Source organism: Rhizobium sp. ERR 1071 (assembly GCF_007828675.1).
GTDB lineage: Bacteria > Pseudomonadota > Alphaproteobacteria > Rhizobiales > Rhizobiaceae > Rhizobium > Rhizobium dioscoreae.
Window position 1 is genome coordinate 114,785 of the sequence record NZ_VITM01000010.1, and the last position, 57,671, is coordinate 172,455.

Annotated in this window: 48 protein-coding genes and 1 pseudogene (1 of these 49 cut by a window edge); 28 read left to right on the plus strand and 21 right to left on the minus strand. The window is 60.0% G+C overall.

Translation table 11 applies throughout. From position 1 onward, the window contains the following. Positions 1-294, minus strand: partial view of a Gfo/Idh/MocA family protein gene (locus tag FBZ99_RS26425; RefSeq protein ID WP_069614400.1) — the start only. The gene continues 753 nt to the left of window position 1, outside the view; only the first 294 of its 1,047 coding nucleotides appear in the window; its start codon is at positions 292-294; the stop codon falls past the left edge of the window. A gap of 275 nt (positions 295-569) precedes the next feature. Here FBZ99_RS26425 and FBZ99_RS26430 point away from each other — a divergent pair, with 275 nt between their 5' ends. The 6 genes from FBZ99_RS26430 to FBZ99_RS26455 all read left to right on the plus strand — a co-directional run bounded on the left by FBZ99_RS26430 (position 570) and on the right by FBZ99_RS26455 (position 6,952). Continuing rightward, entirely contained in the window at positions 570-1,868 is a 1,299-nt protein-coding gene (locus tag FBZ99_RS26430; RefSeq protein ID WP_113331620.1) for an extracellular solute-binding protein, read from the plus strand. 67 nt (positions 1,869-1,935) lie between these two features. Then, positions 1,936-2,865 (plus strand): carbohydrate ABC transporter permease, encoded by a 930-nt coding sequence (locus FBZ99_RS26435; protein WP_145635747.1) that lies wholly within the window; start codon positions 1,936-1,938, stop codon positions 2,863-2,865. Continuing rightward, positions 2,862-3,704: a carbohydrate ABC transporter permease gene (locus FBZ99_RS26440; protein WP_092716672.1), complete on the plus strand. Its 843-nt coding sequence runs from the start codon at positions 2,862-2,864 to the stop codon at positions 3,702-3,704. The genes FBZ99_RS26435 and FBZ99_RS26440 overlap by 4 nt, the downstream gene beginning before the upstream one ends. A gap of 40 nt (positions 3,705-3,744) precedes the next feature. Further along, on the plus strand, positions 3,745-4,983 hold the full coding sequence (locus FBZ99_RS26445; RefSeq protein WP_113352975.1) for an ROK family transcriptional regulator: 1,239 nt from the start codon (positions 3,745-3,747) through the stop codon (positions 4,981-4,983). 31 nt (positions 4,984-5,014) lie between these two features. Then, positions 5,015-5,869, plus strand: a complete 855-nt coding sequence (locus FBZ99_RS26450; RefSeq protein WP_113388554.1) for a sugar phosphate isomerase/epimerase family protein — start codon at positions 5,015-5,017, stop codon at positions 5,867-5,869. 21 nt (positions 5,870-5,890) lie between these two features. After that, complete coding sequence (locus FBZ99_RS26455) at positions 5,891-6,952, plus strand: ABC transporter ATP-binding protein (RefSeq protein ID WP_145635749.1); 1,062 nt, start codon at positions 5,891-5,893, stop codon at positions 6,950-6,952. Between the two features lie 78 nt (positions 6,953-7,030). On the opposite strand, the gene FBZ99_RS26460 is transcribed toward FBZ99_RS26455, so the two are convergent. From FBZ99_RS26460 to urtA, 8 genes and pseudogenes are all read right to left on the minus strand, one after another. Beyond that, complete coding sequence (locus FBZ99_RS26460) at positions 7,031-10,186, minus strand: efflux RND transporter permease subunit (RefSeq protein WP_145635751.1); 3,156 nt, start codon at positions 10,184-10,186, stop codon at positions 7,031-7,033. Positions 10,187-10,195: 9 nt separating this feature from the next. Further along, entirely contained in the window at positions 10,196-11,443 is a 1,248-nt protein-coding gene (locus FBZ99_RS26465) for an efflux RND transporter periplasmic adaptor subunit (RefSeq protein ID WP_145635753.1), read from the minus strand. Positions 11,444-12,306: 863 nt separating this feature from the next. Further along, entirely contained in the window at positions 12,307-12,507 is a 201-nt protein-coding gene (locus tag FBZ99_RS26470) for a hypothetical protein (RefSeq protein ID WP_069613983.1), read from the minus strand. 273 nt (positions 12,508-12,780) lie between these two features. Beyond that, positions 12,781-13,476: an urea ABC transporter ATP-binding subunit UrtE gene (gene urtE, locus FBZ99_RS26475; protein ID WP_113419962.1), complete on the minus strand. Its 696-nt coding sequence runs from the start codon at positions 13,474-13,476 to the stop codon at positions 12,781-12,783. Position 13,477: 1 nt separating this feature from the next. Then, positions 13,478-14,233, minus strand: a complete 756-nt coding sequence (urtD, locus tag FBZ99_RS26480; protein ID WP_069613981.1) for an urea ABC transporter ATP-binding protein UrtD — start codon at positions 14,231-14,233, stop codon at positions 13,478-13,480. A gap of 93 nt (positions 14,234-14,326) precedes the next feature. Further along, positions 14,327-15,398, minus strand: a pseudogene (gene urtC / locus FBZ99_RS26485) (urea ABC transporter permease subunit UrtC); the annotation flags it as partial. Then, positions 15,395-17,020, minus strand: a complete 1,626-nt coding sequence (gene urtB, locus FBZ99_RS26490; protein WP_113355313.1) for an urea ABC transporter permease subunit UrtB — start codon at positions 17,018-17,020, stop codon at positions 15,395-15,397. The gene urtB and the pseudogene urtC, both read right to left, overlap by 4 nt. A 67-nt stretch (positions 17,021-17,087) precedes the next feature. Beyond that, positions 17,088-18,377: an urea ABC transporter substrate-binding protein gene (gene urtA, locus FBZ99_RS26495; protein ID WP_069613978.1), complete on the minus strand. Its 1,290-nt coding sequence runs from the start codon at positions 18,375-18,377 to the stop codon at positions 17,088-17,090. 229 nt (positions 18,378-18,606) lie between these two features. Here urtA and FBZ99_RS26500 point away from each other — a divergent pair, with 229 nt between their 5' ends. Together FBZ99_RS26500 and FBZ99_RS26505 are read left to right on the plus strand one after the other, a co-directional pair. Next, positions 18,607-21,996: a hybrid sensor histidine kinase/response regulator gene (locus FBZ99_RS26500; protein WP_145635757.1), complete on the plus strand. Its 3,390-nt coding sequence runs from the start codon at positions 18,607-18,609 to the stop codon at positions 21,994-21,996. Next, positions 21,989-22,912, plus strand: coding sequence for a response regulator (locus FBZ99_RS26505; RefSeq protein ID WP_145635760.1), 924 nt, complete (start codon positions 21,989-21,991; stop codon positions 22,910-22,912). The genes FBZ99_RS26500 and FBZ99_RS26505 overlap by 8 nt, the downstream gene beginning before the upstream one ends. Positions 22,913-22,914: 2 nt before the next feature. On the opposite strand, the gene FBZ99_RS26510 is transcribed toward FBZ99_RS26505, so the two are convergent. From FBZ99_RS26510 to FBZ99_RS26525, 4 genes are all read right to left on the minus strand, one after another. Continuing rightward, a complete protein-coding gene (locus tag FBZ99_RS26510) occupies positions 22,915-23,247 on the minus strand; it encodes a hypothetical protein (protein WP_113331606.1) in 333 nt (110 codons plus the stop codon). A 62-nt stretch (positions 23,248-23,309) separates the two neighbouring features. Beyond that, positions 23,310-23,564, minus strand: a complete 255-nt coding sequence (locus FBZ99_RS26515) for a hypothetical protein (RefSeq protein ID WP_113419965.1) — start codon at positions 23,562-23,564, stop codon at positions 23,310-23,312. 45 nt (positions 23,565-23,609) lie between these two features. After that, positions 23,610-24,089, minus strand: a complete 480-nt coding sequence (locus FBZ99_RS26520; protein ID WP_113331605.1) for a DUF2442 domain-containing protein — start codon at positions 24,087-24,089, stop codon at positions 23,610-23,612. A gap of 15 nt (positions 24,090-24,104) precedes the next feature. Beyond that, a complete protein-coding gene (locus FBZ99_RS26525) occupies positions 24,105-24,347 on the minus strand; it encodes a DUF4160 domain-containing protein (protein WP_113331604.1) in 243 nt (80 codons plus the stop codon). A 356-nt stretch (positions 24,348-24,703) separates the two neighbouring features. Between FBZ99_RS26525 and FBZ99_RS26530 the strand changes: the two genes are divergently transcribed. Beyond that, a complete protein-coding gene (locus tag FBZ99_RS26530) occupies positions 24,704-25,501 on the plus strand; it encodes a creatininase family protein (RefSeq protein WP_113331851.1) in 798 nt (265 codons plus the stop codon). Here FBZ99_RS26530 and FBZ99_RS26535 read toward each other — a convergent pair. After that, on the minus strand, positions 25,489-26,457 hold the full coding sequence (locus tag FBZ99_RS26535) for a LysR substrate-binding domain-containing protein (protein ID WP_113331850.1): 969 nt from the start codon (positions 26,455-26,457) through the stop codon (positions 25,489-25,491). The genes FBZ99_RS26530 and FBZ99_RS26535 overlap by 13 nt on opposite strands. A 184-nt stretch (positions 26,458-26,641) precedes the next feature. Between FBZ99_RS26535 and FBZ99_RS26540 the strand changes: the two genes are divergently transcribed. The 6 genes from FBZ99_RS26540 (at position 26,642) to FBZ99_RS26565 (ending at position 32,799) form a co-directional block, all read left to right on the plus strand. Further along, on the plus strand, positions 26,642-27,658 hold the full coding sequence (locus FBZ99_RS26540; RefSeq protein ID WP_113331603.1) for an ABC transporter substrate-binding protein: 1,017 nt from the start codon (positions 26,642-26,644) through the stop codon (positions 27,656-27,658). Positions 27,659-27,806: 148 nt separating this feature from the next. Further along, positions 27,807-28,631: an ABC transporter ATP-binding protein gene (locus FBZ99_RS26545; protein WP_113332097.1), complete on the plus strand. Its 825-nt coding sequence runs from the start codon at positions 27,807-27,809 to the stop codon at positions 28,629-28,631. Further along, complete coding sequence (locus FBZ99_RS26550; RefSeq protein ID WP_113332098.1) at positions 28,631-29,497, plus strand: ABC transporter permease; 867 nt, start codon at positions 28,631-28,633, stop codon at positions 29,495-29,497. The genes FBZ99_RS26545 and FBZ99_RS26550 overlap by 1 nt, the downstream gene beginning before the upstream one ends. Continuing rightward, a complete protein-coding gene (locus tag FBZ99_RS26555) occupies positions 29,497-30,810 on the plus strand; it encodes a cytosine deaminase (protein WP_145635762.1) in 1,314 nt (437 codons plus the stop codon). Before FBZ99_RS26550 ends, FBZ99_RS26555 begins: the two co-directional genes overlap by 1 nt. Position 30,811: 1 nt before the next feature. After that, a complete protein-coding gene (locus tag FBZ99_RS26560) occupies positions 30,812-32,221 on the plus strand; it encodes an FAD-binding oxidoreductase (protein ID WP_145323226.1) in 1,410 nt (469 codons plus the stop codon). Next, entirely contained in the window at positions 32,218-32,799 is a 582-nt protein-coding gene (locus tag FBZ99_RS26565; RefSeq protein ID WP_145635763.1) for an NAD(P)H-dependent oxidoreductase, read from the plus strand. The genes FBZ99_RS26560 and FBZ99_RS26565 overlap by 4 nt, the downstream gene beginning before the upstream one ends. Before the next feature lie 384 nt (positions 32,800-33,183). Here FBZ99_RS26565 and FBZ99_RS26570 read toward each other — a convergent pair whose 3' ends face one another. The 4 genes from FBZ99_RS26570 to FBZ99_RS26585 all read right to left on the minus strand — a co-directional run bounded on the left by FBZ99_RS26570 (position 33,184) and on the right by FBZ99_RS26585 (position 36,410). Continuing rightward, positions 33,184-33,486: a hypothetical protein gene (locus tag FBZ99_RS26570; RefSeq protein WP_113355740.1), complete on the minus strand. Its 303-nt coding sequence runs from the start codon at positions 33,484-33,486 to the stop codon at positions 33,184-33,186. 190 nt (positions 33,487-33,676) lie between these two features. Then, positions 33,677-35,095: an LLM class flavin-dependent oxidoreductase gene (locus FBZ99_RS26575; RefSeq protein ID WP_113421478.1), complete on the minus strand. Its 1,419-nt coding sequence runs from the start codon at positions 35,093-35,095 to the stop codon at positions 33,677-33,679. Positions 35,096-35,316: 221 nt separating this feature from the next. After that, a complete protein-coding gene (locus tag FBZ99_RS26580; RefSeq protein ID WP_113391174.1) occupies positions 35,317-35,847 on the minus strand; it encodes a chromate transporter in 531 nt (176 codons plus the stop codon). After that, positions 35,844-36,410, minus strand: coding sequence for a chromate transporter (locus FBZ99_RS26585; protein WP_113355737.1), 567 nt, complete (start codon positions 36,408-36,410; stop codon positions 35,844-35,846). Before FBZ99_RS26585 ends, FBZ99_RS26580 begins: the two co-directional genes overlap by 4 nt. Positions 36,411-36,514: 104 nt before the next feature. Here FBZ99_RS26585 and FBZ99_RS26590 point away from each other — a divergent pair, with 104 nt between their 5' ends. Further along, positions 36,515-37,432, plus strand: a complete 918-nt coding sequence (locus tag FBZ99_RS26590; protein WP_113355736.1) for a LysR family transcriptional regulator — start codon at positions 36,515-36,517, stop codon at positions 37,430-37,432. A 90-nt stretch (positions 37,433-37,522) separates the two neighbouring features. Here the strand turns inward: FBZ99_RS26590 and FBZ99_RS26595 are convergent, their stop codons facing one another. Next, positions 37,523-38,263, minus strand: coding sequence for an ROK family protein (locus FBZ99_RS26595; protein WP_113355735.1), 741 nt, complete (start codon positions 38,261-38,263; stop codon positions 37,523-37,525). Positions 38,264-38,300: 37 nt separating this feature from the next. Next, a complete protein-coding gene (locus FBZ99_RS26600; protein ID WP_145635765.1) occupies positions 38,301-40,721 on the minus strand; it encodes a glucan 1,4-alpha-glucosidase in 2,421 nt (806 codons plus the stop codon). 178 nt (positions 40,722-40,899) lie between these two features. Between FBZ99_RS26600 and FBZ99_RS26605 the strand changes: the two genes are divergently transcribed. The 5 genes from FBZ99_RS26605 to FBZ99_RS26625 all read left to right on the plus strand — a co-directional run bounded on the left by FBZ99_RS26605 (position 40,900) and on the right by FBZ99_RS26625 (position 46,163). After that, positions 40,900-42,426 carry an ABC transporter substrate-binding protein gene (locus FBZ99_RS26605; protein ID WP_145635767.1) on the plus strand — a complete coding sequence of 509 codons (1,527 nt, stop codon included), beginning with the start codon at positions 40,900-40,902 and terminating at the stop codon, positions 42,424-42,426. A gap of 177 nt (positions 42,427-42,603) precedes the next feature. Then, the gene (locus FBZ99_RS26610) at positions 42,604-43,545 is read left to right on the plus strand and encodes an ABC transporter permease (RefSeq protein ID WP_186450359.1); all 942 of its coding nucleotides are present in this window, start codon (positions 42,604-42,606) and stop codon (positions 43,543-43,545) included. Then, positions 43,545-44,423, plus strand: coding sequence for an ABC transporter permease (locus FBZ99_RS26615; protein WP_113396474.1), 879 nt, complete (start codon positions 43,545-43,547; stop codon positions 44,421-44,423). Before FBZ99_RS26610 ends, FBZ99_RS26615 begins: the two co-directional genes overlap by 1 nt. After that, positions 44,424-45,632, plus strand: coding sequence for an amidohydrolase/deacetylase family metallohydrolase (locus FBZ99_RS26620; RefSeq protein ID WP_145635769.1), 1,209 nt, complete (start codon positions 44,424-44,426; stop codon positions 45,630-45,632). An 18-nt stretch (positions 45,633-45,650) separates the two neighbouring features. Beyond that, positions 45,651-46,163, plus strand: a complete 513-nt coding sequence (locus FBZ99_RS26625; protein ID WP_113421473.1) for a RidA family protein — start codon at positions 45,651-45,653, stop codon at positions 46,161-46,163. Between the two features lie 67 nt (positions 46,164-46,230). On the opposite strand, the gene FBZ99_RS26630 is transcribed toward FBZ99_RS26625, so the two are convergent. Further along, positions 46,231-47,064, minus strand: coding sequence for an IclR family transcriptional regulator (locus FBZ99_RS26630; RefSeq protein WP_186450360.1), 834 nt, complete (start codon positions 47,062-47,064; stop codon positions 46,231-46,233). A gap of 92 nt (positions 47,065-47,156) precedes the next feature. Here FBZ99_RS26630 and FBZ99_RS26635 point away from each other — a divergent pair, with 92 nt between their 5' ends. The 7 genes from FBZ99_RS26635 (at position 47,157) to FBZ99_RS26665 (ending at position 57,637) form a co-directional block, all read left to right on the plus strand. After that, positions 47,157-48,353 carry an aminotransferase class V-fold PLP-dependent enzyme gene (locus FBZ99_RS26635; protein ID WP_145635771.1) on the plus strand — a complete coding sequence of 399 codons (1,197 nt, stop codon included), beginning with the start codon at positions 47,157-47,159 and terminating at the stop codon, positions 48,351-48,353. Between the two features lie 32 nt (positions 48,354-48,385). Continuing rightward, the gene (locus FBZ99_RS26640) at positions 48,386-50,209 is read left to right on the plus strand and encodes an ABC transporter ATP-binding protein (protein ID WP_145635773.1); all 1,824 of its coding nucleotides are present in this window, start codon (positions 48,386-48,388) and stop codon (positions 50,207-50,209) included. A 152-nt stretch (positions 50,210-50,361) separates the two neighbouring features. Next, the gene (locus FBZ99_RS26645; protein ID WP_113396470.1) at positions 50,362-51,363 is read left to right on the plus strand and encodes a LacI family DNA-binding transcriptional regulator; all 1,002 of its coding nucleotides are present in this window, start codon (positions 50,362-50,364) and stop codon (positions 51,361-51,363) included. Beyond that, positions 51,353-53,131 carry an adenine deaminase gene (locus FBZ99_RS26650; RefSeq protein WP_145635775.1) on the plus strand — a complete coding sequence of 593 codons (1,779 nt, stop codon included), beginning with the start codon at positions 51,353-51,355 and terminating at the stop codon, positions 53,129-53,131. The genes FBZ99_RS26645 and FBZ99_RS26650 overlap by 11 nt, the downstream gene beginning before the upstream one ends. A 226-nt stretch (positions 53,132-53,357) precedes the next feature. After that, positions 53,358-54,530 carry an NCS2 family permease gene (locus FBZ99_RS26655; protein WP_210248396.1) on the plus strand — a complete coding sequence of 391 codons (1,173 nt, stop codon included), beginning with the start codon at positions 53,358-53,360 and terminating at the stop codon, positions 54,528-54,530. A gap of 166 nt (positions 54,531-54,696) precedes the next feature. After that, positions 54,697-57,054: an Orn/Lys/Arg decarboxylase N-terminal domain-containing protein gene (locus FBZ99_RS26660; protein ID WP_113332118.1), complete on the plus strand. Its 2,358-nt coding sequence runs from the start codon at positions 54,697-54,699 to the stop codon at positions 57,052-57,054. 22 nt (positions 57,055-57,076) lie between these two features. Continuing rightward, positions 57,077-57,637, plus strand: a complete 561-nt coding sequence (locus tag FBZ99_RS26665) for a GNAT family N-acetyltransferase (RefSeq protein WP_113332119.1) — start codon at positions 57,077-57,079, stop codon at positions 57,635-57,637. Positions 57,638-57,671 lie beyond the last annotated feature (34 nt).

Sequence of the window (57,671 nt, forward strand, 5' to 3'; positions counted from 1 at the left end):
GTCTGTCGCAAGAGGCTTTTCGCAGAAGACATGCTTGCCGGCAGCAATCGCCTGCAGCGTCGTCGGGTGGTGAACAGCGTCAGGCGTTACGTTGGCGACGGCATCGAACTCGCCCCAGGCGAGCGCTTCCTCAAGCGAGCCGAAACGATTGGGGATGGCGTGTTCCGAGCAAAAGGCAGCCAGCCGCTCGGGAACGACGTCAACGCCGCCCACGACGCTGACGCCTTCGATCTCCTTGAAACTTGCCGCATGTTTGTTGGCCATTCCGCCAGTGCCGAGAATGAGTAGGCGCATCTGATCCTCCATAGATGTCAGGTTTGGCTATTTTCATAGCCGGGGAAAAACCTCACTGCCCACCGCGGATATCCGCGATGGCTCGACTGTTTCGAGATCGGGAAATGCGGCCTGAGGCCGCTAGCTGCTGTCGAATGTCACCAGCATCTCAATCCTCCCGAGCTGCGACTTGACATCAAACCAAAGTAACTTAATCTAATTAATGCAGCATGGAAATGAGGAGCGGTCAACTGGCCACCATGTTGTATCCGTTCAAAATGGGGAGGAGACCCATCATGAAGAGAGCGTTCGTCAGCGCGCTAGCGCTGAGCACGATGTTGTTTTCAGTGCCTGCCGCATTTGCCCAAGAACTGGCGACAAAGGACAGGATAGGCCTTGCCGACGCGCCGAAAACACTCACTGTCCGGCTCACGAACGATAGTCCGAACAATGCCGATCCGGCGATCGCCGAGGGCTATCGGAAACTCTTCATCGACTTCATCAAGAAGCATCCCGACTGGAAGCTGCAGATGCAGTTCATGTCAGCCGATATCGGCACGGAGCAGGCAAAAATGCTCGAACAGGCAAAGGCTGGCAATGCTCCGGATTGCGCCGCCGTCGATTCCTTCGTCCTCTCGCAATTCATGGTCAACCATGTGCTCGCCGACTTCACCCCCTATTTCTCGAAGGACGAAGTCGCGGATCTCTTCCCCTTCATCCGCAACGGCATCACCGACAAGGATCAGACGATCCGTGCCTGGTGGTGGGATACCGACCTTCGCGTCCTCTACCGCAACAAGTCCATTGTCCCCGATGCACCACAGACCTGGGACGACCTGAAGAAGGCCGGTATCGCCTCCGTCAAGGAAGGCATGGAGGGCATCCTCTTCAACGCCGCCCGCTATGAGGGTTCGACCTTCGACTGGCTCGCCAATTACTGGGCGCTCGGCGGCAAGCTCGTCGACGATACCGGCAAGCCGGTTTTCGGTGAGGGTGAAAACAAGGAGAAGTTCCTCAAGGCGCTGACCTATTACAAGGATCTCGTCGATTCCGGTGCCGCGCCCAAACGGGTGACGACGATCGGCAACTATGATGATCTGAACGCGGCCGCGGCTGCCGGAACGACCGCGCTTTTCATCGGCGGCAATTGGCAGCTCGCCCAGTTGAAGGCAACGCTGGATCCGGACGAATTCGCCAACTGGACCTTCTCTCCGATCCCCGGCCCGACGGCAGATAAGCGCTCGACCGGCACGGGCGGCTGGACGATCGCCTCCTTCAGCAAGGATAAAGACAAGGTCGAGATGTGCGCCAACCTCGCGCGCGACATCTATATGGGGCCGGGCAACGCGCTTCAGCAGCAATTGCCGACGCGCAAATCGCTCTTCGACAAATATGAGGTTTTCGCGACCGAAGCCAACAAGACCTTCGCCGACGCGCTCGCCAACGGCCAGGCCCGTCCGGGCGCGCCGATCTATCCGGAGATCTCCAACCAGATCCAGATCATGATGGGCGACGTCCTGTCGGGAACCAAGCAGCCGGAAGAAGCCCTTAACGCGGCATTCAAGGCGACGATGGAGGCTTACAAGCGTCTCTAACGATTGTGATCGCGGCAACGCCCGCGCGGGCGTTGCCGACAGTGTCAAACCCGGACAGAGAAGCCCAATGACCCCAATCGCCATCGAGGCTGCCAGCCGGCCGCACAGCAGATCGTTCATGCGCCGTTTCGCCGGGGCGCCGCTACCCTGGATCATGCCCGTGATCATCGTCATCGGCATCTTCTATCTCTATCCGGTCATCGACGTGTTCCGTCTGTCCTTCACCAATGCGACGCTGATCGGCGACAATCAGGATTATACGCTCGCTTCTATCGCGAACATGCTGAGTTCGCCGCAGCTGCCCGACATTCTCTGGGCGACCCTCGTCTTCGTCGGCGGCAGCGTCATCGGCCAGCAGATCCTCGGCCTTGCCGTCGCCGTCGTTGTCGTTCGCGGCGAAAAGCGCGGTCTGTTCGGCACGACGATACTCAGAACCACGGCGCTCATCGCCTGGGTCGTGCCCGGCATCGCCGGCGGCATCATCTGGCAGATGCTATTTTCGGAAGCACCCTACGGCGCGCTGAACAGCATCTTACGGCTCATGCACCTGCCGACGGTCGCCTGGCTTTCCGATCCCGCCATCGCGCCCTGGTCAGCCCTGATCTCGAACATCTGGCGCGGAACGGCCTTCTCGATGGTCGTCATGTATGCCGCGTTGAAGGCAATCGATCCCTCGCTCTACGAAGCGGCGGAAGTGGATGGCGCGACGGGCCCGCAGCAGTTCTTCTTCATCACCATCCCGCAGCTGCGCGCGGCCATCCTCGTCAACATGATCCTTATTACCATCATGACGCTGAACACTTTCGACGCGATCATCACGCTGACGGGCGGCGGCCCTGGCCGCGCCACCGAAGTCATATCGCTCTATGTCTTCAATATCGTCTTCCGCAATTATGACCTGTCCGGGGGCAGCGTGCTTTCCGTGCTGATGCTCATCATCAGCCTCGGGCTAGCCGTCATCTATGCATCGTTCCTGCCGAAGGAGGATGAACGATGAGCAGGCGCACCGGCACGCGCTTCGGCGATTTTCTGAGCTATCTCTTCATGCTGGCGATGTTCGTCTTCTTCGCCGGCCCCCTCACCTACCTGCTGTCGATGGCGCTGCGCGACAAACGCGAAATCTATCGCGGCGTGGCGCGCTATATCCCGCACAACCCAACGATCGACAATTTCATCACCGTGCTTAATAACAGCTACTTCCCGCTCTATCTCTGGAACGGCTTGAAGCTCGCGGCTCTGAGCGGCTTCGGCGTTCTGATCGTCGCCATGCCCGCGGCCTACGCCTTCTCGCGCTTCCAGTTCCGGGGCAAGGGCCTGTCGATGATGGGGCTTCTGCTCTTTCAGATGATCTCGCCGCTGGTCATCATGGTGCCGCTCTATCGCTATATGAACCGCCTTGGCCTGCTCGATACGCATTTCGCCGTGACGATGGTCTATATCGCGCTCGGCGTGCCGCTCGCGACATGGCTTCTGAAGAGCACGGTGGACGGCATTCCGCGCAGCCTCGACGAAGCCGCGATGATCGACGGATGCAACCGTTTCTCCGTGTTCTGGCGGATCGTGCTGCCGCTGTCGGCACCGGGCATCGCCTCCGTCTTCATCATCACAGTCATTGCCGGCTGGTCGCAATTTCTGGTGCCTTTTCTGCTGCTCACGCAAAACAATTTGATGCCGATCGGCGTCGGGATCTTTAATTTCCGTGGCATGCAAACCGACTCGTCCATCCAGCTGCTGGCGGCCGCCTGCCTCATCTCCGTCGTACCGGCGATCGTGGCATTCCTGTCGCTGCAACGGCTGATCCTTGGCTCCATGACCAGCGGCTCGGTGAAGGGGTGAGGCCGGTTTGCGCGTGCCAGACTGATAAGGAATCCCGAGGATGAACCAACCGACCGGTGTCAAACTGTCTCCCGACCTGACGGGAGCCAATGTCGAGGATGCGGGCGAGCACAATCGAGGCGTCGTTCTGCGTTGCATCCATCGGCAAGCGCCGATTTCGCGCGCCGAAATCGCCCGGCAGACCGGCTTCACCAAGCCGGCGATCGCCCGCATCGTCGATCGCCTGCTCGACGAAGGCCTGATCATAGAAGCCCGGCGGCGCCATGGTCTGAGGGGACAGCCGGCGATCGAGCTTGAGATCAACCCCGACGCCTTCTTCGCGATCGGCATCAACATCGATCGCGACCATTTGACGATCCTTGCCGTCGATGCCGTCGGCAACGTGCGCGCCCGCGTCCACCACGAAAAGCGCTACATCCTGCCGGGCGAATTCATGCAGCTGACCGCCGATGCGATCTCGCATTTCCAGCGCAGCCGCCTGATCGACGATGCCCATCTGGCGGGTATCGGACTCGCGATGCCGGACTGGCTCGGCGAGATCGACTTCCTGGGCAAGCCCGATAATTATGGGGAGTGGATGGAATTCGACGTGCGCGCCGCATTGGAGAACCTGACGCAGCATCCCGTCTTCATCGAGAATGAAACGAATGCGGGAGCGCTTGCGGAGCTGGACTACGGGCTTGGAGCGGAAAGCCGTAGCTTCTTCTATATCGCGATCAATGCGTGCCCCGGCGGCGGGCTCGTGCTCGACGGCGCCGGCCATCGCGGCGCCATGGGCCTGAGCGGCGAGATCGGCTGGCTGCCAATCGCCGATCCGCGCCACAGGGGAGGCCAGAAAGTCGAGCTTCTCGGCGAAATATTCTCGCTCTTCTTCCTCTACAAATTCTTGGGCGAACACGGCATCAAGGCAAGCGTGCCCTCGGACCTCCTCACGCTGGATGCCCGTGGCAGAAAATTGGCCTCCCAATGGCTGAAGGGGATGAGCGCGCATCTGGCCGTCGCGGTCAAGCACATCGGCATGATCGTCGATCCCGATGCCATCATCCTGGGCGGCCGCTTGCCCATCCGCATGATCGATGAACTGCTGCGCTATGTCCACGAGCACCTCGATATGGAGGATACGGCGCTGCCATCGATCCACCGTGCCTCGCTCGGAGAGGACGCCTGCGCGATCGGCGCCGCGGCAATGCCGATGGCGGCAGCCCTCATGCTCGCCTCGGCCGACGAGGTCCAGCGCACGCGTTCACCACTCAAATTCATGGACCGCCTGAACAATTGAATTGGCCCCCGCGGCCGCAGGGAGGATTTTGATGAGGATCGGTTTTTATACGTCGACATTCAACGACAGGCCCTTCGAGGAGGTGGTGGATTTCGCCGCCTCCGCCGGTTTCGATGCGATCGAGATCGATGTCCGCGGCCATATCAAGACGCCGGACAAGGTACGAGCGGCGGTCGCTCTTGCCCGCGACCGCAACCTCTTCGTCTCCTCGATCGCCTTTTTCGGCAATCAGCTCGATGCCGATCGCGGCAAACGCGGCGAACTTCGAACCATCACCGAGGAATTCGCCGACGCGATCGGCGAAGCGGACGTGCCGATCTTCATTATCTTTCCCGGTCGCGACGACAGCGCCGACGAGGATGCCAACTATGAAGATTTCGCCGACTTCGCCAACCGGCTGATCGCCAGGACGACGTCGAGCGGGTTGATCTTTGCGATCGAGAACTGGCCCGGCCCCAAGGACAATTTCATCGGCACCACGCCGAAAGGCTGGCAAGAGCTCTTCAAACGAATTCCCGACAAACGCTTCGGCCTTGAATTCGACCCTTCCCATCTCATCCGCATCGGCGTCGATCCCTATGTCGCCATGGATGCGGTCAAGGATCGCATCGCCATCCTTCATGCCAAGGATACCGCGATCGATGCGGCCGTTCAGCAGGCGGTCGGCTATCATGGCAAGGGGTGGTGGCAATACAAGTTGCCGGGCCATGGACTTCTCAACTGGCCGCGCTTCCTGCGTCAGGCGCGCGCCAATGGCTTTGACGGCACGCTTTCGATCGAGCACGAGGATGCGGCTTTCGGTTGGCCGGGCAAGGATCTTGCTCAACGCAAGGAAGGCGAGCGCCTCGGCCTTGCCTATCTCCGAAAGGTCTTGAACGGGCTTTGAAGCTATCCGGGAGGATGGAAAATGGCACATGTCAGAGTGAACAATGCGCGCAAGGATTATGGCGCGTTCAAAGCGATCAAGGGCGTATCGGTCGATATCCGCGACGGCGAGTTCGTCGTGCTCGTCGGCCCCTCGGGCTGCGGAAAATCCACGCTGCTCAGAATGATCGCCGGCCTGGAGGGGATCACCTCGGGCGATATCCAGATTGGCAAGCACATCGTCAACGACCTCGCGCCGAAGGATCGCGATATCGCGATGGTCTTCCAGAACTACGCGCTTTATCCGCATATGACGGTCGCGAAGAACTTGGGTTTCTCCTTGCGGCTGAAGCGAATGCCGAAGGCGGAAATCGATCAGCGCGTCGGCAATGCCGCGAAAATCCTCGGGCTTGAAAATCTTCTCGAACGGTATCCGAAGCAACTTTCCGGCGGCCAGAGGCAGCGCGTTGCCATGGGCCGCGCGATCGTGCGCGACCCCGCCGTCTTCCTCTTCGACGAGCCTCTATCGAATCTCGATGCGAAGCTTCGCGTTCAGATGCGATCCGAAATCAAGGAAATGCACCAGCGACTACAGACCACCACCATATACGTCACCCACGATCAGATCGAAGCGATGACCATGGCCGACAAGATCGTCGTCATGAAGGACGGCCTGATCGAGCAATCCGGATCGCCGCTTGAGCTTTATGACCGGCCGGTCAATCTCTTCGTCGCAGGCTTCATCGGTTCTCCCGCGATGAATTTCATCAAGGGCAGCATGACGAACACCGGTTTCCGCACCACCGACGGGCTTATCCTGCCGAGCGAACAATATCCGCCGACTGCCGTAACCTATGGCATTCGCCCCGAGGATATCAAGCTGGTGGCAGACGGTATCGAGGTGGAGACAATCGTCGTCGAACCGACGGGATCCGAAACGATGGTGATTGCCCGCCTCGGCACGCAGACAGTCACCTGCGTGTTCCGTGAGCGGATCAGGGCCGCGCCAGGCGATACCTTGCGCATCGCTCCGGCTCATAACGCCGTCCATCTCTTCGACGAAAATGGGCAGCGTATCGCCGATGGAGGTAGTCCGAGCCACTAATCGTGGCTCCGGGTCAATTGCCAACGGCCATCTTTTACGGCAGGCCCAGCTTTGACGCTGGGCCTGTATGCATGATGACTATGGCGTATCCGGCGTCGCCGTGGCAACGTTCGGCTCCTGCCCCTCCGCATCGGTCGATCTCTTGCCCTTGAAGACACGGCGGACGGAGACGAAGAGCAGCGGGATGAAGAAGATGCCGAGCACGGTCGCCGAGATCATACCGCCCATGACGCCGATACCGATCGAGTTCTGGCTGCCGGAACCGGCCCCGTTGGCAATCGCCAGCGGCAGCACGCCGAGGATGAAGGCGAATGAGGTCATCAGGATCGGTCGCAGACGTTGCCTTGCCGCCTCGAGCGTCGCATCGATCAGGTTCTTGCCCTTACTCTGCTGCTCGATGGCGAATTCGACGATCAGGATGGCGTTCTTTGCCGCCAGACCGATTGTTGTCAGCAGGCCCACCTTGAAGTAGACGTCGTTCGACTGCCCGAAGATGGTTGCGGCCAGCAGTGCGCCGAAGATGCCGATCGGGACCGACAGCATGACGGCGAACGGGATCGACCAGCTCTCGTAAAGGGCGGCGAGCGCCAGGAAGACGACCAGGATCGAAATCGCGTAGAGCTGGCTTGCCTGGTTACCCGAAAGCTTTTCCTGAGCGGACAGGCTGGTCCAATCGTGGCTGAACCCCGGCGGCAGGCTCGCCATGATCCTGTCGATCTCGTTCATGGCGTCGCCCGAGGAGACGCCAGGCGCCGCGGTACCCTGGATTTCGACGGCAGAAGCACCATTATAGCGCTCCAGGCGTGGCGAACCATAGGTCCAGATACCTGAGGCGAAGGCCGAGAACGGCACCATGTCGCCGCCGGAATTGCGCACATACCAGCGATCGAAATCCTCCGGCTGCATGCGGAACTTGCTGTCGGCCTGCACATAGACTCTCTTGACGCGGCCGCGGTCGATGAAGTCGTTGACGTAGGTGCCGCCCCAGGCCGTCGACAACGTCGCATTGATATCCGCCAGATTGACGTTCAAGGCGCGAGCCTTTTCCTGATCGATATGGATCGAATATTGCGGCGTATCGTCCAGTCCGTTCGGGCGCGTGCCGCTCAGCTTCGCGCTCCCCGACGCCGCACCCAAGAACTGGTTGCGGGCGGCGATCAATGCGGTGTGACCCGCGCCGTTGATATCCTTGATGTAGAAATCGAAGCCGCTGTTATTGCCGAAACCGGGGATTGCCGGCGGTGCCAGCGCGAAGACATTGCCGTCCTTGATCTTGGCAAAGGCGGCCATCGCGCGTCTGGCGATCGCCTGGGCGGAGGCTTGCGGCGTCCTGCGCTGATCGAAGTCCTTCAGATCCACGAAGGCGACGGCAACGTTCTGGCCCTGGCCGCTGAAATTGAAGCCAACGCTGCCAAAGACACCGTCGACATAGTCCTTCTCATTGTTGAGATAATAATTCATGACCTGATCGAGCACTTTACGGGTGCGTTCAGCGGTCGCACCGGGGGGCAGCTGAATGCTGGTCAGAAGACGTCCCTGATCCTCTTCCGGAAGGAAGGAGCTAGGGAGACGATTGAACAAATAACCGACACCGACGCCGATCAGCACGAAGATGACGAGGAACACGGCACCGCGGCGGATCATGCCATGAATGGTGCGCTGATAACCTCTCGTTCCCCGCTCGAAATTGCGGTTGAACCAGCCGAACAGGCCGCGCTCACGTGCCCCATGCGCCGGCTTCTTGAGAATGGTGGCGCAAAGAGCTGGCGTGAGGATAAGAGCGACGATGACGGAGAGCACCATCGCCGAGACGATCGTCACCGAGAACTGCCGGTAGATGACGCCGACCGAACCGGAGAAGAAGGCCATCGGGATGAACACGGCCGACAAGACCGTGGCGATGCCGATCAGCGCGCCGGTGATTTCCTGCATCGACTTGATCGTCGCCTCGCGTGGCGACAATCCCTCTTCCTCCATCACGCGCTCGACATTTTCGACGACGACGATGGCGTCGTCGACCAGAAGGCCGATCGCCAGCACCATGCCGAACATGGTCAATGTGTTGATGGAATAGCCGAACATCGCCAGCACGCCGAAGGTGCCGAGCAGGACGACAGGGACGGCGAGCGTCGGGATCAGCGTGGCGCGCAGGTTCTGCAGGAAGACGAACATGACGATGAAGACGAGCACGATGGCTTCGAACAGCGTCTTGACCACGTCCTCGATAGAAAGCTTCACGAAGGGCGTCGTATCGTAGGGATAGACGATCTCCACGTTCGGCGGCAACGTGCTGCGCAAACCATCGATCGTCGACTGGACCCTGGCCGCCGTATCGATCGCATTTGCATCCGTCGCCAGGCTGATGCCAAGGCCCGCGGCAGGCATGCCGTTATAGACACCCGACGTGACGTAGCTATCGGCGCCCAGCTTCACTGTAGCGACATCGTTGACGCGAACCATGGAACCATCAGGCAGGCTCTTGAGGATGATGTTCTCGAATTCCTCCGGCGTCTGGAAACGGCTGCCAGCCGTGACCGTCGCATTGAGCTGCTGGCCGCCAAGCTGCGGCAGACCACCCAGTTGACCGGACGAGACCTGTACGTTTTGCGCTTGAATGGCGGAGACGACGTCCGATGTCATCAGCTGGTATTTGACGAGCTTGTCCGGATCGACCCAGATGCGCATAGCATAGCGCGCACCGAAGAGCGTGGTGTCGCCAACGCCTGGAACCCGCTTCAAAGTATCGTTCAGGGTACTGTCGACATAGTCGGCTAGGTCGGTCGGCATAAGTTTGCGATCCGTCGACACAAACGCCGCAACGAGGAAGAAGCTGCTGGTCGATTTCGAAACGGTGATGCCGGTATTCTGGACGACTTGCGGCAATTGCGCGGTGACGAGCTGCAGCTTGTTCTGCACCTGCATCTGCGCGACGTCGGGATTGGCCTTGTTGGTGAAAGTCAATGAGATCGAGGCTTGGCCCGTCGCCGTCGAGGTCGACGCCATGTAATCGAGATTGTCGATACCGGTCATGCCCTGCTCGATGACCTTGGTCACCGAGTTTTCGACGGTTGCGGCGTCGGCGCCGGAATAGGTGGCGGTGATGCGCACCGTCGTCGGCGCGATCTGCGGATATTGCGCGACCGACAGTGTGAGGATCGAAAGTGCGCCCGCCAGCATGATGACGATGGCGATCACCCAGGCAAAGACGGGCCGGTCAATGAAGAAGCGAGACATGTTTTACCCTCAATTCGTCGAACCGGTGACGGTGCTCTTGTCCGCGCCGTCGGCCTTGGCCTGCTGACCGGCTTGGGCTGTGCCGGCCGCCGATGCCTGTTCAAGATTTCCGCTGGCATCGTCGACTGTCACCAGCGCGACGTTCACCTCCTGGCCGTCACGCACGCGCTGTATGCCTTCGACAACGACTCGATCTCCCTCCTCTACTCCTTTGCCGACGAGCCAGCTGTTGCCGATGCTGCGCTGAACGGTCAGCACGCGCTGCTGGATTTTGCCGTCCGCGCTGACGAAGAAAGCGATCGGTTCGCCCTTCGTGTTGCGGGTCACGGCACGCTGCGGCACGAGGAAGCTGCTTTCGGCAACGCCTTCCTGAATGGTGGCGCGCACATACATGCCCGGCAGCAGAACCCGCTCCGGGTTGGGGAAGCTGGCGCGGACATTGAGTGTTCCGACGGTCTCGGCTACAGCCGCCTCCGCAAATTCCAGCGTGCCGCTTTCCTTATACTGCGTGCCGTCCTCCAAGGTCAGACGGACCGAAACATTCTCGCCGCTTGTCTTCAGGCGCCCCTCCTCCACGGCACGTCGGAATCGCAGGAGGTTCGTACTCGACTGCGTGACGTCGACATTGATCGGATCGAGCTGGCGAATGGTGGTCAGCGCGGTCGTTTGTTCGGCAGTCACGAGTGCGCCGACCGTCACGGTGGAGGCATCGACGCGGCCGGAAATCGGCGCACGGATCTTTGTATAATCAAGATTGATCCGTGCGGTCTCGAGCGCCGCCTTGGCAGAGGCGACATCGGCCTGTGCCTGTACCAGGGTTGACTTCGCATCGTCGAAATTCTGCTGGCTGACGGCGCTCTGCGCACTCAGGCCCGCATAGCGGTCCAATTTGGCCTGGGCATTCGGCACGGCACCTTCCGCCTTCTGCAAGGCGGCGACCGCACTGTCATAGGATGCCTGGTAAGAAGACGGATCGATCTCATAAAGCACATCGCCTTCCTTGACCTCGCTTCCTTCCTTGAAATTGCGGCTGCGGATGATGCCGCCGACTTGCGGCCGAACCTCGGCGACGAGATTGGCGCTGATGCGACCGGGTAGATCGGCGGTGATCGCGACCGATTGCGGATGCAATGTCATCGCGCTAACCTCGGATTTCACAGTTCTTCCACTATTCTGTGCTGCCGGCTGTTGGCTGCAGCCAGCCAACAATATGACCACGATTCCCGAAGCCACGGTCCGCGTTAGATGTCGTTTCATATATTCCTCGTTGCGTGCGGATCAAAATCTGAAGGAAAGGAGGGAACGGAAAGGCTGGTTTCCGGCAGCACGGCTCCGCGCGAACTCGCAACCAATCCTTCGCCTCTGGGCATCATCGTCACGTCTGCCTGCAGAGGGCATAAGGCAGCTTGTCTGGCGCGACCAGGTAGCTTCCTGCCCGCGCTCCGCTTGAGTTGCGAATTGCAGCGCGACTATCGCCATGGTACCGCACGTGCTCAATCCGTTGATGATGGTGCAGACATCGGATCGTTCATGTTATTCACCGCTCTCACTGAATGAACATATTCTAACGAAGATCCGATTGATCTGTGCAAGAATCCGTACGTAGATCAAACGGATGGATAAGCATATTAGGGTCCACATCAACGATCTCCACCGTCATGCTGGTATGGGTATTCCATGGAGTGGATTGATAAACCGATGGCACGGAGATATCATACCTTCTAATTGAACCTGACTTCCTGTCCATCCAATTGCGTGATTTGAAGCTGATGATCACCACCTTAAGCCCTATCTAACATGCTCTTACAGGAGGATTACTCTCGATTTGTCACATAGCTTTGCCGGAAAATGGTCAAAGTGTGTCAATTGGTGTCGACGCGGCCAAATCATGTCGCGATATATGGCTTGGATACGGTCCTCTACTTAATGTTATCCGTTGGCATTATCACAATGTGTATCGGCATTTCTGCATGCGCGATCACCGGTTGACGACCGCTATTTAACGATCAGGCATATTGCAATGAGATCGAAGATCGGTTGTGCATGACCGCTGGATTACCGCTGACACATGCCTAAATATCACCTGAGAAGAAAGGCTTGTTACAAGCGTTCAGCCGCGCTCATTGCAGTGATGCGGCGGAGGCTGTCTTACGAATGGTGATTTCGATGCCACCCATGGACCTGCCATCATCAGTCACATCCGGTACACGTATGTAAAGGATCTCGGAATAGTTGCGGAACGTTCCGCCGATTAGCTCATATATCGCAAGTGCTGTATTTTCCGGGAGCTCTTCGACCGATACGCTTTTACGTTGCTGCATGGGATTCTCTTTCAAAAGTCGTGGCGCCCTCAAGAGATAGAATAATGTTCAGCACTTTAGCCGCGATTTGTCGCAAAGATATCCCAGGAATTCGGGAAACTGTCACAAATGCGTGAGTGCTGCTTCCACGAGAGCAGATATCATCGTACGAATAGCCCATATTGTCCGCAGTAAGATGGTCTGTAAGACCAAAGGGTGGGAGCCCCTCGGACGCCTGAGGCTCCGGCGAAAGCGGCGGCAATCCGGACCCTGGCTATGAGCAATCTCTCCTGCTCAGACAGTCAGATGGCGGCGGGCCTCTGGCGTATCCAGCGTCTCGGCCAGCCCCTCATGCACGATCTCGCCGCGATCCATGATGTAGACGTAGTCGGCAAGCTCGCGGCAGAAATCGAGATATTGCTCGACCAGCAGGATCGCCATGCCGGTGGAATCCCTGAGGTAGCGGATCGCCCTGCCGATATCCTTGATGATCGACGGCTGAATGCCCTCGGTCGGCTCGTCCAAAACCAGGATCTTCGGCCGCGTCACCATCGCCCGGCCGATCGCCAGTTGCTGCTGCTGGCCGCCGGAAAGATCGCCGCCGCGGCGCGAGAGCATGGACTTCAGCACTGGAAACAGGTTGTAGATATCATCGGGAATGCTGCGGTCGCGGCGGGAAAGCGGCGCATATCCGGTCTCGAGATTTTCCTTCACGGTCAAGAGCGGAAAGATCTCGCGTCCTTGCGGCACGTAGCCGATGCCTTGCTTGGCGCGCGCGAATGGCGCCATGCCGTTCAACGTGACACCGTTGAAAGCAACCGTGCCGGCCGACAAGGCATGCTGTCCGGTAACCGCACGCAATAGCGAGCTTTTGCCGACGCCGTTGCGCCCGAGAACGCAGGTGATCTTGCCCATCTCCGCCTTGATGGAGATGCCTCGCAGCGCTTGAGCGGCGCCATAATGCAGGTTCGCGTTTTCGACTGTCAGCATTTCATCGCCCCAGATAATTCTCGATCACCTTCGGATCACTGCTGACGAAATCGATCGAGCCTTCCGCCAGAACCGATCCTTCCGCCAGACATGTCACCTTGACGCCGAGATCCCGGATAAAGCCCATGTCGTGTTCGACCACGACGACCGAACGCGTCTTGGCGATCTCCTTCAAGAGCACAGCGGTTTCCGCCGTCTCGGCATCCGTCATGCCCGCCACCGGTTCGTCGACCAAGAGTAGCTTTGGCTCCTGCGCCAGCAGCATGCCGATTTCCAGCCACTGCTTCTGGCCATGCGAGAGATTGGCCGCCAGCTCGTCGCGCCGGTGCGACAGCCGCACCGTCTCCAGGATTTCCTCGATACGATCGCGATCCGCGGGCGTCAGCCTATAGAATAGCGTCGCAAAGACGCCGCGATTGCGGTTGAGCGCCAGTTCGAGATTGTCCCAGACGGTATGGCTTTCGAAAACGGTCGGCTTCTGGAACTTCCGCCCGATGCCGAGCTGCGCGATATCGGCCTCATCCTTCTTCGTCAAGTCGACCTGGCCGTTGAAGAACACCTCGCCCTCGTCGGGCCGCGTCTTGCCGGTGATGATGTCCATCATCGTGGTCTTGCCCGCACCATTCGGGCCGATGATGGCGCGAAGTTCGCCAGGCTCGATGACGATCGACAGTGAGTTCAAAGCCTTGAAGCCATCGAAGGAGACCGAAACGTTGTTGAGGTAGAGCATGCTGTTGGGTTTGATATCGGGGATCATGGTCCTACTCCGCAGCCTGCACGGACGGGTCGGCTTCATCCTTCGCAGCCTTGGGCGGCGGGCTTGTCGGCTTGCGCGTCTTGCCGAAATGGTGCGCTATCGTTCCGACGATGCCCTTCGGCAGGAACAACGTCACCGCGACGAACAAGCCACCAAGCGCAAACAGCCAGAAATCGGGAAACAAGCCGGTGAAGATGGTCTTGCCGCCGTTGACGAGCACCGCGCCGATGATCGGCCCGATCAGGGTCGCTCTCCCGCCGACGGCCGTCCAGATGACGACTTCGATCGAATTCGCGGGGGCGAACTCGCCGGGATTGATGATGCCGATCTGCGGCACGTAAAGCGCGCCGGCAATGCCCGCCATCATGGCCGATACGACGAAGACGAAGAGCTTGATATGTTCGACACGATAGCCGAGGAAACGCGTGCGGCTTTCCGCGTCGCGCACGCCCACAAGCACCTTGCCGAACTTCGAGCGGACGATGGCCGAGGACAGCATCAATGCCAGCGCCAGGAACACGGCCGTGATGGCGAACAGCAGCGCGCGCGTCCCATCGGCCTGAATGTTGAAGCCGAGAATGTCCTTGAAATCGGTCAGGCCGTTATTGCCGCCGAAACCCATGTCGTTGCGGAAGAAGGCAAGCAGCAGAGCATAGGTCATGGCTTGCGTGATGATCGACAGATAGACGCCGTTGACGCGCGAGCGAAAGGCAAACCAGCCGAAGACGAAGGCCAGCAGGCCGGGTGCCGCAAGCACGATAAGCATGGCGAACCAGAACTGGTCGAAGCCATACCAGAACCAGGGCAGTTCCTTCCAATTCAGGAAAACCATGAAATCGGGCAGGATCGGATTGCCATAGGTACCGCGCGAACCAATCTGCCGCATCAGATACATGCCCATCGCATAGCCACCGAGCGCGAAGAAGGCACCGTGGCCGAGCGAGAGAATGCCGCAATAACCCCAGACCAGATCGAGCGCCAGGGCGAGCAGCGCATAGGTCAGATACTTGCCGAACAGCGACATCAGATAGGTCGGCACATGTAGCACGCTCGTTTCGGGCAACAGCAGGTTCGACAGCGGCACGAGTACCGCGACGGCAAGCAGGATCGCGATGGCAATGCTGATACGGCGGTCGAGCGAGCGAAGAAGAAAGGTCGTGATCATGCTTCCACCGCCCTTCCCTTGAGGGCGAAGAGCCCGCGCGGACGTTTCTGGATAAAGAGGATGATGAGGACGAGGACGAGGATCTTGCCGAGCACCGCCCCCGCATAGGGCTCAAGGAACTTGTTGAGAATGCCGAGCGAGAAGGCGCCGACGAGCGTTCCCCAGAGATTGCCGACACCGCCGAACACCACGACCATGAAACTGTCGATGATGTAGCTCTGGCCGAGGTTTGGCGAGACATTGTCGATCTGCGAGAGTGCGACACCCGCCATGCCGGCGATGCCGGATCCCAACGCGAAGGTGAAGGCGTCGACCCACGATGTGCGAATGCCCATGGACGACGCCATGCGCCGGTTCTGCGTAACCGCCCGCATCTGCAACCCGAAGGCCGAGCGCTTGAGGAGAAGCAGCAGCGCAACGAACACGCCGAGCGCAAAGACGATGATCCAGAGCCGGTTCCAGGTGATGGAGAGATAGCCAAGGTCGAAGGAGCCGGACATCCAAGAGGGGTTGCCGACTTCCTGATTAGTCGGCCCGAAGATCGAGCGCACCGCCTGCTGCAGGATCAGCGAAATGCCCCAGGTGGCGAGCAGCGTTTCCAGCGGCCGGCCGTAAAGGAAGCGGATGACGCCACGCTCGATGATGAGGCCGACGGCGCCGGTGACGATGAAGGCGACCGGCAGGGCGATAGCCAGCGACCAGTCGAAGAGTTCGGGATAGGAGGTGCGGATGATGCTTTGAACCACGAAGGTCGAGTAGGCGCCGAGCATCACCATCTCGCCATGGGCCATGTTGATGATGCCCATGACACCGAACGTAATCGCAAGGCCGATGGCGGCCAGCAGTAGCACCGAGCCGAGGGAAAGGCCGTACCAGATATTCTGCACCGCATCCCAGAACTTCAATTGATCCTGGATGCCGGCAATGGCGGCGGCAACATCGGGCTTCAGGCTATCATCAACGGAAACCGACGAGAGAATGCCGATGGCATCGCGGCCGCCTTCGTTCTTGATCGTCTCGATCGCCGCCTTTTTCTCTGCGATCGGGCGGTCCGAACCAAGCACCGCAACCGCCTTTGCGCGTTCGAGCACACCGCGGATGTCCGCGTCCTTCTCGCTCTGCAGCGCCGTCTCGACGGCGTCGAGCGAATCCGCACTCGGCGCCTTCAAAATGGATTGCGCCGCTTCGAGCCTCGTGGCGCGATCCGGGCTCATCAGCGTCAGACCGCCGAGAGCCGCGCGAACCGCACGGCGCAGATTGTTGTTGATCTTGATCTTTCCGAGATTGTCCTTGGCTTCCTGGCCGACCACTTGCCCGGTCAAAGGATCCATCAGATCCATCATGTCGCCGGAGGATTTGGCGATAAAAACCTGATTGTCGGATTTCCTGATATAGAGATCACCGTCGGAAAAGGCCTGCAATGCCGGCACGACCTTGGGGTCACCTGACTTCGCCAAGCTCTGGACGATATCCCCGGCCTTCTGGAAATTGGCCTGGCCGAGCGAATTGATGAGGCCGTGGGCGTCTTCCTGGGCGCGCAGACCCGTGGCCGTCAGCGCCAGCACCACACAGAAGCCGGCGACCAGCGCCAGGGCGATGCGGTAAACGAATTTGTCGAACATTGCGCTAGTCCCCTCAAGCTGCCGCGGCCAGAAAATCCTGCCCGCGGCGATCTTGCGTCGGCTGCTATCAGGAGCCCTTGCCGCCGCACTTGCCGGTGGTGACGTTGAAGTTGCCGCAGTTCAGCGGCATGCGCCAATCCGAGATCAGATCCTTGCTATCAGGCAGGTAGTCGGACCATTCCTTGCCGACAACCGCGGGGGTCTGCGAAACGACGTCGAACTGACCGTTTTCCTGCACTTCGCCGATCAGGACCGGCTTGGTGATGTAATGGTTCGGCATCATGGTGGCATAGCCACCCGTCAAATTCGGCACCGAGACGCCAACGAGCGCATCGATCACCTTGTCTGGATCGGTCGTGCCGGCCTTTTCGACGGCCTTCACCCACATGTTGAAGCCAATATAGGCGGCTTCCATCGGGTCGTTGGTCACGCGTTTGTCGTTCTTGGTGTAGGCATGCCACTCCTTGATGAAGGCGGCATTGGCTGGAGTATCGACCGACTGGAAGTAGTTCCAGGCAGCCAGATGTCCGACGAGCGGCTTGGTGTCGACGCCGGCAAGCTCTTCTTCGCCGACCGAGAAGGCGACGACCGGAATATCTTCCGCCTTGACACCCTGGTTGCCGAGTTCCTTGTAGAAGGGAACATTGGCGTCGCCGTTGATGGTGGAAACGACGGCCGTCTTCTTGCCGGCCGCGCCGAAGGCCTTGATCTTGGAGACTTCCGTCTGCCAGTCGGAGAAGCCGAACGGCGTGTAGTTGATGATGATGTCCTCGTCCTTGACACCCTTGGACTTCAGATAGGCCTCGAGGATCTTGTTGGTCGTGCGCGGATAGACATAGTCGGTGCCTTCAAGCACCCAGCGCTGCACGCCTTCGTTCTTCATGAGATAGTCGACGGCCGGGATCGCCTGCTGGTTCGGAGCCGCACCTGTATAGAAAACGTTGCGTTCGGACTCTTCGCCCTCGAACTGCACCGGATAGAACAGGATCGAATTCAGTTCCTTGAAGACCGGCAGTACCGACTTGCGCGACACGGAGGTCCAGCAGCCGAATACGGCGGAGACCTTGTCTTTCTGAATGAGTTCGCGGGCCTTTTCGGCAAAGAGCGGCCAGTCGGACGCCGGGTCGACGACGACGGGCTCGAGCTTCTTGCCGAGAACGCCGCCCTTCTTGTTCTGCTCGTCGATGAGCATCAGCATGGCATCCTTGAGCGTCGTTTCCGAGATCGCCATGGTACCGGACAGCGAATGCAGGACGCCGACCTTGATGGTGTCGTCGGCCGCGAAAGCGCCGTGGAATGCTGTCGTGGACATGATGGCGCCGAGCAGCGCGCCGGAGACGAGAGTCTTGAATTTCATCTATGGTTCCCCTCTTTTGTCTGCCGCAACGGCCGGTAAACAAGGATTAACCGTTGCCTTCAGCGACTATCCGGCGCTCCTTCGGGAAACCACATACGTAAAATGACGTAGGCGCCGGGGCGAAATGTGCAGCTTTAGGCACACTCATGCCCTTAAGCACCACCTCGATCCATGTTACGACATCTCTGAACTGCCGGAGTGACGATGGCGGGACTGCTGAAGGGTAAGCATGGCTGCGCGGCAACGCATCATTCCAGTAAGACGCGAATATAACCGCTGGGTCGCGAACCAGACGCTGGAAGACTACGCCCTGCGTTTCACCGCCAAGAGCGCCCGGCAATTTTCCTCGCAACGCATCTCGCAAACCGCGATCGGCGCCATTTCCTTCCTGGCGCTGGAGGCGATCGGCGGTACGATCACGCTCTCCTACGGCACCACCAACGCCTTCTACGCCATCATTGTCGCTAGCCTCGCCATGCTCGCCGTCGGCCTGCCCATCAGCCGCTATGCCATCCGTCACGGTGTCGACATCGATCTTCTGACGCGCGGCGCAAGCTTCGGCTACATCGGTTCGACCATCACCTCGCTCATCTATGCCAGCTTCACCTTCATGCTGTTCGCGATCGAAGCCTCGATCATGTCGGGAGCACTGGAGTTGACGCTCGGCATACCCGTGTGGATCGGCTATATCATCAGCGCCGTCATGGTGATCCCTCTTGTCACCCACGGCGTGCGTCTCATCAGCCGGTTCCAGTTGCTGACGCAGCCCTTCTGGATCGTTCTCAACATCCTGCCCTTCGTCTTCATCGCCTTTGCCGACTGGGAAAAATTCGATCTCTGGCGGGCCTTTGCCGGCATCCATCATCCCGCGAGCCCGCCGGGCACCGCCGCTCCTTTCGACCTGATCGAGTTTGGCGCCGCTTCCGCCGTCATCCTGGCGCTGATGTCGCAGATCGGCGAACAGGCCGATTTCCTGCGCTTCCTGCCGCCGGACGGCCATCGCAAATGGCGTCATCGCCTCGCCATCTTCCTGGCCGGACCCGGATGGGTGATTATCGGGGCGCCGAAGCTGCTCGCCGGCTCCTTTCTTGTCGTCCTGACGCTGACGTCGGGCGTGCCGGCCGATCGTGCCGCCGATCCCGCGCAGATGTATCTGACCGCCTTCGGCTACATGATCCCATGGCACAATGCCGCGCTGCTCCTGATGGCGGCGTTCGTCATGATTTCGCAGCTGAAGATCAACGTCATGAATGCCTATGCCGGCTCTCTGGCTTGGTCGAACTTCTTTTCGCGGCTGACACACAGCCATCCCGGCCGCGTGATCTGGCTGGTCTTCAACGTCGCCATCGCCCTCTTGTTGATGGAGCTTGGCATCTACCGGCTGCTGGAGGAGACGCTTGGCATCTTCTCGATCATCGCCATGGCCTGGCTTTGCACCGTCTCCGCCGATCTTTTCATCAACAAGCCGCTGGGGCTTGCGCCTCCTGGCATCGAGTTCAAGCGCGCGCATCTCTATGACATCAATCCGGTCGGCCTTGGCGCCATGGCGCTTTCGGCAACCATCGCTCTCATCGCGCATTTCGGTGCCTTCGGCTCAATCGCCGCCTCGCTTGCACCCTATGTCACGCTGAGCGTGGCGTTCAGCGCGTCACCTGCCATCGCCTGGATCACCGGGGGTAAATATTATCTCGCCCGCAAGCCGCGCCAGAGCTGGAAGAATCTAAGTACCATCACCTGCTCCGTCTGCGAGCATCCCTTCGAGCCGGAGGACATGGCCTGGTGTCCGGCCTATGCCGCGCCGATCTGCTCGCTCTGCTGTTCGCTCGACAGCCGCTGCCATGACATGTGCAAGCCGAAGGCTCGGCTCAATACGCAGGTCGGCACGGTCGCGAAGACCTTGCTGCCGGAAAGTATCGTCGCCAAGCTCGCCACGCGCCTCGGCCGCTACGGCATTGCCGTCGCCGTGGCACTGACCGCCATGGGCGCTATTCTTGCAATGATCGCGCATCAGGTGGGCGCAGCCTCTCCCGAGACCGCCGCTGTGGTCGACCGCACGATCCTCATCGTCTTCTTTGTCTTTGCCGTCATCGCCGGCGTCGCATGCTGGTTCTATGTGCTTGCCCATGACAGCCGCGTGGTCGCCGAGGAGGAATCCTCGCGCCAGAATACGCTGCTCTTGAAGGAAATCGCCGCCCACAAGAAGACGGACGCCGCTCTGCAGGGCGCCAAGGAGGCGGCGGAGGCGGCAAACCGCGCCAAGAGCCGCTATGTGGTCGGCTTAAGCCACGAATTGCGCACGCCGCTCAACGCCGTGCTCGGTTACGCGCAGATCCTGGAGCGTGACGAGACCATTCCGGCCCCCAGGCAATCTTCCCTAAAAGTCATCCGCCGCAGTGCGGAGCATCTTTCCGGCCTGATCGACGGCCTGCTCGATATTTCGAAGATCGAGGCGGGCCGCCTGCAGGTCTATTCCAACGAGATCAATATCCAGGATTTCCTCGACCAGATCGTCGACATGTTCCAGCCTCAGGCGCAGGCCAAGGGGCTGAGCTTCATCCATGAGCGCTCCGCCGCGCTGCCCGACTATGTCCGCACCGACGAAAAGCGGCTGCGCCAGATCCTCGTCAACCTGCTTTCAAATGCCATCAAATTCACAGATGCAGGCAGCGTCCGCTTCGAAGTTAGCTACCGCAACCAGGTCGCCACCTTCACGGTTTCCGATACCGGTCGCGGCATCGCGACAAAGGATATTACCCGTATCTACGAGCCTTTCCAGCGCGGCGAAGCCGACAGCGTCAGACCCATGCCGGGGCTTGGCCTTGGTTTGACAATCACTCAGCTTCTGACGAATACGCTCGGTGGCGAGATTTCCGTTACGAGCGAGAAGGACGTCGGCTCGACCTTTCGGGTGCGTCTGATGCTGTCGGCCGTGATCCGTCCGATGAAGCCGCCGGCGCAGGAACAGCGTATTACAGGTTACGAAGGGCCGCGACGTACCGTCGTCGTCGTCGACGACAACGAGGATCACCGCGAACTGATGCGCGAGATCCTATCGCCGCTCGATTTCATCGTGCTCACCGCCGCCGGCGGCCCGGACTGCCTGGCGCTGATCGAGGGCATCAAGCCGGATATTTTCCTGGTCGATATCTCCATGCCCGGCATGAACGGCTGGCAGCTCGTTTCGCGGCTTAGGGAAAACGGCCAGACCGCGCCTATCCTCATGCTGTCGGCCAATATCGGCGATGCAGCCGCCGCGACCGACAGTGACGACAGCCACAACGACGCCATCTCCAAGCCGGTCGATATCCGCCAGCTTCGCGACAAGCTTGCGCTGCATCTCGGGCTGAAATGGCTCTATGCCGACGCCTCCGCCCCGGTCGCACCAAAGCCGCCGCTGCCGTTGAAAAGCCCTGGCATCGAGCATGTCCGCGAGCTCAGACGGCTCGGCGAAATCGGTTATATCAGAGGCATCGAGGCGAAGCTTGCGGATCTCGCCAAGCTTGAGGAAAACAAACCCTTCACCGACGCCTTGCGCGCGCATGTCCAGGCTTTCGATCTCGATGGTTTTCTAAACGTGCTGCGCAGCTTCGACATCGAAAAGGTAGAACAGATTGGCTGAGCCCGCCCTTCCCCGCGACATAGTCTTGCTGGTGGATGATTCACCGGAGGCGCTCGGCTTCCTGACGGATGCGCTCGAGCAGTCCGGCTTCTCCGTGCTGATCGCCACCTCGGGATCCGCGGCGCTTAACATCGTCGAGCGCATCACGCCCGATCTTATCCTGCTCGATGCCGTCATGCCGGCAATGGACGGTTTTGAGACCTGCCGCCGGCTGAAATCCAATGCAGGCATTGCACAGATTCCCGTCGTCTTCATGACCGGGCTCACCGAAACCGAGCATGTTGTGCATGCGCTCGAATCGGGCGGCGTCGATTATCTGACAAAACCGATCAATGTCGACGAGCTGCACGCCCGTATCCGCGTTCACCTGCGCAATGCCCGCTCCGCCCAGAGCGCCAGGGTGGCGCTCGATGCGGCGGGGCGCCATCTCCTCGCCGTGAAGGGCAACGGCGCCATCCATTGGTCGACGCCGCAGGCAACCCGCCTCATCAACGCCGCCACCGGCAGCGATGACGGCCTCGAACTGGCATCCAAACACATCGCCGCCTTCATGCTCGAGCGCGAACGACTCGGCTCGGCACGTGACAATCTTCTTTCCATCAGCAATGGCCGTCAGGCCGCATTGCAATTCACCTTCCTCGGCGCTATCGGCGCCGACGAATATCTCTTCCGCCTGACGGCCAGCAATCAGAGCGCCGATGACGAGACATTGCGTCAGAGCTTCGCGTTGACGCAGCGCGAATCCGAGGTCCTGCTATGGCTTGCCAAGGGTAAGTCGAACCGCGACATCGGCGAGATCCTCGGCCTTTCGGCCCGCACGGTGAACAAGCATCTGGAACAAATCTATGTGAAGCTCGGTGTCGAGAACCGTGCATCTGCGGCAGTGAAGGCCGCGCATGTCCTACATCGGCCGTGAGGTCAATCCCCATCTGCAACGCGCAGGCAGGAGAATTTCCTACTGAGCGGAGCTCCATGATGCGTCTGGAGATTTGGAGCCGATAACGAACTCGCTTTCAAAGCTATCGCGTACATCGCTATCGCTCCGGTCGATGCGACACTATTCTTGGCGGCTCCAACACCGTCTTCGAGCTTCTCCATTGCAAACCGAGCGAACTTTTTTTGTCCCGCTGGGTCCACAGTCATCGTGAACGGAACAAGCGGGCCTCCACCATCTTCAATGCTCGTGAATCCGTGGTCGATGGCAAGAAAGACAAAGCCAGCGAAGTCTTGGGATGGATTGAAATCGTTCATGCCTTGCATTCCGGAAATTGGGTCGGCTGACAAATAGAACCAAGAAAGGTTCTATTGTTTGATCAATAAGCTACCCCGTAGCGCCGTGAAAACGCTGCTCGCCCCTCGATCTCGGCTATTTTGGAAGTAGTATGCATACCGTCACTGGGAAGCGTTACCCAGCCTTCGGCTATGATCTTTCCCTCATAGTGCGAAACATAATGGTACTGCTCCGCATATGTATAAAAGCCATCTTCCCTCCGTAAAACAACCATTCGGCGTTTTGGATGGAGGGCGGCGCCTATTTCGGCAATGTGCAGTTCTTTCTCTAGCTCCATTTAGGTCCCCGATGGGCTCTAGGTGTAACGAATTTCGGGCGTCGGCTATGCGGCTTTCGGCCTGCCGTTCTGACGCGGCCGGTAATGCGCATGCATCAAGAGAGGGTCGCGCTGGCTAGCGCGCAGCAGCATCTTAACGGCATGGCTGACGGGAGCGCCGGCACGATAGTTCTTCCACGTGCGCAGGCTAACTCCAAGAAAGTCCGCAGCCTCGTTATTCGAAAGCCCAATCTCTTCCTGCCATTTCCGCAGGTCCTCGACATCAAAATCGCGCTGATCCTCGGCAATTTGGAAAAGGTGATAGGCATCGATCGCCAAATCTTCGCCGGCCCATTCGACCGTTGCGCCATAGTCCGTGACTTCGGCGGTTTTCCAGACATCAGGAGACTTGAGGGGGGCGAGCAATTCGCCGCCGGTCGCAATCCAGCCAACGAGGTTTGCGGAAGCCTCAGCGCCGCCCTTCCACTTGATTGCCAGCGTCATGTTTGACGTTGGCGTTACGCTTTCAATTCGCGGCAGATCCATTTCTGTTTCCTTTCCTCAAGCGATTGGAAAGCGGGGATTGGTCCGGTTCCATTCGGCGGCAATCGTCGCCTTGTTCTTCGCCGCCCATTCGAGGGCGGTGTCTTGTGCCTTGCTTGCGAGCTTACCACGCAAGATTTCCAGTGTCGCGATTTCTACCAGAGCATCCCCATCCGGGGTGAAAATGTGGAAGTGCGGGGGCAGATGATCGTTCGCATAAATCCGAATGATGATGTTTCCGATTTGAGCCAGTTTGCCCATGCGCCCCTCACTTCAATGAGTGAAAACATGGGGCATCTTATGCACTATGTAAATATACATGGTGCAATTTTTACCCCAAATATGGAGTGAAGTTATGGATCACGAGAGGTTCTTCGCGCCAGTATGCGTTGCTGCAATATCAGCGCCTCAACAAGGCAAAGCGGGAAAAAAACAAGAGGCACGGCCCGCCTAGGCCGACACCGCCGCTCTTCAGCCGAGTCTCTCGATTGGCAAATGCCGCTGTCGTTCCAGGCGTACGCAAAAAGGCAGCGGCACGGGCGCAAATTGATGCTTTCCACCGTTACCATCCTTGCCGTATCCGTTGAGTGACCAGGCGCTGACTAGAGGACATGGCAATGACGAAGCCCTTCTATTGGAATGAACTCAACACCTATGATTTCGCCGGTCTTTCACCCGACACCACCATCGCGATCCTACCGATCGCCTCGACGGAGCAACACGGCCCACACCTGCCGATTGCGACGGATGTCGCAATCGCCGAGGGCATGCTTGCCGAGTTGAAGGTCCAGCGCCCGGACGATCTCGATTTCCTGGTCCTGCCGCTGCAGGAGATCGGCAAGGCCAACGAACACGTCTACGGCCCCGGCACGCTGTCGCTCAGCGCGGAGTTACTGATCCCGGTCTGGACCGCAATCGGCGCGAAGGTCGCTGAAGCAGGCATCCGCAAGATGGCGATCGTCAACTCTCATGGCGGCAATGTCGATATCATGAGCATCGTCGCGCGCGAACTGCGCGTGCGTTACCAGATGGCCGTCGTCGCCACGCAATGGACCCGCTTCGGTACGCCTGATGGTATGATCGACGAGCATGAGCAGCGCTTCGGCATTCACGGCGGCGACGTCGAGACCTCGCTCATGCTGCATTTCCGGCCTGATCTGGTCCGGATGGACAAGGCGCAGAATTTTGCCTCCAAGGCGGAATGGATGAAGGAACATTCCAAGTATCTGCAACCCTTGCCGCCGCATTCGCTCGCCTGGATCGCGCATGATCTCAATCCGAACGGCGTGGTCGGTAACGCGGCCAATGGCACGGCGGAAAAAGGCGCGCTCATCTGCCGACATGAGGTCGCCGGCTTCATAGAAATGCTGCGCGATCTGCGGGACTATCCGCTTGCCAACCTCTATTCGAAATAGGGATCCGCGCGGCGTCGCTCGGAGGGCGGGATGATATGTCCCTTCGCCTGCAGCTCCTCGACGATCCCGGCCAATTCAGCAAGCAGGTATTCGACGAAGAGGCTGGTGGCGGCGTCCAGCGGTGCTCGCGCGCGGGCGATCAGCTTCATCGGTTGAGGCCGCGAATGCGGCTCGGCGATCGGGCGGAATACCAGCTCTCCCCGGCGACACTCCGTCAGCACATCGAGCGGATTGAGCAATGTCAGCCCTGCCCCACATTTTACCAGCTGCTTCAACATTTCCGACGCATTGCTCTCCAACACCGGCTCGACCTGCACGGAAAGGCGCGCCAGCATCAGATTGATGACCTCGCGCAGGCTCGTGCCGGGCTGGGCAAGCAATAGCCGCTCCTCCACGACATCGGCGAGATTGATGGGGCCAGGCCCGATCAGTGGATGGCCGGGCGGCAGGACGACGCCGATCGGTATGTCGAAATTGGCAAGGGAGCGAATGCCCGGCATGGCCGGAATGTTGAAGCCAAGTCCGAGATCAACTTCCCCCGAGACGACCGGCGCCATCGTCGTCGATCCGGCGTCATTGCGCAGCTGGACGAAGACCCTGGGATGCTCGGAGAGAAAACGCGCGATGATCTCGGGCAGCGGCCCTGACGCCAGACCCACGGTGGCGACGATACGAACCTTACCCGCCTGCTGCATCTTGAGGCTGCGAATGCGCCCCTCCAGCCGCTCGTAATTTTTCAATACCTCGCGGATGTGCTCGATGCAGAGCTCACCGGCCGCCGTCAGCCGCAGGCCACGCGGTAGGCGCTCGAAGAGCGGCGCTCCCATTTCCTCCTCCAGTGCCAGAATCTGACGATTGACCGCCGATGAGGCCACGTTGAGGCGCGCGGCGGCCTTACGGATCGAGCCGCAGCGGGCGATTTCATTGATGTAGAGAAGTCGTCTTGAGTGCAGCATGCGCGTTCCCATTGCTTATTTTTTGCCCAGGCCGCACAATTTAGGCACAGACCCGGCAACAGATGCCGAAAAGGCATCAATGCGCACGAATTTTGATGCTTTTCAAAGAGCAACGCAACCGCTCAAATGCAGGAAATGGGCGCCAACCACGACGTCCCATGGCAGATAAAGGGAACAGTCAGCCATGTATAAAGCCTTGAAGACAAAAGCATTCCTCGCCGCTATGGGGCTCGTGGCCGCGATCATGGCGGCCGAGCCGGCCAATGCGCTCGATAAAGTCACCTACGGCACCAACTGGCTTGCCCAGGCCGAGCACGGCGGTTTCTACCAGGCGCTCGCCGATGGCACCTATAAGAAATACGGCCTCGACGTCACCATCGTACAGGGCGGTCCCAACGCGGCCAATTCGGCATTGCTGATCTCCGGCAAGCTGGATTTCTACATGGGCGGCCCGCAACAGGAGATCGATGCGGTCAAGCAGGGCATTCCGATTGTGGATGTCGCGGCTATCTTTCAGAAGGACCCGCAGGTGCTGATCGCCCATCCGGATGCCGGCGTGGAAAAATTCGAGGATCTGGCCAAGCTGCCGACGCTTTTCCTGAGTAAGGACGGCTACATCACCTATTTCGAGTGGATGAAGGCGAACTTCCCAGGCTTCAAGGACGAACAGTTCAAGCCTTACAATTTCAGCCCGGCGCCATTCCTGGCAGACAAGCAGTCCGCGCAGCAGGGCTACGTGACCTCCGAACCCTATGAGATCGAGAAGCAGGCCGGCTGGAAGCCGAAAGTCTTCCTGATCGCGGATGCCGGCTACTCGCCTTATTCGACGATGATCACCGCGCAAAAGGCACTGGTCGACAAGAACCCCGATCTCGTACAGCGCTTCGTCAATGCCTCGATCGAGGGCTGGTATAATTACCTCTACGGCGACAACAAGGCGGCCAACGAGCTGATTAAGAAGGACAATCCCGATATGACGGATGGACAGATCGCTTATTCCATCGCCAAGATGAAGGAATATGGCATCGTGGAATCCGGCGATGCGCTCGACAAGGGCATCGGCTGCATCACGGAAGCTCATTACAAGAAGTTCTTCGACGAGATGGTGCAGATCAAGCTCTTCGATGCCGATATCGACTACAAGAAGGCGTTCGATACCCAGTTCGTCTGCAAGGGCGTCGGCATGTCGCTGAAGAAGTAAGCCTAGGCACCTCCCCCGCGCGGGGGAGGTCGCCGCAAAGCGGCGGATTGGGGGTGAGAACCCGAGATAGCACCGGATCCACCCCGCCCCGGAGCTTGGCTCCGCCCCTCCCCCTCAAGGGGAGGGTGGATCAACAAAGAGCTGAACCATGCTAGTGTCCGAATCTACCAAACTCACCCAAACCGAGACACGCAAACGGCCGCTCGTCGTCATGGAACAGGTCTCCAAGGTCTTTTCCAACGGCACGCTGGCGCTATCGGGCATGTCGCTCCATGTGGAAAGCGGGGAGTTCATCAGCCTGCTCGGCCCTTCCGGTTGCGGCAAGTCGACGGCGTTGCGTATCATCGCAGGCCTTGGCGGCGCCTCCAATGGCAGGATCGATTGGCCCAGCTCGCGCATCAACGCCAAGGGTCTGCCGGAAGGAGATATCAGCTTCGTCTTCCAGGAGCCGACGCTACTTCCCTGGAAGACTGTGTTTGGCAATGTCCATCTGCCGCTGAAGCTGCGGGGCGTGTCGAAAGCGACGGCGCACGATCAGATCATGGAGACGCTGGCAACCGTCGGCCTTCAGGATTTTGCGCAAGCCTATCCGCGCGAATTGTCCGGCGGCATGAAGATGCGGGTTTCGATCGCCCGCGCTTTGGTGACGAAGCCAAAGCTGCTGTTGATGGACGAGCCCTTTGCGGCACTCGACGAAATCACGCGCCAGAAGCTGAACGACGACGTTTTGCGCCTCTGGCAGACAACAGGGATTACCGTCATTTTCGTCACGCATTCCGTCTATGAATCCGCCTATCTCTCCAATCGTATTGTCGTCATGAAGGCGCGGCCGGGCCGCGTCCATAGCGATTTTCCGCTGAAAACCAGCGGCGAGCGCGATCCGCTTTATCGTTCATCTGAAGAATATCGGCAGGTATGCGAAAAAGTATCCCGTTCCCTGATCGAGGCCATCGGCTGGCCGGAGGCCCATTGATGAGTGACAGTACCAGTCTGCCCGCCACTCTGTCCGTTGAATCTGCCGACGCACCCGCGGCCTCTGCAGCCAAAAAGCGCAGTGTGGAACGCGCGCTTGGTATCTTCGTGCCCATCCTGACCGTTCTTGCGCTTCTTGTCCTCTGGCAGCTTCTGGTCGTTGGCACCGGCATTCCGCAATATATTCTGCCAAGCCCGATCGCCGTCGCAAAGGCGCTCGTTTCCGACTGGGGCATCCTTTGGCCGGCTCTATGGGTGACGACCGAGATCACCTTCATATCCCTCGTCCTGGCGCTGATTGGCGGCGTCGGCTTCGCCATCTTTCTCGTGCAGTCCCGCTGGATCGAACTCGCCTTCTATCCGCTGGCCGTCATCTTGCAGGTGACGCCGATCGTCGCGATCGCGCCGCTGATCCTGATCTATGCGCCGACACGCGAAGCAGCGCTCTTAATTTGCGGCTTCCTCGTCGCCTTCTTTCCGATCCTCTCCAACATGGTGCAGGGATTGAAGAGCGTCGACCATAATCTGCTCAACCTTTTCGATCTCTACGGCGCCTCGCGCTGGCAGGCCTTGCTGCATCTGAAACTGCCCGCCGCTCAGCCTTATTTCATGACGGGCTTGAGGATCGGCGGCGGCCTATCGCTGATCGCATCGGTGGTCGCGGAATTCGCCGCTGGCTCGGGAGGTCCGAACTCCGGTCTCGCCTTTCGACTGCTGGAAGCGCAATACCGACAGAACATGCCGCGGCTCTTCGCAGCCTTGCTTCTCCTGTCGGCGCTCGGCGTCGCGATCTTCGCCTTCACCTCCTTCATCTCATGGCTGAGCCTGCATCGCTGGCATGAGAGCAGCCTCAAGCGGGAGAACTGATGTCCCACGCCTTCATGTCGCCACCGAACGCAGCCCGCTTTGTGCTGAGCAATGCTACCATCCCAGCCTTGACGCTCTCCGGCCTTGCGGCGCCCTCGAGTGAGGGCCTGGTCAAGGTCGATATCGTCGTCGCCGATGGCCTTGTCAGCGACATCGTCGCGCCTGGAACCGCGCCGGCCGAGTATCCCCGAGTGGATATGCGCGATGGCATGGTCTGGCCGACATTCGTCGACATGCACACCCATCTCGACAAGGGGCACATCTGGGAACGGCGGCCGAACCCGGACGGCAGTTTCATAGGTGCGCTCGATGCAGTGCGGACCGACCGCGAGGCTAACTGGTCGGCCGACGACGTGCGCAAGCGCATGGAATTCTCGCTGCGCTCGGCTTATGCCCACGGCACCGGTCTGATCCGCACCCACCTCGATTCCTTGGCGCCGCAGCATCGCATCTCCTTCGAGGTCTTCGCCTCGGTCCGCGAGGCGTGGAAGGACAAGATCGCGCTACAGGCCGTCGCCCTCTTTCCGCTCGACAGCATGGTAGACGATGCCTTCTTTGCCGATCTGCTCCGTGTCGTTCGCGACACCGGCGGCCTGATGGGCGGGGTGACGCAGTTGAACCCGGAACTCGACGCGCAGCTGAACAAGCTTTTCCGCGCAGCCGCCGATAATGGCCTCGACATCGATCTGCATGTCGACGAAACCGAGGACAAGGAGGTGCTGACGCTGAAGGCCATCGCCGAGGCCGTGCTTCGCAACGGTTTTACCGGAAAGGTGACCGCCGGCCATTGCTGCTCGCTTGCCCGACAGGATGAGAATATTGCCCGCGCCACAATCGATCTCGTCGCCAAGGCCGGGATCTCCATCGTTTCGCTGCCGATGTGCAACATGTATCTGCAGGACCGTCACGCCGGGCGCACGCCGCGCTGGCGCGGCGTCACCCTGCTGCACGAACTTGCCGCGGCCGGCGTGCCAACCGCCGTCGCGTCCGACAATACCCGCGACCCATTCTACGCCTATGGCGATCTCGATCCGGTCGAGGTGTTCCGCGAGGCCGTGCGCATCCTGCATCTCGACCATCCGCTGGATACGGCTGCGAGGGTCATCACCACCTCGCCCGCGGAGATACTTGGCCGCCCGGATATCGGGCACATAGCCGTCGGCAGCCCGGCCGACCTCGTGCTTTTCAGCGCAAGGCGCTGGAGCGAATTCCTTTCCCGTCCGCAGTCCGATCGCGTCGTCCTTCGCAAGGGCAAGGTGATCGATCGCAGCCTGCCGGATTATCGCGAACTCGACAGCGTCATTGGAGCCTGACATGCCGGATTATCAGCGCATCAAGAAAGAACTCGAAGGCATCGCCGTCGAAGACAACCCGGCGCTGGTGCGCCAGAAAAGCCGTGACTTCTACTGGTATTCGCCGATCCTGAAGGCCCAGCTCGACAATGTCACGGCCGATCTCGTCGTCACTCCGAAGACCGAGGAAGAGGTGATCCGCACGTTGAAGGTCGCCTATGCGCATGACGCTCCCGTCACGCCGCGCGGCGCCGGCACCGGCAATTACGGCCAGGCCATGCCGCTTTCCGGCGGCATCGTGCTCAATCTCGCCGCCATGAACACGATCAAGGAGATCCATCCCGGCCGCGTTGTTTGCGAGCCCGGCATCGTCATTGCCGAGCTCGATCGCCAGACCAAGGCCCATTCGGGCCAGGAGCTGCGCTTCCATCCCTCGACGGCACAAACTGCGACGATCGGCGGCTTCATTGCCGGCGGCTCCGGCGGTGTCGGCTCGATCACCTGGGGCGGGCTGCGCGATCTCGGCAACATCTTGCGCCTTCGCGTCGTGACGATGGAGGCGGAGCCCCGCACGCTCGATCTCACCGGCTGGGACCTGACCAAGGTCAGCCATGCCTACGGCACCAACGGCATCATCACCGAAATCGAAATGCCCTTGGCGCCGGCCTATGATTGGATCGACGTGCTGGTCGGCTATGACGACTTCATGGATGCAGTGCGCTTTTCAGACGCGCTTGCCAAATGCAACGGCATTCTGGTCAAGGAAATCGCCCCGATCGCCGCCCCCATTCCGTACGAATATTTCAGCCGCCACAAGCCCTATATCCGCCAAGGGCAGTCGATCGTGGCATTGATGATCGCACCGCATTCGATGGACCCATTCGTCGCCTTCACCATGCAGCAGAAGGGCGAGATCACCTTCCGCTCCGACAAGGTGGAGAGCATGAAGGGCATTCCGCACGCCTATGAGCTCGCCTGGAACCACACGACGCTGCGTGCCATCAAGGTCGATCCCAACATCACGTATCTGCAGGTGCAGTATCCGGGGCCGGATCATGTCGCCAAAGTTCAGAAGATGGTGGAGATCTTTGGTGACGAGGTGCCCGGTCATCTCGAATTCATCAAGTTCGACGGGCAGATCCAATGCTCCGGACTGCCCCTCGTGCGCTACACTTCCGAGGCACGGCTCGAAGAGATCATTAGGATTCACCAGGATCACGGCTGCCCGATCTTCAATCCGCACCGCTATACGCTGGAGGAAGGCGGCATGAAGCAGACCGATGCCGTCCAGCTTGCCTTCAAGAAGGAAACCGACCCTAAGGGCCTGCTCAATCCCGGCAAGATGATTGCCTGGGACGATCCGAATTTCGACTTCAAATCCGGCAAGAACTACCTCTTCCCCGGCCTTGCCGCGCTGATGGAGGCCTCATGAAGGTTCTCGTCCTTCATTCCCATCCGGTCGAGGAAAGTTTTGGTGGCGCGCTGCATCGCCAGACCGTCGAGAGCCTGAAACGTGCTGGACACGACGTCGACGACTGCAACCTCTATGCCGAGGGCTTCGATCCCGTGCTCTCGCGCCACGACCGGCTGATCTATCACGACCATCCCGAAAATACCGAGACGCTCAAACCCTATGTCGAGCGGCTGGAACGCACCGAGGCGCTTGTGATCGTCACTCCGGTCTGGAACTTCGGCTTTCCGGCTATCCTCAAGGGTTATTTCGACCGAGTCTGGCTTCCGGGCGTTTCCTTCGAACTCGTCAACGGCAAGGTGCGCTCGAAGCTGCAGCATATCCGCAAACTCGGCGCGGTCTTGACCTATGGCGCCGATCCATTCCGTGCCTTCATTGCGGGCAACCCGCCGAAGAAGATCGTCAAGCGCGTGCTGCGCGCGCAGATCAAGCCTTTCGCCCCGGTGATCTTCCTCGCCCACTACGACATGAACCGCTCGACGGAAGGTTCCCGCAGCCAGTTTCTGACGAAGGTCGGCCGCGAGATGGAGCGATTTTAAACGCGGCTCTTTCCAGCGGCCAGAATGACCGCGACCGCCCAACGGTCGACTCCAGAAAATGCCGGACGACACCTAACGATAGAGCATTTCCAGGAAAAACGCGCAGCCATTTTCCGTCCGGAATGCGTTTGGAAACAAGAAGATAGAGCGTTTCCGAGATTCGCGAAAAGCGGAAATGCACTCGGCCGATGGAGGCAATCCACAACACGTGACGGACTGCCGGCCCGATATTTTCCAACCGGAAAGCATGCAATTGGGCGGTGTTCCGGCTTGGGGCGAACTTCGATCCGCCTGTGCGGTTTGGGGGAATGACGGATCGCATTCCCCCAAACCGCTTCAATAATCATCGAAAGCTTAAGAGCAATTCCTGGAAAGGCGGAAGAGCTAGTTGTTCAAAGCGCCGCCGATAATGGCGCCGAGCGCGAAGGCCGCGGCGGGATACCAAAGACCATCGCTGTGACGGCGGTAGCCCGGGCGGCGATCACGGTAACCTCTGTAGCCATGATAGTAACCCGAACGGTCCTTACCCCGATAGGGCCCCCATCCAGGGCGTCCCGGTCCCCGAGGCGGCATCTTGCGATGAACTTCGTCGGGACGATCGCGATGATGACGGGGCCATTCCTGCGCGTTGGCGAAGGGCGCTGCCAGCGTTACGGCAGCCATGGCGAGAACAAAGATCTTTTTCATTGGGCTTCCTTCCTTTTCATCAGGAAACCTTAGTAATCTTAAGGTGAACAGAACGTTAACGCATTGCTACCTTAAATAGCTGGATTGCACGGAATATCTCAGAGATCCATCCGGCTCGTCGGCCCTCAGAGCATCGTCAAAGTGGGCCGAATATGCGCATGCTTCAACCGGATCGGTGATATGGCAAAACCTAGACGCCGGCCGACTGGCGTAACGGTGTGGCCACTTCCGCATCCCGACGCTTGACGGCCTCGATATCGCGATAGGCATTGGCCGGATGGGTCACCGGCAGATAAGGTCCCTCGCCGAAGAGCTTTTCGCGCAAGGTGCCCGGACGATAGGCGGTCGGATACACTCCGCGCTTCTGTAGTTCCGGAACAAGCAGATCGACCGCCGCCTCGAAGCTGTCGGGTGTTACCGCATAAGCGAGATTGAAGCCATCGATGTCCGTCTCTTCGGCCCATTCCTGCAGGATGTCGGCGATAGTCGAGGGCGATCCGACGAATACGGGACCTGTTCCGCCGATCCCACCCCATTTGGCGAGTTCCTCGACCGTCCAGGCCCGGTCCTTGCCGCCGAAGTTCTCGATCATCGAGACGATCGCATTGGTCTCGACCTTCTTCAATTCGTCGGTCGGCGCATATTGGCCGAAATCGATGCCGCTCCAGCCAGACATGAATACGAGCGAGCCGTCATAGGAGGCATAGCTCTGATATTCCTCGAAGAGCTGCTGGGCCTTTGCGTCGGTCTCCGCGATGATCAGTGTCGTGAGATTATAGATCAGCACCTTCCGTGGATCGCGGCCAGCAGCCGCAGCCCTCTGCCTGATATCGGCGACATAGGCGCGCAGAAGGCTCTTGGTCGGAGCCGCGACGAACACGCATTCAGCATGGCCGGCCGCGAAGGCCTTACCAGGCCCCGATGCGCCTGCCTGATAAAGCACGGGCGTCCGCTGCGGCGATGGCTCGCAGAGATGGTAGCCTGGAACATCGAAATACTTGCCTTTGTGGCCGATCTCGTGGACCTTGGTAGGATCGGTGAAAATGCCGCGCTCGGCATCGCGCAGCACGGCGCCCTCCTCCCAGCTTCCTTCGAAAAGCTTGTAGAGGACCTCCACATATTCGGCGGCGACCTCATAGCGGTTGTCATGGGTCTTCAGGCCGCCCTGACCGACGTTCTTCGCGCCGCTCTCCAGATAGGAGGTCACGATATTCCAGCCGACACGGCCCTTGGTGTGATGATCAGCGGTGGCGAGCCGGCGGGCAAACGTGTAAGGATGCTCGAAAGAGGTGGAGGCGGTTATTCCTATGCCGAGATGTTGGGTCGCAAGCGCGATCGGCGCCGCGAGCTGAATCGGATCATTGACCGGTATCTGCGCGGCCTGCTCGATTGCATGGTAATTCGAGCCCTTGTAGACATCGTAATAGCCGATGACGTCGGCGATGAATATGCCGTCGAAAATGCCGCGCTCCAGCGTCCGCGCCAGATCCTGCCAATAGTCCAAATCCTTGTATTTCCACGACTTATCGCGCGGATGCCTCCATAGCCCCGGGGACTGATGCGCGACGCAATTCATGTCGAACGCGTTGAATCGAATATGCCTTGTCATGCCAGCTCCGGACGAATGAGACCGCCGATCAGGCTAGGGGCAGGAATGCTATTCGAAAAGTAAACGCATAATGTCTATATACTCTATGGAGAAATATTTTTCCTGTCGCTTGCCCGCAATCCGCTATTCAATGCCTGGATTGGTGAGCGATTGGCAGGCTTGATCTAAAGAGCAGCGTTGTATGCAGACCATGTCGGTGGCGCGATCCGGAAACCTCCGGCTCAGACCTGGCCAATGCCGCTTAGCCCGATCAACGCGCCAATGCCCAGAACGATGAGCGGATGGACGCGCGTCGTCGAAAGAACAAATGCGCCGGCTGCCGCTATGGCCGCCAGAATCCAGCCCTGAGTTGATGCCTCGGTGATGACGACCGCGCTGGCGGTGACGAGCCCGGCGGTCATCGGCACCAGCCCGGCCTGGACGATCCTTCGCCACGGCCTGTCCTTGAAACGGTTCCAGAGATGGAGCACCAGATAGGTCAGCACCGAAGAAGGCCCAAACTTTGCCACCGAAGTCACCAGCACTCCAGCCCATCCGGCAACGTGCCAGCCGACCAGGGGCACGACCATTAGGTTCGGACCGGGAGCTGCCTGCGCCAAGGCGAACAGCGCACCGAATTCCTGCGCCGTCATCCAATGCTGCACATCGACGATCTGACGATGCATTTCGGGGAGAATGGAATTGCCGCCGCCGAAGGCGAGCAGCGACAGCTGGGTGAAAATGATTGCGAGAGAAAGCAGGGTCGTGGTCATGCTTCAAGCTTCCAAATGGCGATGATACCGAGAGGTGCCAGAACCAGCATGGTCGGCAACAAGGGCAGCCCGACCACGGCGATGGCGGCAAAGCAAATGGCGGCAATGACCAGGGCGACAGGCCTGCGGCGCAGCGGCAGGATGATCTTGACGGCCATCGAGATCAGCAGACCGGCCGCGGCGGCGGCAAGGCCTGCAAACATGTGCTGGATGCGTGGATCGCTGTTGAACTGATCATACACGACGCCAAGGCTGATCACGATCGCCGTCGGCGCGACAATGAGGCCAAGGAGCGCCGAAAATGCCCCCGCCACGCCCTGAAACTTGGAGCCGATCGCAACCGCCATATTGATGATATTGCCGCCGGGCAGGAACTGACACAGCCCGAGCAGTTCGGTGAACTCCTCCCCAGTCAACCACTTGCGATCCTCGACCACCATGCGGCGTGCGAGCGGCAGAACCCCGCCAAAACCAATGAGGCCGAGTTTGAAAAAGCCGAAGAAGAGCTCCGCGACCGCTGGTCCTTCGCGTTGATCAGCATTGGAATGAGAAATAGCGTCCATGTCATGGCCTGTGTGTTTATGCCGAACAGGCGGTCAAAATAGGCTTTTACCGGTCATGCGTCCAATATATGGATTGAACAGTATCCATATGTTTGAGATATGTCATGATCGAACTTCGACACCTCCGTTATGCCGTAACCGTTGCCGATGAGGGCCATATGACCCGCGCTGCCGAAAGGCTCGGCATCCAGCAGCCACCGCTCAGCCAGCAGATAGCCAAGCTGGAGGCAATCGTCGGTGCATCGCTGTTCAAGCGCCTGCCGAGAGGTGTCGAGCTGACGGATGCGGGGCGGACGTTCATAGAGAGGGCGAGAACCATCCTCAACGATGTCGATCTTGCGATAGAGGCGACGAGACGCAATGCCCGCGGCGAGGAGGGAAGCCTCGCCATCGGCTTTACCAGTTCGGCGGCCTTTCATCCGCTGGTCAGCTCGGCCGTCCGCTCGCTCGGCGAGGCGTCACCGGATGTCGCGCTCAAGCTTGAGGAAGCCAGTACGCCCGATCTGATCGCCATGCTGCATTCCGGTCTTCTCGACGTCGCACTCGTGCGCTCTCCCGTTGCACAGTCGAGCGGGCTGATAATTTCCCGAATTCTCGATGAAGAGATGCTGGTCGCTCTTCCAGATCGTCATCCCCTGGTGATAGCGAAAGGAGAGAAGCCTCGCCGCGCTCGATTGTCGGAGCTAGCAAACGAAGCTTTCATACTTTACCGCCGTCCCTCGGGGCCGGGGCTATATGACAGTATCATAGCGGCCTGCCTTGCCGCGGGCTTCAGCCCAAAAATACGTCATGAAGCTCCCCGGTTGCTGTCGACGCTCAGTCTGGTCGCCGCTGGTCTCGGAATCTCCATCATTCCAGGATCGATCGCAGGGCTGGAGACGAGCGGCATCGCCTATCTGAGGCTTGATCCAGGAGACAATCTCGTGGCTCCCCTTTATCTCGCGCGAAAGGATGAGCAGCCAAGTGGCGCGCTGCAGCTATTCGCCGACATCGTTCAGCACGAGAAAGCCTCGATGAAATAGGGACGCTAAGCCGGCTATCCTCCTGTCAGGAAAGACCGACAGACTTGTGCCTGATCCTCATGTCACACCATTCGACCACACCGATGCAGCCTAGAAGCTCAAAGTCGCATCCTTCCAAAGGCGAAATCCTCCGAGAAACGCATTTTCGTTCTCGCCGATACGGCAGCCGGGGGGCAGTTCCTTGAGCTTTTCGGCATTGCCACCACCAATTACGATTTCATGCGGCAGCAAGGCCGCCCTCAATCTTTCGACGATATCCTCGACCGACTGCCGCCATTTTTTCTTGCCGTATTTTTCAAGGCCCCGTTCTCCGATGAAGTCTTCGAACGTGCCCCGCTTCTTGTAAGGCAGATGGGCGAGTTCCATGGGCAGGCAAACGTGATTGGCAATCATCGCCGAACCCAATCCGGTACCGAGGCCGAGAAACAGCATATTGCCGTCCTTGTAGTTGCCGATTGCCTGCATCACGGCGTCATTGACAAGCCTGACCGGCTTGCCGAAAGCGGTGGAAAAGTCGAAATCCTGCCAGCCGCTGCCCAGATTGTGCGGTTCCATGGCGGGTCTGTTGTTCGAAACCGGGCCTGGGTATCCCATGCCGATAACATCATATCGCCAATCGCTCGTCAGGTCCTTGACGGCCTGGACCATCTGCTTCGCCGACATTGCAGGCCCCGAGACGGCTGCCCGGCGGTCGCTACCGGAGCTGAGACGCATTTTGACATGCGAACCGCCGAGATCAATCGCCAAGACGATAAGCTCTTCTGTCGCAGCTGGTGCGGCGGCTTTCTTCAGTTTTACGTTCGTTTTGCGGCTCTCTAATGCCTGACTCATATTCGTCCACTTTCTATCCGCACTGGCGCAAATCCTACTAGGGCGCTTCAACGACCGAGACGGAGAAATCCTCTCCCTCCCAATGATCGGTGTCAGGCCAGTAAAAGGTAAAGGCAACCGACCCGCCTTCAGGCAGGTATTCGCATGAAAGCTCGGCAACATGTATGCCGAAGCCGTTCTGGCTCGTTTCGGTATCGGTGGCGCCGACCCAACCATCAAAACTCCAGCGAATGATCGCGCGCGCCATGACCTCGATCCGCAGGCGTTTGCCGACGGCAAGCTGCGACAGCTTGTTATTGAAACGCCACGGCACGAAGGGTGCCGTCACCTTGTTGGTCACGTAACGCTCGACACCCTGCGGCGGCATGTCGAAAACAGCCCCATCTCTCAGCGAGCGCAGGAGTTTGATATGCTCGGCGTGAGCCCAGACGAGCGGCATGGCGCTGCCGGAGGGTTTTCCGAGCATAAGCCCCAGCTCCGGCACATCGGGCTGGTCCCACACCTGTTCCGGGAGCAATCCGCCCTGACCGGCGGACTGCTCGAGTGTCTTGAGCAACTGAAGAGCCACCTCCGGACGGCCGGCCGCAAGCTCATAATGGGCGCGTTCGCCCGCAAGCAACGGCCATGGCCGCCCAATGCCCGTGCCGTCGAACGGGCCGCCATCTTCATGCTCACCATAGCCGTCGCCGGTATAGCGATACCATAGCGGCCCTTGCGGCAGGTCGCATTTGAGCTGGGAATCAATCACCCTGACGGTGTCGAGGATGCGAGGATCGTCGGCGGCCCGCAATCCGAAGCGCACCAGCGCCAAAGCATCGGGACTGACGACGCGGGCGGTCGGCAAGAAGGATTCAGCGGGCGGTCTGTTCTTGATCGGCACGAAACCGTCGGCGGGCGAGCTTCCGTCGGCGATCTCAGGCGGCGCGATACGGACATAATAACCCTTGATCCCGAGAGCAGCGCTCTCCGCATCGCTGCTGACATAGGTCCAGCGCTCGATCTGGTCGTTCCAGGCGTCGGCGGTCTGCCGCAGATAATCCGCATTGTGCGTTTGACCGGCAATTTCCAGAATATCGGCTGCCGCAAGCAGGGCGGCGATCTCGACCGCCAAAGTGAAGGGAGAAAAGCCGCCATCCTCTTCCCAACGGTCCTCGCCGGTAACGGGACCGTTGACGACGACGTAGCGTGCCGCGCTTTCGACCATCGGCACGTAAGACAGTAACAGATCGCCAGTGAGGGCTCCCTCGCGACGCAGGGCATCGGCGAGCAGGATCGGAAAGGCGCACTCGTCCATCTGTATCCCGGTCCAATAGGGCTCTCCGTCCAGCCAGCAGTTCTGCGGCCAATGTCCATCCTCTTCCTGGATAACGCGCAGATAGGCCAGAATGCGCAGCGCATCCTGCGCGGCGCCCGCAGCCAGAAAGCCACCGGCCGTCTCGACCAGATCACGCGGCCATACCAGATGATAGCCGCCGAGGTCTTCGTCGCCCTTGGCAAAGCCCCATGGAATGGAAAGAGATGCAACAGCCGGTCCTTCGAAAGAAAGAGGCCGATGCGTCGCCAGCACGGCTGTCGAGATCCGATAACGATTGACTTCGGGCGGCGGCGCTCTCGGTTCGTCCAAAGCCAGCAATCCGTCTTGCCATGTCCGCCAATCGGCAACATAGCTGCGCTCGGCGTTGTCATAGCCGGCTTGCAAGCTGGCAAGGGCATTGTAGCCGGCTTCCTTGGCGTGACTTCCAAAACCGAGCGATAGGGTGACGGTGTCGCTGCCGCCGATCAGATCGATCTCACCGGTCAGCGCGACGTTGCCATCGGCGGCACGCGTAAAGGCCGGGTCCAATCGGGCCTCTTTCTGCAATTGCTGCCATCCGTCGGAAATACCGACATAGCCAGCGGATGCCGTCCGCCAACCACCGCTGACGGCAAGAGCCATCGAGACACCGCCCGTGCCCGTCGCAAAAAGCATCGGTGTGCCCTTGTAGTCCTCCACCCAGCCCGTATTGCCGTAACCGGCATTGACCAGATGTGGAGCGGCCAGCAGATAGAGACGATAATCGCGGATCGTGCCTTCCAGCGGCTCGAATGATATCTGCTGTAGCAAGCTGCTGCGCATGGGATCGACGATGATGCGCTTGATGATCCGATAACGGCCGTCGATCGCCGTGTTGATCAACCGATAGGCCGGAACGCCATCCTCGACCGTGGTGACGACGCTCTCCGTATCGCGCTTTTCCTCCGAAAAATAACCTTCAGGACCTGTGACGATCAATCCGATGTCGCGGGTGCAAGCACTGTCGACGCGGGGATAATAGATTTCGTTGAGGATGCCGTGGCTGAGAGTGAACCAGATGCGGCAGGCTGGCGAAAGGGCTGTGCCAACTCCGCTCTTTGCACTGGACGTCCAGCGAGGTTCGATACCGTTCACGCTGGGGCCGGAAGCATCGTAAGGCGCCATGCACTATCTCCTCTGTCGCTGCAATCTGCTCCCGCCAAAATGTTTCGGCAAGACGGAACCTATGCGCATTCAAGCCAATACGCCCAGGTTTTACTGCCATTGACAGCCTCCACTCGTCCTGTATTCTGTTATAAAATTCTATATAACATAATTGTGGAACATAATTGGGAGTGTATCGATGAAGTTAGGACTCGGATTCCTGATTGCGGCTGCTTTGGTTGCGGCGCCCTCGCTGCTGATGGCTCAGGAAAAAGGTGGCGTCATCAATGTCGCGACGATCGGGGAGCCGCCAACGCTCGATCCCATGACCTCCACCGCCGATCTCGTCGGTATTGTCACCCAACATATCTTCGAAACGCTCTACACCTTCGACAAGGCCTGGAACGTCACGCCACTGCTTGCGGAGAGCATGCCCGAGATCAGCGCTGACGGCAAAACCTACACGATCAAGCTCAGGACCGGCATCAAGTTCCATGACGGCAGCGTCATGACCTCCAACGATGTGGTCGCCTCGCTCAACCGCTGGACCAAGCTGGCGTCGCGCGGCAAACAGGCGGGCGGCTTCATCGAATCCATTACCGCCCAGGATCCGGCGACCGTCGTCATCAAGCTGAAGCAGCCCTACGCCCCCCTCACCTCGCTGCTTGCCTTCAACAACTCCGCCGCCATCATCATTCCAGCCAGCAAGCAGGCGGACACGATGACCGACTTCATCGGCACCGGTCCCTATATGCTGAAGGAGCGCAAGCCCGACCAATATATTCAGCTGGTGCGTTTCGACGGCTACAAGCCACGCGATGGCGAAAGCAATGGTTACGGGGGCGCCCGGCATCAATATCTCGACGAAATCCGCTTCGTTCCGGTGCCCGATGCCAACACGCGCGTCGAAGCGGCCATTTCCGGCCAGTATGACTATATCGACAGTCTTCCAGTCGAATCCTTCGACAAGCTGAAATCCGCTTCGGCGACCCAGCCGCTGCTCCTCAAACCGTTCGGCTATCCGGTTTTCGTCTTCAACACCGCCGACGGTATCACGAAGAATGTCGCGATCCGCAAGGCGATCCGACAGGCACTCAGCATGGAGGACATGCTGGCGGCAGCCTTCGGCAGCACGAATTTCTATACGGTCGACGGCAACATGTACCCTGCCCCCTTTACCTGGAGCACGGATGCCGGCGTCAAAGGGAATTACAATGTCGCCGATCCGGAAGGCGCGGCCACAGCCGCCAAGGCGGCCGGCTATAAGGGCGAACCGATCCGTATCCTGACCAGCCGCCAGTACGAGTTCCATTACAAGATGGCACAGGTCGCAGCCGAATATCTGAAACAGGCGGGCTTCACGGTAGACCTTCAGGTGGTCGACTGGGCGACGCTGACCCAACGCCGTGCCGACAAGGCGCTGTGGGACATCTACATCAGTCACAGTCCCTTCCTCCCGGAACCGGCGCTGATCGGCACGCTGTCGCCGAGCTCGCCCGGCTGGTGGGCCACGCCGACAAGCAAGGCTGCCATCGACGCCTTCAACACGGAGGTCGATCCCAAGAAGCGCATCTCGCTTTGGGCGAACGTTCAAAAAACCATCTATGACGAAGCTCCCATGATGAAGATCGGCGATTTCAACGCCGTCGCGGCGATCTCCACGAAGCTTCAAGGCGTCGAGCCCGCGCCATGGCCCTACTTCTGGAACGCGTCGATCAAAAAATAAGCCTCCCAAGGCGCTGGGGCGTCGGTTGCGGCCGGCGCCCGGTACCGTCCGTTTGCGGACTTAGAGCAACTCCAGGAAAGATGCGCAGCAGTTTTCCGTTCGGAGTTGCGAGAGAGCAAAGAAATGGAGTGGTTCCGCGATTCGAAGAAGGCGGAATCACTCCGGGGAACCGACCCAATGATACGCTACATCCTTCAGCGTCTTGCAGGCATGATCGTCGTGATGTTTCTTGTCGTCACCATCGTTTTCGTGATCGTGCGCGTGACTCCCGGCGATCCGGCCGCCGTCATGCTCGGCCCGGATGCGACCGCGCAGGATATTGCCGAACTGCGGACCCGGCTGGGCCTCGACCAATCCATATTCGTCCAATACCTGTTCTATGTCGGGCAATTGCTCAAGGGCGACCTGGGCCAATCGATCTTCCTGAATATCCCGGTTTCCTCAGCGCTTCTCGAGCGTGCCGAGCCGACCTTTTTCCTGACCCTGTTCTCACTCCTGATCGCTGGCGTGATTGCGTTGCCGATCGGCATCTATGCCGCCTATCGGCGAGGATCGCTCGTCGATCAGGCTTCAATGGCGCTCGGCATGCTGGCGGCAAGCATTCCAAGCTTCTGGCTTGGCCTTATTCTGATGCAGATCTTCGCGGTTCGCCTGGGGATGTTTCCTGTTTCCGGCTATGGCGGACCAGGCACAAGCTTCCTTGATCGCATGTATCATCTGACATTGCCGGCCGTCGCACTCGGTCTTGTCTCCTCGGCGCTGATCCTGCGCTTCACCCGCGCATCGATGCTCGACGTGCTTGGAGACGACTATATTCGCACCGCCCGCGCCAAAGGACTGATCGAACGCCGCGTCGTCCTGAAACACGCGCTGAAGAATGCGCTCATACCAATCCTGACCGTTCTGGGGCTGACAGCTGCGGTCCTGATTTCCGGCGCTGTCGTCACCGAAACCGTCTTTGGCCTGCCCGGTGTCGGAAGCCTTGTCGTCTCGGCGGTGCTGCGCCGCGATTATCCGGTGATCCAGGGGGCCTTACTCGTCGTCGCAGGCCTTTACGTCCTGATCAATTTTGCAATCGACATGCTCTACCTGCTGGTTGATCCGAGGGTACGCTACTGATGGCCGATATCGCAACCGATACACCAAAGCAGGTGCCAAGCGAGCGAAGCAAGTTCCTTCGCCGGCTTCTGAAGCGCAAGACCGTCGCCGCCGGTCTCATCGTGCTGACGATCTTCGTCCTGCTCGCCGTGCTTGCGCCATGGATCGCGCCCTATTCGCCTTCGAAACTCTCGATCGTCAACAGACTGAAGCCGCCAAGCGGGGTTTACTGGTTCGGCACCGACGAATTCGGCCGAGATATCTTCTCCCGCACCATCTATGCAGGACGGCTATCGCTGCTCGTCGGAGCCGCCGTCGTGGCGCTGTCGGCGGCGATCGGCGTCACTCTCGGCCTGCTCGCCGGCTTTTTCCAGAAGCTGGATACCCCAATCGCCCGCCTGATCGATGCGATGATGGCGTTTCCCGACATCCTGCTTGCCATCGCGCTTGTCGCCGCCCTCGGCCCGTCGCTGACGACGGTCATTGTCGCGCTATCGATCGTCTATTCGCCGCGGCTGGCCCGCATCGTCCGCGCCTCGACGCTTGTCATCCGCGAACTTCCTTATGTGGAGGCGGCCAGGGCTCTCGGCATCTCGACATTTCACATCATGACGCGGCATGTGCTTAGAAACCTCCTGTCGCCGATCCTGGTGCAGGGTTCGTTTCTCTTCGCCAGTGCCATGCTCGCCGAAGCCGGGCTTTCGTTTCTCGGCCTCGGCGTCAGCCCCGAAATCCCGACCTGGGGAACCATGATCGCCGCCGGCCGCCAATATATCGGCCAGGCTGATTGGATGACCTATTTCCCGGGCTTTGCCATCATTCTCTCCGTGCTCTCGCTGCAGATGGTCGGCGACGGCCTGCGGGACATGCTCGATCCAAGACTTCGAAAGGACTTGTAAATGACCGGTGAAAAAGCGGGCAAGCCGCTCCTCCTCACCAATGTGAAGCCCATGGCTTTCGGTGGCGATACCGCCGCCGGCGTCATCGACATCCTCGTCGGCGCCGACGGCAAGATCGCTGCTTTTGGCCCGCAACTTGCCGCTCCCGGCGATATCGAGCGCGTCGACGGCAAGCGCGCCTGGATTTCTCCCGGCTGGATCGATCTGCACGTCCACATCTGGCATGGCGGCACCGACATCTCGATCCGCCCATCCGAATGCGGCGCCGAGCGCGGCGTCACGACGTTGGTCGATGCGGGCTCGGCCGGCGAAGCCAATTTTCATGGCTTCCGCGAATATATCATCGAACCATCCAGAGAACGCATCAAGGCCTTCCTCAATCTCGGTTCGATCGGCCTCGTTGCTTGCAATCGCGTCCCCGAACTGCGTGATATCAAGGATATCGACCTCGACCGCATCCTCGAATGCTATGCCGAGAACAGCGAGCATATCGTCGGCATCAAAGTGCGTGCCAGCCACGTCATCACCGGCTCCTGGGGGGTCACACCCGTCAAGCTCGGCAAGAAGATCGCCAAGATCCTGAAGGTGCCGATGATGGTGCATGTGGGCGAGCCGCCCGCGCTCTATGACGAAGTGCTCGAAATTCTCGGACCGGGCGATGTCGTCACCCACTGCTTCAACGGCAAGGCCGGATCGAGCATCATGGAGGACGAGGACCTCTACAATCTCGCCGAGCGCTGCGCCGGCGAAGGCATCCGGCTCGATATCGGCCATGGAGGCGCCTCCTTCTCGTTCAAGGTCGCGGAAGCGGCGATCAAGCGCGGCCTGCTGCCCTACTCGATCTCGACCGACCTGCACGGCCATTCCATGAACTTCCCGGTCTGGGATCTGGCGACCACCATGTCCAAGCTGCTCTCGGTCGGCATGCCATTCGACAAGGTGGTCGACGCCGTCACCCATGCGCCAGCCTCGGTCATCAAGCTTTCGATGGAAAACCGGCTGTCGGTCGGCGAGCGCGCCGATTTCACCATATTCGATCTCGTGGATGCGGACCTCGAAGCGACCGATTCAAACGGCGACGTTTCACGCCTGCGGAAGCTGTTTGAGCCGCGCTACGCTGTCATCGGCGCGGAGGCGATCGCCGCCAGCCGCTACGTGCCCCGCGCGCGCAAGCTCGTCCGTCATAGCCACGGCTATTCGTGGCGGTAGTCGAAACATTAAGATCGAATGGCAGGAGCATACGTGAACACGTCCCCAACACAGGCCGCTTCAGCAGCGCAAACACCCTACCAGCGACTGGCTGCGCTCGGCATCGCGCTGCCGCCGCCGCCGCCGCCGATCGCTAATTTCGTGACCCATGTCCGCGAAGGCAATGTGCTCTATCTTTCAGGTCAAGGGCCGCGGGAAGCAGACGGCCACCTCCATTCCGGCAAGGTCGGTGGTGACGTGGGCGTCGACCAGGCCTATCAGCATGCGCGGCTAACTGGCATCAACCTGCTTGCTGTCATGCACGGCGCGCTCGGCGATCTCTCCCGGGTGAAGCGAGTGGTCAAGCTGCTCGGCATGGTCAATGCCGTGCCGCATTTCGAGGATCATCCGAGCGTCATCAACGGCTGCTCGGACCTCTTCATCGAAGTCTTTGGCGAAGCGGGCCAACATGCCCGTTCGGCCGTCGGCTTCGGCTCGCTTCCCGGCAACATCACGGTCGAAATCGAAGCGATCGTATCACTTAACGATTAGTTTTTACGCAATTCCGGACGCAAAACCGCGTCGCGCTTTTGCTGGAATTGCTTTAAGGAGGACGAATTCAGTGGTTGCGCCAGCCCATCAGCTTTTCGATTCGCTCGGCGGCCGCGCGCACCTGTTCGCCATAATGGCTGCCGTCGGACACGGCTTTCTGTTCGGGAAGCACGATCGAAATGGTCGCGACACATTGACCATCCCGGTCCACGACCGGCGATGCGATGCAGGCAACCGCATAATCGGACTCCGCCACCTGGATCGACAAGCGCTCCTTAAAGGCCTTGCCCGCGGCCTCGGAAAGCACGGCGGCATCGACCTCGGCCCGACCGGTCGGCGAGGTGCGGGCACAGCGCTTGAAAAGCTCGATCCTTTCGCCTTCCGGCAAATGCCCCACCAGCAGCCGACCCGAGGCAGTCCAGTTGAGCGGCACGCGCGTTCCGACGCGAGAGGCGACCTGAAAATGGCTCGGTCCGTCCGCCATCGCCAGTACCAGCATGGCATCGCCGTCGCGGCCGCAGACTTGCACCGTCTCGCTCGCCTGCCGGCAAAGATCGTGCATTTCTCGGGTGGCGACGCTCATGAAATCGAGCGACCGGGCATAGGCGAGACCATAGTGGTAAAGACGGGCGCCGAGCCAGACGGAACCGTCGGCATCGCGGCCAAGCATGTTCTTTTCGACCAGATCGTCGATGATCACATAGACGGTCGAAAGCGGTGCCTTGATCGCCTTGGCGATCGCGTAGGCGCCAGCCGGCGCGCCGGTTTCATACAGATAATCAATGACCTGCAGCGCGCGGTCGATGCCGCTGACGCGCGAACGGCGCGCGCCTTTGGTTTCCCCTTCCCCGATGGAATCGGCGTCTTCAGAGGGTGCGGCGGGTAGGGTCTTGGCGTCCAAGTCAACGCTCCTCGTGAGATTTCGAGAAGCTATTACATTACTATGGCATAGCTGTCGATGACAATCGGCAGTCGTCACTTTGGAGAGATAGAATGTCCGATGATATCCGTAGCAAGATCGGCCTGAGGCCCGTCATCAACGTATCAGGTACCATGACGAGCCTCGGCGCATCGATCGTCGTGCCTGAAGCCATTGCGGCTATGACGGCGATCCTGCCGCAATTCGTCGAGATCAACGACCTCCAGCGCAAGGCCAGCGCCGTTATCGCCCGGCTGACGGGCGGCGAGGCGGGCTTCGTGACGGCATCCTGCTCCTCCGGCATCAGCCTCGCCGTCGCAGGCGCCATCACCGGCAACAACCTGCTCGCCATAGAGAAGCTACCCGATGCCGCACCGGACAAGAACGAAGTCATCGTGCAGATGGGCCATGTGGTGAGCTATGGCGCCCCCGTCGATCAGGCGATCCGCCTTGCCGGCGGCAAGGTCGTTCTGATCGGTCAAGCGACCTCGACACACCGCTTTCACATGGAAAATGCCATAAGCGAGAAGACGGCGGCAGCCGTCTATGTCGTATCCCATCATGTGGTCGATTACGGCTTGCTGCACCTGACCGAGTTCGTCGAGATCGCGCACGCCAAGGGCGTGCCCGTCATCGTCGATGCCGCTTCGGAGTACGACCTCAGGCTCTTCCTGGCGCAGGGCGCCGACATCGTGCTCTATTCCGGCCATAAGTTCCTCGGCGGCCCCACCTCCGGCATCGTCGCCGGCAAGAAGGAGCTGGTGCGCAACGCCTTCCTGCAGAACATGGGCATCGGCCGCGGCATGAAGGTCGGCAAGGAAAGCATCTATGGCGTGATGGCGGCACTGGAAGCCTGGGAAAAGCGCGACCATGCCGGCATCCGCGAACGCGAGACGGGCTATCTGAACCTGTGGAAGCGAACTCTCGACAGCCGCCCCGGCGTCACCGCCCTGATCGAGCCCGATCCTACCAACAACCCGCTCGACCGCATGCGGGTCATCATCTCTGCGCCGGAGGCGCATATCAGCGCCTGGGATCTTGCGGCAGCGCTTGCCCGCGGCAACCCGCCGGTAATCGTCCGCGACCATGAGGTGGAGCATCACTATTTCTATCTCGATCCATGCAACCTGCATCCCGGCCAGGAGGCCATTGTCGCGACCCGGCTTGCCGAGGAACTCGACAAGGCGCGCGCCTCCAACGAGATCATCGCGACACCGATCGAGAACCGCAGCCGGCATCGCTTCGACGGCGTGCTGAACTGGCCGGACTGAGCTGTGGCAGGGATCGCAAGAAGGGAACAAGCATGAGCACGTCGCAGGCAAAGGCCCCCGAACCCATCCTCTCCGTCGAAAACCTCACCACCTCATTCCTGGTGGACGGTGCATGGAAACCCGTCGTGCGCAATGTTTCCTTCTCGGTCGCGCCGGGCGAGACGGTGGCGATCGTCGGCGAGAGCGGCTCGGGCAAGAGCGTCACCTCGCTCTCGATCATGCGACTGCTGCAGAGCGATTCAAGCCGCATCGAAGGCAAGATCCTGCTTGGCGGCCGCGACCTGCTTTCTCTTCCCGAACATGAGATGCGCAAGGTGCGCGGCAACGACGTGTCGATGATCTTCCAGGAGCCGATGACGTCGCTCAATCCGCTCTTCACCATCGGTGACCAGATCTCAGAGGCCTTGCTCTGCCACAGGGACATGTCGGCTGCGGACGCCAAGGCCGAGACGATCCGGCTGCTCGAAAAGGTCCGCATTCCCTCGGCCGCCTCGCGCTTCGACGAATATCCGCACCGCTTTTCCGGCGGCATGCGCCAGCGCGTCATGATCGCCATGGCGCTCGCCTCGAAGCCGAGGCTGCTGATCGCCGACGAGCCGACCACCGCTCTCGACGTCACGATCCAGGGCCAGATCCTCGACCTCATCAAGATGCTGCAGGACGAGGAAGGAACTTCCGTCCTGTTCATCACGCATGACATGGGTGTGGTGGCGGAAATCGCCGACCGCACGGTCGTCATGTATCGCGGCGAGCAGGTGGAGACGGGCGCGACGGCCGACATCTTCCATCGCGGCCAGCATCCCTATACCCGCGCGCTGCTGTCGGCCGTGCCGGTGCTCGGTTCGATGCAATCCTATGAACGACCGCTGCGCTTCCCCGTCGTCAATACTGCGACGGGAGAATCCGACACGCCAGCCGAAGTGCCCGATACGGTCGCAAAGGAAAAACCGGTGCTGCAGGTCAAAAACCTCACCAAGCGCTTCGACATTCATTCGGGCCTCTTCGGAAAGCTCAAAGGCCGGGTGCATGCGGTGGAAAACGTCTCGTTCGATCTCTTTGCCGGCGAAACATTGTCGCTTGTCGGCGAATCCGGTTGCGGCAAGTCGACCACCGGACGCGCCATCATGCGGCTGATCGAACCGCAATCCGGTTCCGTCATCGTCGATGGCCGCGACGTGCTCTCGCTTGGCAAACGTGACATGCGCGAGATGCGTAAATCGGTACAGATGATCTTCCAGGATCCCTTTGCCTCCCTAAATCCGCGCATGACGGTCGGCCAGGCGATCGCCGAACCCTTTCTCGAGCACAAGATGGGAACAGCACGGGAAGCGAAAGAGATCGTCGCCGATATGCTGCGTAAGGTGGGCCTGACCCCTGACATGGCAAGCCGCTATCCGCACGAATTCTCCGGCGGCCAGCGCCAGCGCATCTGCATCGCCCGCGCCCTGGCACTGCAGCCGAAGGTGATCGTCGCCGACGAAAGCGTGTCCGCGCTCGATGTATCGATCAAGGCGCAGGTCATCAACCTGATGCTCGACCTGCAGCAGGGCCTCGATCTTTCCTTCCTGTTCATCTCCCACGACATGGCCGTGGTCGAGCGCGTCAGCCATCGCGTCGCCGTCATGTATCTCGGCGAAATCGTCGAGATCGGCCCGCGCGCGGCCGTTTTCGGCAATCCGCAGCACGACTACACGAAGAAGCTGATGGCAGCCGTTCCTGTGCCGGACCCCGATCGCCGACGCGAAAAACGCATGGCAGCCAGTGAGGAGTTGAAAAGCCCCATCCGGCCCGTCGATTATCTGGTCAAGCCGCGCGCGTATCGAACCGTCTCTTCCGGCCATCTGGTTGCCGTCTGATACAGCAAGCCGGTCGACCGGAAGGTCCTTCGTCATCACCAACAGGCGCCACCATCGGCGAAACCGCGTTTCATCCCCGCGCAGTTAAAGACGCTCTTGCAAAAGCGCGCCGTGTTGATTAAACGATTAATCAAGGAAACCGGAGCGCGCTCTTGGAGAGTCAGACACGCCCTACCTCGATTCGGGAAATCGCAACCAAGCTGGGTGTCTCCACGGCAACGGTCTCGAATGCCCTGCGCGGTACGGGCCGGGTGTCATCAGCCCTTGCGGAGCAGATTCGCCTGGAAGCGGACAGGCTCGGCTATGTGCCTGACCATGCGGCCCGCGCTCTGCGCACCGGCAAGAGCAATACGGTCGGCCTGCTGGTTCCGAATATCGGCCAACCCTTGTTTCCCGCTTTTGCCCAGGCCATCGAGCGAGCCGCCAAGCGGCGCGGTCTTGCCGTTCTCATCGGCGATAGTCAGGGCGACCCGCAGCAGCAGGAATTCGAAATCAGGACCATGATCGCCCGCGGCGTCGATGCACTGATCGTGATACCGACGCGCGGCACGACCATTGCGCCCACGGATGTCCCGGTGCCGGTCGCCGTCATCGACAGCGCCGCCACGGTTGGCAACATCGCTGCCAGCGATCATCGTCAAGGCGGGCGCCTGATCGCACGCCACTTGGTCGATCTCGGTCATGACAGCATCCTTATCCTCGCCGGCCCGGAAAATTCGCTGGTGGCGCGCGAGCGCGTCGAAGGAATGCGCGAAGTCTTCCGCCAGGCCGGCGTCGAACCCGCATTGCGACACAGCGATGCGACGTTCGAGGCCGGCAGCGCTCTCGGCCGCGAGCTCGATCTGCGGCATTTTACGGCCTGTGCCGCCGCCTATGATGCGCTCGCCGTCGGCTTTGCCATAACCGTCAAGGACAGGGGCTTCAGCATTCCGGAAGACATATCGCTCACCGGCTTTGATGATCTGATGTGGGCTCAAATCGTCTCTCCACCACTCACGACCGTCCGGCAGGATCTGGAAGCCGTGGCAAACCATGCCCTCGCCTTCGTCGCCGGAGAAATCGACATCAGCGGAATATTCCCGACGGAACTCGTCTTGCGGCAATCCACCGCGCGCCCGTCCGCCTTTGCCAAGGGAGGCAGACATGCCGAATGAACCCCACGACCTCCATTCATCCGAGCTGCGCGACCGCGCCGTCCGGGCGGCATTGGGCCTTGAGCCGTTCGATGTGCTGATTGCCGGCGGAACGCTCGTCGATGTCGCGACCTCGGAAATGAGGCCGGCCGATATCGGCCTTGTCGGCCCCTTGATCGCAAGCGTCCATGCCTTGGGGACGAGGAAGGACGCCAAGCAGACCATCGACGCTTTAGGACGCTTCATCGCGCCCGGATTTATCGACACGCATATGCACGTCGAAAGCTCGATGGTGACGCCAAGGCGATACGCCGAAACGGTTGTTCCCCAGGGCACGACGACGGTCTGCTGGGACCCGCATGAAATCGGCAACGTCGCTGGCCTCGACGGTATTCGGTGGGCGCTCGAAGAAACACGGCAATTGCCGCTGCGCTTCTTGACCCTGGCGCCATCCTGCGTCCCCTCGGCACCCGGCCTTGAGCTTGCCGGTGAGGAATTCCGCTCAGGCGAAATGACAACCATGCTCAGCTGGCCGGAGATTTCCGGTGTCGCCGAAGTGATGAACATGCGAGGGGTCCTTGAGCGCAGCGAGCCGATGCGCGGCATCCTTGAGGCCGGACTTGCGAGCGGCAAGCGCGTCTGCGGCCATGCCCGCGGACTGGAAGGTGCGGAATTGCAGGCCTTTGCCTCCGCGGGGATTCAATCCGATCACGAGCTCACCTCGGCCGAGGACTTGCTGGCGAAATTGCGGGCGGGCCTTACCATCGAGTTGCGCGGCTCCCATGACTATGTTCTGCCCGGCGTCGTCGACGTGCTGAAAAAACTGCCGCATCTGCCGCAAACGCTGACGATCTGCACCGATGACGTCTTCCCCGACGACCTCGTGAATGAGGGAGCAATGTCATCCGTTCTCAGACGCCTGATCGGCTATGGAATGAAGCCGATCGATGCCATCCGCGCCGCCACGCTCAACGCCGCCATGTGGCTGAACCGCCATGATCTGGGACTGGTGGCACCTGGCCGCCGCGCAGACATCATCATCCTTTCCGATCTCGAAAAGATTGCGGTCGACCGCGTCTTCGCATCTGGACGTGAGATCGCAAGAGGCGGCAGCCTCATTGGAGCCAGCGAGTGCACGCCCTCGGATGCCTATCGCGACACCGTGAAGGTCGGAAGGCTTTCTGCTACCGATTTCGAGATCAAGCTGTCTGGTATGACCGAAGCTCGCGTCAACACGATTGTCAGCCCACGATTCACGAAATGGGGAGAGGCAACCGTCAAAGTCGAAAATGACAAGCTCGTCTTGCCTGACAATATGCTGCTGATGGCTGTTATTCACCGTCACGGAAGAAAAGAGCCGACACCCGTCATCGGCATCCTCGAAGACTGGGGTCACTGGATCGGCGCGCTTGCGACGACGATATCGCATGACAGCCATAATCTCACCGTCTTCGGCCGTGACCCCACGGATATGGCTGCGGCGGCCAATGCCGTCATCGACGCCGGCGGCGGCATGGCGACGGCGGCCGATGGCGAGGTGACGGCGGTGCTTCCCCTGCCTGTCTGCGGCCTGCTGTCGGATGCGCCCGCAAAGGAGGTGGCCGACGACTTCGCCAGGCTGCGTGCCGCGGCCGATGCAGGCGCCGACTGGATGCCGCCCATTCGCACCTTCAAGGCGGTCGTCGGAGCAAGCCTTGCCTGTAACCCCGGCCCGCACGTCACCGATCTCGGGCTGACCGACGGAACCACCCAGGACATCAGACCGCTTCTGGCTTCAAGCCAAAATTGAGGTCACCAGCCAGACGGCGGCATTTGCCGACTTAGGAGATATAGACAATGACCTCAACTAGGAATGTTGGGCAGCCGGGTGATACGTCAGAGCCGCGGTGGAAGACCTATTTTCGCATGGGCGAGCGTAAAGCCAATACGAAGACGGAAATCATTGCCGGGATGACGTCCTTCCTGGCAGCGGCCTATCTCCTCGTCGTGATCCCTTCTCTGCTTCCGCCGGTGGCATCGACCGCGCCGCCGCAACGACGGCAACCATTCTCGTCATCATCGGCGCGACCCTGTTCATGGCGCTTTATGCCAATATGCCCTTCGTGGTGGGGCCGGGCATCGGCGGCTCGGTTCTGGTGGGGCCGACGATGGCAGCCGTGGAGCATATTCCCTGGCAGACTGGCCTTGCCATCTCCTTCTGGTCGAGTGTCGTCTTCGTTCTGCTGACCGTCCTCGGTGTACGCCAGGTCATTGCCCGCATGGTTCCAGCCCAGATCAAGCTCGGACTGGGTGCGGCGATCGGATTGTTCATCGCGCTTCTCGGCTTCAAGAATGCAGGTCTCGTCGATGTCAACGCCAAGAGCCACGCGCTCATGCTCGGTTCGTTCAACTCGGGACAGGCGATCATTGCCGTCTTCGGCATCTTCCTCGCCGTCTTCCTGCGCGGGCGCAAAGTGCCGGGGCCGATCCTCTGGGCGATCCTGGGCAGCACGCTGCTCGGCATTCCGCTCGGCGTGACCAAGGTGCCCGCCGCATTCTTCGGAGTGCCGCACGGCATCTCTGAGATCGGCCTTCAGCTCGATTTCCTTGGTGCGCTGAAGATCGAATATTTCCCCTATCTCTTCGCCTTCTTCGCATCCGAATTCTTCTCGACCCTGGGCACGACGCTCGCCGTTGGCGCCAAGGCCGGCCTGGTCGATGAGGAAGGCAACATGGCGGACCTGGGCAAGCCGTTCCTCGTCGATTCGATTGCCGCCACGATCAGTCCGCTGCTCGGCATTCCCTCCGCCACGGCGCTGGTCGAGAGCGCGACAGGCGCGGAAGCCGGCGGACGTACCGGTTTTGCTTCACTTGCAACCGCAGCCCTTTTCGCGCTCACTTTGCTTTTTACGCCGATCGCGCTGATGATCCCGGCAGCCGCCACGGCACCCGCCCTGATCCTCGTCGGCATGTCGATGTTCAGCGCGCTGAAGCGTGTCGACCTGGAGAATTTCTCCGACGGTCTCTCTGCCCTGATGATGGTCCTTCTGACCCTGGTCTCCAACAGCTTTGGAACCGGCATCGCCGGAGGACTGCTGTTCTACGTCATCGTCAAGGTCTTATCGGGAGAAGCAAGGCAGGTGTCTATCGGCATGTATCTTCTCGCCATCCCGCTTGCCTATTATTTCTGGACCGTGGCCGCTCACTGAGCGGCCACAAATCCATAAGTTGTGCACCCGCGATCCGGCATGAAACGGCGGGCTGGCGACGTGACCGGCGGTGGCCATCAATACGGTTTGGGACGTCCTCTATTCTGTCACATCCATGTCATGAAATGCGCCGACACCTCATCCCAGATCAAGAGCGGGTATCGACATGGATTATTTCAGACGTTTCAACTTTCTGTTCGCAACGCCAACCTTCGACAATGAGGACCTGGAAGGCGCCCGCTATAATCAGATCGTCGAGGAGATCGAACGCTCAGGTTTCGAGGTGGTGCGCGCGCGCAATCTCGAAGATGCCGAGATCGCCGTGCAGACCGACGCGGCCATCGGCTGCATGCTGGTGGACTGGGGCAAGAAGGGCCTCGAAGGCAAGACGGCCGCCCTCATCAACCTCATGCGCCGGCGCGGCCTGGAATTCCCGATCATCCTCCTGATCCGCCGCAAGCGCTTCGAGGATGTGCCGGTCGAAGTCCTCGATTTCATCGACGGCTACGTCTTCCTCTCCGAGGAAACGCCCGCCTTCATCGCGAAAAGCCTCATCAGCCGGCTGAAGCAATATGCCGAGACGCTGAAGACGCCGTTCTTCGGCGCGCTGGTCGATTATGCCGAAGAGGGCAATCATCTCTGGACCTGCCCCGGGCACAATGGCGGCATCTTCTACAGCCGCAGCCCCATCGGCCGGGTCTTCATGGAGCATCTCGGCGAAGCGGTGTTCCGCGACGACCTCGACAACTCCGTGCTCGATCTCGGCGACCTTCTGACCCACGAGGGACCGGCTCTCGCCGCGCAGAAGGAGGCGGCCAAGATCTTCGGCGCCGAAAAGACCTATTTCGTGCTGAACGGCACCTCCACGTCCAACAAAGTCGCGCTCTCGGCCCTCGTCACCGACGGCGATCTCGTGCTGTTCGATCGCAACAACCACAAGGCCGCCCATCACGGCGCGCTAATGATCTCGGGCGGCATTCCGATCTACCTGCCGACCAGACGCAATCTCTATGGCCTGATCGGTCCGATGGATTTCGCCACCATGGACGAGGACGCGCTGCGCGAGCGCATTCGCACCCATCCGCTGGTAAAAGATCCGGAAGCCTACAAGAAGCCGCGTCCGTTCCGCGTCGCGGTCGTGGAGCAATGCACCTATGACGGCACCATCCACAATGCCGAGATGATCCTAAAGCGCATCGGACATCTGTGCGACTACATCCTTTTCGACGAGGCATGGGCGGGCTTCATGAAGTTTCACCCGCTTTATGCCGGGCGCTTTGCCATGGGCCTTTCGGACCTCGGCCCCGATGCACCCGGGATCATCGCCACGCAGTCGACCCACAAGCAACTCGCAAGCTTTTCGCAGGCCTCGCAGATCCACATGAAGGATAGGCACATCACGGGCCAGAAACGCCGCGTGGAACACCGTCGCTTCAACGAAAGCTTCATGCAGCACGCCTCGACCTCGCCCTTCTATCCGTTGTTTGCCTCGCTCGACGTCGGCGCGCAGATGATGAAGGGCCGTTCGGGCGAAGTGCTTTGGGACGACACGATCCGCCTCGGCATCGAACTGCGCAAGAAAATCCGCGCCGTACGGCGCGAATTCGAGGAGAAGGAACATCGTCCCGAACGCCGCTGGTTCTTCGAGCCCTTCGTGCCGGATCGGGTCGCGATTCCTGATGTGGCAAGCCCCGGTGCTGTGCACGATGTGCCTTGGGAGAGCGTCGCGACCGATCAGCTCGCCACCAATCCCGCCTTCTGGCACCTGACACCCGATGCGGCATGGCACGGCTTTTCCAGCATGGAGCCGGGTTTCGCCATGACGGATCCGAACAAGCTCACCCTGCTTACCCCCGGCTTTGATCGAGCGACTGGAAAATATACGGAACACGGCATTCCAGCGCCTGTCGTTGCGCAATATCTGCGCGAAAACCGTATCGTCGCGGAAAAGAACGACCTCAATTCGCTGCTCTTCCTGCTCACACCCGGTGTCGAAGCCAGCAAGGCCGGCACCCTGATCAGCGGCCTTGTCGCCTTTAAAAAGCTTCATGACGACAACGCGCTGCTGGAAGAGGCCATTCCGGAATTCTACCGCCGCCGTCCCGGCCGTTATGCGGGCGTGCGCCTGCGCGATCTTTGCGCTGACATGCACAATTTCTTTCGTCAGGCCGATGTCAGCGCCCTGCAGACGAAGCAATTTTCCGCAGAACACCTGCCGCCGATCGCCATGTCGCCGCACGATGCCGCGCGCTGCCTGGTGCGCAACGATGTCGACTATCTGCCGATCGACGCCATTGCCGGCCGCATCGCGACGACACCCTTCGTCGTCTATCCCCCGGGGATTGCAACCATCGTGCCCGGCGAGCGCCTGACGGAACAGGCAAAGCCCATGATCGACTATCTCAAAATGTTCGAAACCTGCTTCAACACCTTCCCCGGCTTCGAGGTGGAGATCCAGGGCCTCTATCGCGAGATCGATGCATCCGGCAAAATCCGGCTCTATACCTACGTTGTCGCGGAATAGGCTTGGAAATTCAGGTTCGGACATGAAGCAGGATAAAACAATCATCGTTCGCCCATCCCGGGAGAGCGACGTCGATGCCATGCTGGCTATCTATCGCCGTCATATTCACCGCGGGGTCGAAGCCGGGGTCGATGATAGCGACACGCCGCAGCCGGACGATCTGCGCGAACGGCGCAAGAATTTGAAGGACCGCCGCTTTCCGCATGTCGTCGCGATCGAGGGTGAGAAGGTCGTCGGCTATGCCTATGTGGTGCTGTTCCGCAAGCGCCCGGCCTATCGCTATACCGTCAAGCATTCGATCTATGTGCATCACGACCATGTCGGCCAGGGTGTCGGAAGCCTGCTCATGCGCGGACTGATCGACGCCTGCGCGGCGGCCGGCTTCCGACAGATGATCGGCTATATCGACGCGGACAACGTCGCTTCGCTCGCCCTGCACGAACGCTTCGGCTTCGTTCGCGTCGGCCTGCTGCCGGCTGTTGCCTATCGCTACGGCCGCTGGGCCGATACCGTGATGGTCCAGCGCTCGCTCGGTCCCGGCTCAACCACGCAGCCGCCTCCGCCGCCGCTCTCCACCCGCTGAAGCAGAAGGACCTGTTGTCGGCCGTAACACAACT

What these genes read in the sequence shown, in the direction of transcription:
- FBZ99_RS26510 (WP_113331606.1), bottom strand. Translation starts at nt 23,247, where the DNA reads ATGAACGATTTCAATCCATCCCAAGACTTCGCTGGCTTTGTCTTTCTT.
- FBZ99_RS26435 (WP_145635747.1), top strand. Translation starts at nt 1,936, where the DNA reads ATGACCCCAATCGCCATCGAGGCTGCCAGCCGGCCGCACAGCAGATCG.
- FBZ99_RS26520 (WP_113331605.1), bottom strand. Translation starts at nt 24,089, where the DNA reads ATGGATCTGCCGCGAATTGAAAGCGTAACGCCAACGTCAAACATGACG.
- FBZ99_RS26650 (WP_145635775.1), top strand. Translation starts at nt 51,353, where the DNA reads ATGCCGAATGAACCCCACGACCTCCATTCATCCGAGCTGCGCGACCGC.
- FBZ99_RS26600 (WP_145635765.1), bottom strand. Translation starts at nt 40,721, where the DNA reads ATGGCGCCTTACGATGCTTCCGGCCCCAGCGTGAACGGTATCGAACCT.
- FBZ99_RS26615 (WP_113396474.1), top strand. Translation starts at nt 43,545, where the DNA reads ATGGCCGATATCGCAACCGATACACCAAAGCAGGTGCCAAGCGAGCGA.
- FBZ99_RS26430 (WP_113331620.1), top strand. Translation starts at nt 570, where the DNA reads ATGAAGAGAGCGTTCGTCAGCGCGCTAGCGCTGAGCACGATGTTGTTT.
- FBZ99_RS26610 (WP_186450359.1), top strand. Translation starts at nt 42,604, where the DNA reads ATGATACGCTACATCCTTCAGCGTCTTGCAGGCATGATCGTCGTGATG.
- FBZ99_RS26535 (WP_113331850.1), bottom strand. Translation starts at nt 26,457, where the DNA reads ATGCTGCACTCAAGACGACTTCTCTACATCAATGAAATCGCCCGCTGC.
- FBZ99_RS26575 (WP_113421478.1), bottom strand. Translation starts at nt 35,095, where the DNA reads ATGACAAGGCATATTCGATTCAACGCGTTCGACATGAATTGCGTCGCG.
- FBZ99_RS26465 (WP_145635753.1), bottom strand. Translation starts at nt 11,443, where the DNA reads ATGAAACGACATCTAACGCGGACCGTGGCTTCGGGAATCGTGGTCATA.
- urtE (WP_113419962.1), bottom strand. Translation starts at nt 13,476, where the DNA reads ATGCTGACAGTCGAAAACGCGAACCTGCATTATGGCGCCGCTCAAGCG.
- FBZ99_RS26530 (WP_113331851.1), top strand. Translation starts at nt 24,704, where the DNA reads ATGACGAAGCCCTTCTATTGGAATGAACTCAACACCTATGATTTCGCC.
- FBZ99_RS26555 (WP_145635762.1), top strand. Translation starts at nt 29,497, where the DNA reads ATGTCCCACGCCTTCATGTCGCCACCGAACGCAGCCCGCTTTGTGCTG.
- FBZ99_RS26460 (WP_145635751.1), bottom strand. Translation starts at nt 10,186, where the DNA reads ATGTCTCGCTTCTTCATTGACCGGCCCGTCTTTGCCTGGGTGATCGCC.
- FBZ99_RS26625 (WP_113421473.1), top strand. Translation starts at nt 45,651, where the DNA reads ATGGCAGGAGCATACGTGAACACGTCCCCAACACAGGCCGCTTCAGCA.
- FBZ99_RS26635 (WP_145635771.1), top strand. Translation starts at nt 47,157, where the DNA reads ATGTCCGATGATATCCGTAGCAAGATCGGCCTGAGGCCCGTCATCAAC.
- FBZ99_RS26565 (WP_145635763.1), top strand. Translation starts at nt 32,218, where the DNA reads ATGAAGGTTCTCGTCCTTCATTCCCATCCGGTCGAGGAAAGTTTTGGT.
- FBZ99_RS26545 (WP_113332097.1), top strand. Translation starts at nt 27,807, where the DNA reads ATGCTAGTGTCCGAATCTACCAAACTCACCCAAACCGAGACACGCAAA.
- FBZ99_RS26620 (WP_145635769.1), top strand. Translation starts at nt 44,424, where the DNA reads ATGACCGGTGAAAAAGCGGGCAAGCCGCTCCTCCTCACCAATGTGAAG.
- FBZ99_RS26450 (WP_113388554.1), top strand. Translation starts at nt 5,015, where the DNA reads ATGAGGATCGGTTTTTATACGTCGACATTCAACGACAGGCCCTTCGAG.
- FBZ99_RS26595 (WP_113355735.1), bottom strand. Translation starts at nt 38,263, where the DNA reads ATGAGTCAGGCATTAGAGAGCCGCAAAACGAACGTAAAACTGAAGAAA.
- urtA (WP_069613978.1), bottom strand. Translation starts at nt 18,377, where the DNA reads ATGAAATTCAAGACTCTCGTCTCCGGCGCGCTGCTCGGCGCCATCATG.
- FBZ99_RS26560 (WP_145323226.1), top strand. Translation starts at nt 30,812, where the DNA reads ATGCCGGATTATCAGCGCATCAAGAAAGAACTCGAAGGCATCGCCGTC.
- FBZ99_RS26500 (WP_145635757.1), top strand. Translation starts at nt 18,607, where the DNA reads ATGGCTGCGCGGCAACGCATCATTCCAGTAAGACGCGAATATAACCGC.
- FBZ99_RS26455 (WP_145635749.1), top strand. Translation starts at nt 5,891, where the DNA reads ATGGCACATGTCAGAGTGAACAATGCGCGCAAGGATTATGGCGCGTTC.
- FBZ99_RS26585 (WP_113355737.1), bottom strand. Translation starts at nt 36,410, where the DNA reads ATGGACGCTATTTCTCATTCCAATGCTGATCAACGCGAAGGACCAGCG.
- FBZ99_RS26540 (WP_113331603.1), top strand. Translation starts at nt 26,642, where the DNA reads ATGTATAAAGCCTTGAAGACAAAAGCATTCCTCGCCGCTATGGGGCTC.
- FBZ99_RS26525 (WP_113331604.1), bottom strand. Translation starts at nt 24,347, where the DNA reads ATGGGCAAACTGGCTCAAATCGGAAACATCATCATTCGGATTTATGCG.
- FBZ99_RS26445 (WP_113352975.1), top strand. Translation starts at nt 3,745, where the DNA reads ATGAACCAACCGACCGGTGTCAAACTGTCTCCCGACCTGACGGGAGCC.
- FBZ99_RS26570 (WP_113355740.1), bottom strand. Translation starts at nt 33,486, where the DNA reads ATGAAAAAGATCTTTGTTCTCGCCATGGCTGCCGTAACGCTGGCAGCG.
- FBZ99_RS26515 (WP_113419965.1), bottom strand. Translation starts at nt 23,564, where the DNA reads ATGGAGCTAGAGAAAGAACTGCACATTGCCGAAATAGGCGCCGCCCTC.
- FBZ99_RS26590 (WP_113355736.1), top strand. Translation starts at nt 36,515, where the DNA reads ATGATCGAACTTCGACACCTCCGTTATGCCGTAACCGTTGCCGATGAG.
- FBZ99_RS26640 (WP_145635773.1), top strand. Translation starts at nt 48,386, where the DNA reads ATGAGCACGTCGCAGGCAAAGGCCCCCGAACCCATCCTCTCCGTCGAA.
- FBZ99_RS26580 (WP_113391174.1), bottom strand. Translation starts at nt 35,847, where the DNA reads ATGACCACGACCCTGCTTTCTCTCGCAATCATTTTCACCCAGCTGTCG.
- urtD (WP_069613981.1), bottom strand. Translation starts at nt 14,233, where the DNA reads ATGATCCCCGATATCAAACCCAACAGCATGCTCTACCTCAACAACGTT.
- FBZ99_RS26440 (WP_092716672.1), top strand. Translation starts at nt 2,862, where the DNA reads ATGAGCAGGCGCACCGGCACGCGCTTCGGCGATTTTCTGAGCTATCTC.
- FBZ99_RS26605 (WP_145635767.1), top strand. Translation starts at nt 40,900, where the DNA reads ATGAAGTTAGGACTCGGATTCCTGATTGCGGCTGCTTTGGTTGCGGCG.
- FBZ99_RS26470 (WP_069613983.1), bottom strand. Translation starts at nt 12,507, where the DNA reads ATGCAGCAACGTAAAAGCGTATCGGTCGAAGAGCTCCCGGAAAATACA.
- FBZ99_RS26665 (WP_113332119.1), top strand. Translation starts at nt 57,077, where the DNA reads ATGAAGCAGGATAAAACAATCATCGTTCGCCCATCCCGGGAGAGCGAC.
- FBZ99_RS26660 (WP_113332118.1), top strand. Translation starts at nt 54,697, where the DNA reads ATGGATTATTTCAGACGTTTCAACTTTCTGTTCGCAACGCCAACCTTC.
- FBZ99_RS26550 (WP_113332098.1), top strand. Translation starts at nt 28,631, where the DNA reads ATGAGTGACAGTACCAGTCTGCCCGCCACTCTGTCCGTTGAATCTGCC.
- urtB (WP_113355313.1), bottom strand. Translation starts at nt 17,020, where the DNA reads ATGTTCGACAAATTCGTTTACCGCATCGCCCTGGCGCTGGTCGCCGGC.